Origin of the sequence: Aeromonas sp. ASNIH2, assembly GCF_002934795.1 — a bacterium.
GTDB classification, from domain to species: Bacteria; Pseudomonadota; Gammaproteobacteria; order Enterobacterales; family Aeromonadaceae; genus Aeromonas; species Aeromonas caviae.
Genome location: NZ_CP026406.1, coordinates 2,537,185 through 2,593,836 on the forward strand (window position 1 = coordinate 2,537,185; position 56,652 = coordinate 2,593,836).

Consider the following 56,652-nt stretch of genomic DNA (forward strand, 5'->3'; position numbering starts at 1 on the left):
GGTGGACGGCGCCAGCCAGTTGCTCAAGAGTCTGCAGCGGCTGCACTGGCCCGAAGCGGTCAATGCCGACACCGCCGTCTATCTCGGTGCGGTCTGCTACCAGGCACAGGATTCCCTGCTCAAGGTGCAGGAAGAGGCGGAGCTGGCGCTCAAGAGCGCGCGCCTGCAAGGACACAGCGGCTGGTTCCTGTTCGAGAAATCCCTCAACGAGGAGGCGAGCAGCAAGGGAACGGTGCGCTGGCGCACCCTGATCAGCCGTCGCATCGAGGAGCAGGGCATCGACTTCTACGTCCAGCCTGTGCAGCAGGAGCGGGATCAGGTGGTGTTGCAGCAGGAGCTGCTCATCCGCCTTCACGACGAGCAGGGCCGGGAGCTGCAGGCGGGGGTCTTCATGCCCATGGCGGAGAAGGCCGGTCTGCTGCTGCCGCTGGACAGGCTGGTGGTGGCCCGAGCCTTACGACTGCTGCGCCAGCGACCGGCATCGAGCTGCCCCATCAGCCTCTCTCTGTGCGCCCAGAACCTGCTCACCCGCGAGTTCCAGCGCGAGCTCTTCTTCGAGCTGTTCCAGTTGCCGCGCAGTACCAACGAGGGGTTGATCCTGCAGTTGTCGGAGTCTCAGGTGACCCGCCACTACGAGGCGCTCAAGCGGCCGCTTCGGGCGATGCGCATGCTGGGGTGCAGGCTTGCCATCGATCATGCGGGCCAGGACGTGGTGAGCACCCAGTACATCAAGGAGTTCGAGATCCACTTCCTCAAGCTGCACCCCAGCCTGGTGCGGGAGATCCACCTGCGCCAGGTCAACCAGATGGCGGTACGCAGTCTGGTGGGGGGCTGTGCCAATACCCAGGCCCGGGTCATCGCGGTGGGGGTAGAGAGTGGCGACGAGTGGAAGATGCTGCGACACCTGGGCGTGCATGCCGGTCAAGGTCCCTGGTTTGCCGACCCCGAGCCCCTCAACCTGCCTGACTAGCGTCCCGGCCGGGGTGACAGGCGGCCCTGCTCCTCCAGGCCCGCCAGCCCCTGCAAGCCACCGGTGTGGATGAAGACGATCTTGCTGCCGCGCGCAATGCGGCCTGCCGCCAGTTCGCGAAACAGCCCCCACATCGCCTTGCCACTGTAGATGGGTTCCAGCGGCAAGCCGGTTTCGGCACTGAATGCCTGCACCCATTGCCAGAGTGCCGGACTGAACCTGGCATAGCCGCCGTCGTGGTGATCCAGCGCGATGCGCCAGCCCGGGATGGTGGCCGCCGCCGGATGCAACCGGCATACCTCGCCGGTGATGAAGTCGGCCCCCTTGAGCACCGCGATGGCCAGGATCTGCTCCTGCGCCCGCTTGCCCGCGATGAGCCCCGCCAGGGTGCCGCCGCTGGCGCAGGGCAGCACCCAGAGATCCGGCGAGAAGGGCACCTCGTCGACCAGCTCGGCCACCCCGGGGATGGCCAGCGGGCTGCTGCCTCCTTCCGGTACCAGCAGGGTGTCGTCATCCTCGAACCGGGCAAGCCATTCGGGATCCTGGCGCCGGCGATAGTCCTGCCGGTCGACAAAAACGAGATCCATGCCCCAGCCTTTGGCCGCTTTCAGGGTGGGATTGCTGACGGTATCCCCTTCACCGCGTATGATGCCCGTGGTGCGCAGTCCCAGTCTGAGTCCTGCTGCGGCCAGGGCGTGGATGTGATTGGAGTAGGCGCCGCCAAAGGAGAGGATGTGGCCCTTGCCCAGCATCTGTGCCTGTTGCAGATGGTATTTGAGCTTTCGCCACTTGTTGCCGGAGAGGGTCGGGTGGATCAGATCGTCCCGCTTGCACCAGAGCGTGACGTCATGGGCTGCCAGCAGAGGATGCCGGATCCGGTGCAGGGGGGAGGGGAGCTGAAGGGGAGCCATGGGATCGTCTCCCGTGGGTGCCAGCGTGGCCGTCGATGCGTCGTTTGTCATAAAGTTGGAGGCTAATAGCCTGTTTATGTTAAGGTTTAGTCCGTTTTACGCGGCCAGGTGAAGATCCAGATGAAGCCACTGTTCAGGCGTTCTCCCTCCAGCCATCAGGTCGGGATCCTGCTGGCCAGCGATCGCATTCTGCTGGCCTGCGTGGACCCCGTTCCCGTGTTTGCCAGCCAGCCTGTCAACGGCCCCCACGACTGGTCCAAGGCCCTGGCCGAGCTGTTTTCCCGGCACGGTCTGGCCAAGTCTAAGGTGCGGGTAGCCCTCGCGGCCAGCCTTTATCAGCAGATCCAGATCGACAAGCCCGCCGTCCCCGATGCCGAGATGGCGGGGGCCCTGCCCTGGGCTATCAAGGATTTCGTCAACGAGCCGGTGTTGCAGCTCGCCATGGATTATGTGGACCTGCCGACGCCCCCTGCCGGGCGTCCGCGCATCAACGTTGTCTGCATGCCCAAGAGCCGGGTGCAACAGGTGGCGGATGCGGTCAACGGCGCGGCGACCCTGGAGGCCATCGTCAGTGACGAGCTGGCCATGACGGCCCTCTACGAGGCGGACCAGATGGTGCGCATGCTGCTCTGGCAACCCCGGGGGCAGGAGCTGCAACTGCTGGTCTTCCATCGGGGCGGACTCTGTTTCTCCCGCCAGTTGCGTGGATTTGCGAGCCTCACCGGCAGCCATGAGCCAGATGCCGACCAGCTCGACGCGCTGGCGCTGGAGATCCAGCGATCCATCGATTATCTGGCCGGCCATCTCAAGCTGCCCGAGCCCGGCCAGTTGCAACTGGCCATCGCCTCCTCCGCCATGGGGGTACTGGTGCGTCACCTGGAGCAGACGTTCGGTTTCCCGGTGTCGGCCATGGCAAACAAGGCGGTACTGGCGGGAGTCGAATACCTCAGTGCCTATGGCGCGGCCCTGGGCAGGAGCGACTGATGAAACACCATATCAACCTCTATGGCGCCGAATTCCGGCCAAGACGCCTGTGGGCCAGCCTGCCCCAGATGGCGTTGGTCTGGGGTGGCGTCCTGGTGCTGCTGCTGGTGGCCACCCTCTTCTATGGCTGGCAACAGCAGGGCCTCGATCGTGAATTGGCTGGCGTACGGGCACAGCTCGACGTGCAGCGCGGCGAGGCCAGGCGTCTCGATGCGGAGCTGGCGCGCCATCTGGCGAATGCAGACTTGCAGCGGCAACTGGCCGACAAGCGGGACGAGCTGGGGGCCAAACAGGCGCTGATGCAGCAGCTTGGCCACCTCTCCCTGCAAAAATCCCAGGGCTATGCGGGGGTGATGGCGGACCTTGCCCGCCTGCGGGATCCCCGTCTCTCCCTGCAACGGATCGAGATAAGCGACGGGCGCATCAACCTCGCGGGTGTGGCCGAACGCAGTCAGGACGTGCCCGCCTGGGTGAACCGCTTCAAGCAGACCCCCTCCCTGGCGGGCAAGCAGTTTGGCGAGCTCACCCTGAGTCGGGACAAGGAGGGCCAGCTTGCCTTCCAGCTCAGTGGCATAGCGCGGGAGACTCCCTGATGGACATGAAGGCACAATGGCAGGGATGGGCGCAGCAGATCGCAGCCCTCAGCCTGCGCGAGCGGATCCTCATTCTGTTGACCGGGGTCGTGCTGCTCGGGGCCATGGGCATCTATGGCTGGCTGGATGACGCCGATACCCGGCTGGGCCAGGATCGGCAGGCCCTGGCTGCGGCGCAGCGGGATCTGGAGATCCTGACCCTGGAAAACCAGGGCAAGCAGGCCAGGCTGGGGCGGGATCCCGATGCCCAGGTGCGCGATCAGCTCGCCGGCGTCGAGACGTCCCTGCGCCAGATGGATGCCGAGCTGCTGGCTCAGACGGTGGATCTGATCCCCGCCCACGAAATGCCCGCGGTGCTGGAGGCCCTGTTGTCCCGCTCCGCCAACCTGCATATGCTGGCGCTCACCTCCCTCAAGCCCGAGCCGCTGATGGCCGGGGAGCAGAAGGTGAACCTGTTCAGGCACGGCATCCGGCTTCAGCTGGAGGGCGGCTATTTCGATGTCTACCAGTACCTGAAAGCGCTCGAAGCCCTGCCTCGGCACTTCTACTGGAAGGGCTTTGACTACCGGGTGGTCGAGCATCCCAAGGCGGCGGTAGCGATGGAGATCTACACCCTCAGCACCAGCAAGGAGTTCATCCGTGGTTAAGCGGCATGTCGGCGGGACGGGATCCCGCATTTTTGCCTTCTCATCCTGGCGCTGGCTGGCCCTGTGGGGGAGCCTGCTCGCACTGCAGGCCCAGGCCGAGGTGCTGCAGGATCCCACCTTGCCCCTGGCGGGATCCGGCTCGGCGGCGAGTGTCGCCAAGGAGGCCGGTCTGCCCAGGTTGCAGAGCGTCATCCTGGGGAGCGGGCCCGCCCTGGCGGTGCTCGACGGTCAAAGCTACCGGGTCGGCCAGCAGGTCAACGGATTCCGGCTGGTGGGGATCAGCGCCGACAGCGTGGTGCTGGAAAAAGCGGGCAAACGCCAGACACTGACCCTGTTTGGCAGCAAGATCCGGATGTGAAGTGGGTGTCGCACGGGATGGTGCGGGCCAGGTTTGTCGAGTTTCATAGCGAGTCAGGTGCACGAATAACATGAAAAAACCCCCTTTTTGTCTGCTTCCCCTCGCGCTGGCGGTGGCGGGTTGCACTACCTATCGTCACCCCGAGCCGGTACAGGCCAAAGATGCACTCAAGCAGGCGATGAGCGAGCAGAGCCCGACCGCCCCCCTGACTTCCCTGCCGCCCTCGGTGCAGAGCGAGCTGTTGCAGCTCAATCGTCCCCAGCAGCCGATGACGATTCCCGAGAAGCGGATGCGCATCGCGGCCCATGACGTGGACGCGGTGGAGTTCTTCGGCTCCCTTTTCAAGGGCTCCCGCTACAGCGTGGCGGTCCATCCCGGTGTGGCGGGCGTCATTTCGGTAGAGCTCAAGGATGTGACCCTGCAGGAGGCGCTGGCGACCGTCGGCGACATGTACGGCTTCGACGTACAGCGCAAGGGCAACGTGTTCCACGTCTATCCCGCCGGTCTGCGTACCGAGACCATTCCGGTCAACTACCTGATGATGGCCCGGCGCGGTCTCTCCCGTACCTCGGTGAGCACAGGCGGGGTGACGGCCAACGACAACAACAATGGCAATAACAACAACTTCGACAACGGCCTGAACAACAGCGGCAACAACAACAGCCAGGGCAACACCGCCAGCGGTGACAACAACACCAACAGCAACGGCACCCGCATCGAGACGGACAGCAACAACGACTACTGGACCGATCTGCGGGATGCCCTGCAGACCCTGATCGGCACAGGGGAAGGGCGGGCCGTCATCACCAGTCCCCAGGCGGGCCTGGTCACGGTGCGTGCCTATCCCAAGGAGCTCAAGGCGGTGCGCGAGTTCCTGGACCAGTCCGGCGAACACCTCAAGCGCCAGGTGGTGCTGGAAGCGCGGATCCTGGAAGTGTCCCTCAACGAGGGTTACGAGCAGGGGGTGGACTGGAGCGGCCTCTCCGCAAGCTGGGACGGCGGCAAGGGCATCACGGGGGGCGGCTCCCTGCTGGACAGCCCCATCGCTTCGACCCCCAACCAGATCTTCCGGGCTCTGGGGGGCGGCGCCGGTTTCACCATCTCCGATGGCAACTTCAACGTCGCGGTCAGCCTGCTAAAGACCCAGGGGGACGTGAACACCCTCTCCAGCCCGCGCGTGACGGCCACTAACAACCAGAAAGCGGTGATCAAGGTGGGGACGGACGAATACTTCGTCACCAACGCCTCGACCACCACCACCACCTCGGGGACTTCGGCCCCCATCGTCACCCCGAACGTGGAGCTGACCCCCTTCTTCTCGGGGATAGCCCTGGACGTGACGCCCCAGATCGACGAGCAGGGCAAGGTATTGCTGCATATCCACCCCTCCGTCATCGACACCGAGGAGCAGAGCAAGACCATCAGCGTCGGCACCGCCGATCCCCTGGTGTTGCCGCTGGCCAAGAGCTCCATCCGCGAGTCCGATACCGTGGTGCAGGCCAACAATGGGGACATCATCGTCATCGGTGGTCTGATGAAGACCGACAGGCAGGAGATTGTCAGCAAGGTGCCCCTGCTGGGTGACATCCCCTGGGTCGGCGAGGCCTTCACCAACCGCCGGGAGAGCAACCGCAAGGTGGAGCTGGTGATCCTGCTCAAGCCCACCGTGGTGGAAAAGGACACCTGGCAGAAAGAGCTGCAACGCTCCTCCGAGCTGCTCGACAAATGGTATCCCCCCAAGGGCTGATCCGGGATGACGCGCCTGTTGAGCACTCCTTCTCCCATGTGGCGGCGCCTCCCGGCTGCCGCCACTCTGCCCTGCCCGACGGCGGTGGCGCCATGTCGCTGATCCGGGGCTGTCTGCGGCTGCGCACCCGGGACTCTGGCCGGGAGGATGCATGTATCTGAGTCACTTCGGACTGCGGGAGGCCCCCTTCGGCCTGACCCCGAATACCGGTTTCTATTACGGCCTGCCCCCCCACGAGGAGGCCATGCAGGTGCTCAACTGGGCGCTCTCCCAGGGGGAGGGGTTCATCAAGGTGACCGGCGAGGTCGGCACCGGCAAGACCCTGCTCTGTCGCAAACTGCTGAGCGAGCTCGGCTCCGAGGCCTGCCCGGTGCGCCTGGCCTGGCTGCCCAACCCCCATCTCACTCCGGGGGAGCTGCGCACGGCCCTGGCCCTGGAGCTGGGGTTGACGCTGGCGGGGGAGAGCGAGCTGGATCTCACGGATCGTATTCACCGCCATCTGATCTCCCTGCATCGGCAGGGGAGTCGGGTGGTGGTGCTGATCGACGAGGCGCAGGCCCTGCCCGACGAGACTCTGGAGGCGATCCGGCTGTTTGGCAACCTGGAGACCGAATCCAGCAAGCTGCTGCAGATCGTGCTGTTCGGCCAGCCGGAGCTGGATAACCGACTCGGCAAACCCCGTCTGCGCCAGCTGCGCCAGCGCATCGGCTTCTCCTACCGTTTGCGGCCGCTGCGGCTCGACGAGACCCGGGCCTATCTGGAGTACCGGCTGCAGGTGTCCGGCTATCGCGGGGCCGCCCTGTTCGATGGCCGCGCCCTGCGCAGGCTGTGGCGCGCATCCCGCGGCATTCCCCGCCTCATCAACATACTGGCGCAGAAGTGCCTGATGCTGGCCTATGGTCGCGGTGTGCGGCGGATCGACAGCGCCCTGGTCCGGCTCGCCATCCGGGATACCGATGATGTCCGCCGTGGCCGTCTCACCCTCTGGTGGCCCCTGTTGTTGTTGTTGGGCACCGCCCTGGCGTATGGAGTCTGGTCATGAGCGTGATCAATCAGATGCTGAAAGATCTGGATAGGCGTCAGCAAGAGGCCGAGGGAGCCGCCGTCTATGTGGCGCCGGTGCGCCAGCAAGGCTGGTGGATGCTGGTGCTGACCCTGCTGTGTACCCTGGCCCTGGGGATCCTCGGCTGGCGCACCTGGATCTTCTGGCAGCAGAGCCTGCGAGCCTCCCTGCCAGCGGCGCAGGTCGAGGCCCCCCGCACCGCCCCTGCGGTGGCGCCATCCGCGCCCCTGGCGGTGGTGGCCACCACGCAGGCGGTCTCCTCTGCTGCGCCAGTGGCAAAGGTGCCCGCCGCCAGTGCCGAGTCGACCGCCGCGAGAGTGGCCCCCTCCGCAGCCGAGCAGGCTCCGGCCGATGAGGCCGTGCTCGCCGATGAGGGCAATCCGGAGGAAGCGCTGGGGGACGAGACGATCCCGAGCGACGAGGAGCTGCAGCCGGACCTCTATGCCGAGCTGGCCGCGGAGCAGAGCGCCGAAGAGGCGCCTGCACCCGCCGCGCCGCGCAAACCCGGGATCCTGAAGATCGAGACGGTGGAACTCTCCGACGCCGAGCTGGCCACCCTGGCCGAGCGCAAGGCGACCACGGCCATGGCCAAGGGACGGATGCAGGAGGCGCAGGATGGCTACTACGAGGTGCTGGCCCACGATCCCCACAACCAGGGGGCGCGGGAACAGCTGGCGGGCCTGCTCTATGGCGCCGGACGGCTGACCGAGGCCGCCCAGGTGCTGGAAGAGGGGCTGAGGCTGGATCCCGCGCAGGCGGACCTGCGTCTGCTGCTGGCCCGTGTGGCCATCAGCGTAGGGGATCGGCAGAAGGCGCTGGATTGGCTCACCGGCTATCAGCCCGATATTGCCAGCAATCTGGATTATTACGCCACCTGGGCCGGCCTTGCCCAGGAGCTGGGGCAGCCTGTCCAGGCGTCCGAGATGTACGTCAGGCTGTTGCGCCAGCAGCCAGATCAGGGGCGCTGGTGGCTGGGACTGGGGGTGGCGGAGGATGGTCAGGGACACCGTCAGCGGGCACTGGATGCCTATCGCAATGCCCAGTTGCACGGCAATCTGGGGGAGGCCTCCACCCAATGGCTCGAACAACGAATTGGCCAACTGACCCATTGATTAAAGCGGCAGTTCGATGAGCCCATGCCATCGGACCAGGCAGCGGGCGTGAAGCAACAGAGATCGGAGCAACAATGGCACAACCCAGACTGAAAATGCGCCTAGGCGACCTGCTGGTACAGGAACAGATCATCTCGGATGATCAGCTGCAGCTCGCCCTGCAGCAGCAGCGCCAGACCGGCCGCAAGCTGGGGACCACCCTCATCGATCTCGGCTTCATCAGCGAGGTGCAACTGCTGACCTTCCTCGCCCGTCAGCTGGATGTGCCCTTCTTCGATCTCAACAACCTCACCATCGACGTCTCGGCCGTGGCGCTGTTGCCCGAGGTACAGGCGCGCCGCTACCGGGCGCTGGCCGTCAACCTGAGCGACGACAAGGTCACCGTGGTGATGTCGGATCCGGCGGATCTGAGCGCCCTCGACGCCATCGCTGCCCTGCTCAGCCCGCGGGAGCTGGTGCTGGCCGTGGCCCGTGAAGGCCAGCTGCTGGAGTATTTCGACCGCCTCTATCGCCGCACCCGGGAGATAGAGAACTTCGCGGTGCAACTGCACGAAGAGCACCAGGAGACCGGCTTCGAGCTGGGGGCCGGCAGCCTCAATGCCGCAGCCGACGAGGGGGAGGCGACGGTGGCCAAGCTGCTGCGCTCCCTGTTCGAGGACGCGGTACAGGTGGGGGCCTCCGACATCCATATCGAACCGGACGAGAAGGTGCTGCGCATTCGCCAGCGTATCGACGGCGTGCTGCACGAGAACATCCTCAACGAGGTGCGCATCGCCCAGGCGCTGGTGCTGCGCCTCAAGCTGGTGGCCGGGCTCGACATCTCCGAGAAGCGTCTGCCCCAGGATGGCCGCTTCAACATGAAGGTGCGCGGCCGCGATGTGGATGTGCGGATGTCCACCATGCCGGTGCAGTATGGCGAGTCCGTGGTGATGCGGCTGCTGGATCAATCCTCCGGCATCTTGTCGCTCGCCGAGACCGGGATGCCACCCGCCATCCTGACCCGCTTCCGCCGTCAGCTCAAACGCCCTCACGGCATGATCCTGGTGACGGGCCCGACCGGCAGCGGCAAGACCACGACGCTCTACGGCGCCCTCTCCGAGCTCAACCAGGCCAGCCACAAGATCATCACGGTGGAAGACCCGGTGGAGTACCGTCTGCCCCGCATCAGCCAGGTGCAGGTCAATCCCAAGATAGGGCTCACCTTCTCCCAGGTGCTGCGCTCCACCCTACGCCAGGATCCGGACATCCTGCTGGTGGGGGAGATGCGGGACAACGAGACGGTGGAGATCGGCCTGCGCGGCGCCATCACGGGTCACCTGGTGCTGACCACCTTGCACACCAACGACGCCGTGACCAGTGCTCTGCGTCTCATCGACATGGGGGCGCCCGGCTATCTGGTGGCGAGCGCCCTGCGGGCCGTGGTGGCCCAGCGCCTGGTGCGGCGGGTGTGTGAACACTGCGCCTGCGAGACGGCGCCGGACGAGGGGCAGGCCACCTGGCTCTCGGTGCTCTCCGGTGAAGCGCCGGGCCAGCATCGCTATCACAAGGGGCGGGGCTGCCAGAGCTGCAACTTCACCGGCTATGCGGGCCGGATCGGGGTCTACGAGCTGCTGGAGCTGGATCAATCCATGATGGATGCCCTGCGCCGCAACGATGCCGAGGGGTTTGCCCGGGCGGCACGGGCGCACGAGCACTACCGCCCCCTGGCCCTGACGGCGCTCGACTATGCCCGCGAGGGGATCACCTCGGTGGACGAGGTGCTTCGGCTGGCCGAGGACCTGGGGTAACGCATGAGGCATCTGGATCGTACTGAATCACTCTGCCGGGGTCGCCCATGAACCGTTTTGCCTACAAGGGGCGTGACAGCCAGGGCCAGGCCGTCAGCGGTGTGGTGGAAGCGGTGAGCGAGCTGGCCGCCGCCGAGCAGCTGATGCGCCGCGGGGTGATGCCCACCGAGCTGAAGGCCGGCAAGGCCAGGTCTGCCAGCATCGACTGGTCGCTGTCGAGCGCGATGCAGTCGCACCCGAAGGTATTCAGCAGCCTCTTCGTGGCCATCATCCACGTAGGGGAGAACACGGGTCAGCTGGAGGAGGCCTTCCTGCAGCTCGCCAACTATTTCGATCTGGAGCTGGAGACCCGCAAGCGGATCAAGACCGCCATGCGCTACCCCACCTTCGTGCTGATTGCCATCGCCGTCGCCATGGTGATCCTTAATATCATGGTGATCCCCGTCTTTGCCGGGATGTTTGCCAAGTTCGGGGTGGAGCTGCCGCTGGCGACCCGGATCCTGCTGGCCACCTCCCACTTCTTCGTTCACTACTGGTGGCTGCTGCTCGCCATCCTGGTGGGCGCCGTCGTCGGCTGGCGACGCTGGGTCGCCACCACCAAAGGCAGGCTGACCTGGCACAGATGGCAGCTGCGGCTGCCCATCGTCGGCTCCATCATAGAGCGCTCCCTGCTTGCCCGTTTTGCCCGCAGCTTCTCCATGATGCTCAAGGCCGGCGTGCCGCTCAACACGGCGCTGACCCTGGTGGCCGATGCGGTCGACAATGCCTGGATGGCGGGGCAGATCCGCGACATGCGGGGCGGCATCGAGCGGGGGGAGAGCCTGCTGCGCACCGCCGGCGCCAGCGGCCTCTTCACCCCTCTGGTGATGCAGATGATCGCGGTGGGGGAGGAGACCGGTCAAGTGGACGAGCTGCTGCACGAAGCGGCCGAGTATTACGAGCGTGAAGTGGATTATGACCTCAAGAGCCTCACCGCCCGCATCGAACCCATCCTCATCGGCATAGTGGCGGTCATGGTACTGGTGCTGGCGCTGGGTATCTTCACTCCCATGTGGGACATGATGAGAGCGGTGCGCGGCCAGTAGGCAGTATCTTCACGGTCATCCGGATGCCGCCCGTGCCGGGCACAGAGAACAAGGTATGAAAGAGCATGAGCAGAGAGTCCGAGCAGGATGAGCACTGGCTGGGGGGATATCGGCGGGTCGTCGTCTTTATCCTGCTGGCGGTCATCGTCACGACCCTGGTCATGAGCTATCGCAATCACAGGGAAGAGGCGCTGGCCATCAGCGCCAGCCTGCTCGGTGAGCAGTTTGCACAGCGGGCCCAGCGCCTGCACGGACGCTGGCTCGACGAGCGGCGTCCGTCGGTGCTCCATGCCGAGGGCACAGCCTGGCAGTTCGATGAGCGGGGCTGGCCTCTGGCGGTGTTGCCGCGCCAGTCGCCATCGGCCGATTGCCGTCAGCTCTGGCTCGCCCTGCTGGGGCACGATGAGGGGCTTTCGTCCTGGCAGGCCCTTGCCAGCGAAGGAGGCGGCGGGTGTGAATTCGGCCAGGAAGGGCACTGGCTGCACTACAGCTTCACCGATGGCCGGGTGGTGGCCCGCCCCTGATTGGGTGCTTCAAGTATTTCATTGACATGATTTTTTTCTATCCGCATGAAATAATGCGGACCATTACGGAGGCAGCATGGCAGCAAAGAGAGTGAGACCCGTTCGGGCGCTTGGCCGGATGGCCGGTTTTTCCCTGATTGAGCTGGTGATCGTCATCGTGATCCTGGGGATCCTGGCCGTCACCGCCTTGCCCCGTTTTCTCGATGTGACCGACGAGGCGAAGAAGGCGAGCGTGGAAGGGGTGTCCGGCGGTTTCGCCACCGGAGTGTCCCTGGTGCGGGCCCAGTGGGAGGCCGAAGGGCGTGCCAGGCAGGATGGACTCAACACCGTGCTCTATGACGGCTCGCGTTTCTATCTGACCACGCCGACCGACAGTCAGGCCAGCAATGGCGAGCTCTCTCCCGGATATCCCATGGACACGGCAGCAAGTGGCACGCCCGATGTGGATCCGGCCAGTCTGACGGCGGCCCGCTGTCTCAATATTTGGGAGGGGTTGTTGCAGAATCCTCCCAAGGCTACTGCCCGCTTTGACGAGGTGCGCGGTAGCGGCAATGACCTGAAGTTCTATGCCACGGTGAGCAACAATGGACTGGATTCGGTCTGCCGTTACTATCTGGTCAACAGCCTGAGCAAGGGAAGTGATGGACGTTATCAGGACCCGCAAGGGAGCACGGATGCGTTCATGAGTTTCAGTTATCGCCCGGCCTCCGGCCAGGTGACCACCAATATCAATTGATAAACCGAGGAAAGACGTAATGAAAAAGCAATCGGGCTTTACCCTGATCGAACTGGTCATCGTGATCATCATTCTGGGCATTCTGGCGGTCACCGCCGCACCCAAGTTCCTGAATCTGCAGGATGATGCGCGTCTGGCTGCCGCCAATGGCGTGAAGGCCTCCCTGCAAAGCTCTTCACAGCTGGTCTACAGCAAGGCTGCGATCCAGGGTATTGAGAGTTCTTCTGGTGCTGTCTCTGTAGCTGGCCAAACTATCGACACACGTTTTGGTTACCCTGTGAATGCTGATGCTGCTAAAACAGTCGCACTGGATGGTTGGAGTGAAGTGTCTGGTACTCCGGGGACCTTCAAACCGAGTAACGAACCAAACAGCAAGTGCGAAGTGAAGTATGACAATGAAGGTGCGATCGTGAATTCTGGCGATGTGCCTAGCATTACTGTAAATGATGAGTGCGGAAAATAACGTATTCATTGTTAGAGAACGCGAGGCTCTGAGCCTCGCTTCTTTTTTCTACTGAGGTTGCGATGACAATAAGTCGTGGTTTCACCCTGATAGAACTGGTGATAGTGATCCTGTTGCTCGGGATTCTGGCCGCCTTTGCCGTGCCTAAATGGCTGGGCAAAGGCGGCTTTGAAACCCATACCCTGCGTGACGAGCTGGTGGCCCGGCTGCGGCTGGTGCAGACCATGAACATGCAGGAAGGGCCGGCGCGCTGCACCCAGCTAGTGGTGGAGGCGAGCCGCTTCGGTCATCTGACCCTGCTTGGCAGCTGTACCCCCAAGCCCATCTCCGGCTGGAGTGCGGACGAGCAGAGCCGGGGGCGAGTCATCACCGCCTCCGGCGGCCTCTCCCTGCCTCAAGGGAGCTTTTCTTTCGACAAGCGCAGCGGCCGTCCGCTCTCACCCTCAACCTGCGTCAATGGCTGCAATCTGGCGGTGAGCAGCGGGCAGGAGAGCGCCCGGCTGCGCATCGAGCCGGAAGGTTATATCCATGCCCTCCCTTAAGGCCCGGTGCGGCTTCACCCTGATCGAGTTCGTGGTCGGTATTGTGCTGCTGGCCATCGCCCTGACCGGCGTCCTGGGGCTTCTCATCAATCAGGCACCCCAGGCGGTGGATCCGGTGCAGCAGGTACGGGCTGCCCAGCTGGCCCAGCGGATCTTAAGCGAGGTACTGCAAAAATCCTTCGATGAGCACTCGGATCACAATGGCGGCCGTTTTCGCTGCGGTGAGACCGCCGGCACGCCTCCCGTGGTCTATCCCCCCTGCACCTCGGTCGCCGACTACGGCCCGGAGGGGGGCGAGACCCGCCCCTATGCCTTCAACGACGTGGACGATTTCGACACGGCAGGCCGCTGGGTGGACGCCAGCTACTTTACCCAGGCCTCGGCCGCGAGCAGCGAAGAGGAGTATCGGCGCTACCAGGTGAAGATCGCGGTGGTGCCGGACACCCTCTTTGGCAGCGCGGGGGAGGGGGTCGAGTCCATCGGCAAGCGCATCACCCTGACCGTGCGCCTGCCGGACGGGAGCGAGCTGGTCTTCGGCCTCTATCGGGGGAACTACTGATGGGCAAGCCACATTCCCGTGATGCCGCGTGGGAACACCCATGTGCCAGACTCGCCCGTGACCGCGTTCGACCCGGGCGTGAGGGGGGCTTCACCCTGGTGGAGCTGGTGATGGTGATCCTGCTGCTCGGGGTGATGGCGACATTTTCCAGCCAGTTTATCGGCATCGGCACCCAGATTTACGGGGATGCCAGCCGCCGCGAGCAACTGATGAGCGATGCCCGTTTCGCCCTGGAGCGGCTCAATCGCGAGGTGCGTGACGCCGTCCCCGGTTCGGTGCGGGTCGAGGACGAAGGGGGCGGTGCCCAGGAGCAGGGGGCCTGCCTGCGGTTCTGGCCCATCGCCACTGCTGGCCGCTACCTGGAGACGGCGAGCAGCACAGTGCTTCGCATCGTCGAGCCTGTCACCATGCCGGCAAAGGAAGATACGGCCATCATCTATCCGCTGCCTGACACGACCTCTGGCAGTACCATCACGCTGGACAAGGGGTGTGTGCAGGGGCGTTGCACTGCCAGGGTGACCGAGGTAGGAACTCCCGTCTCCGGGGCTGTGCCGCTGACCCTGGCTGGTGCGTTCGCCAAGGACTCCCCGGGGCAGCGCATCTATTTTGCGAACCAGCAGGTGCTCTATTGCGTGAGAGGGGGCAACCTCTGGCGCATGGCCAAGTCCCTGGACGACACCCTGAGCAGCAGTGAGACCACCCGGTTGATGGCGGAGCATATTCGTCCCGCCGCCTATTACTTCTATCGGGAACCAGCCGCCTTCAACCAGAGCGAGGTGGGGCTGCGGCTGGAGTTCGAGCAGCGCGACGAGCGCGTCGTCTTCCACCACAAGCTGGAGACCCTCAATGTGCCCTGATACTCCCACCATGGTGAGGTCCCAGCGGGGCAGCGCCATCCTGATCGCCCTCTTCGTCATCGTCATCATGGCCCTGCTGGCGGCGGCCATGGGGAGTTTCCTGGTGGACAGCAGCGAGAAGCACACGGTGGAGGTGCGCGGCGTGCGTGCCCTGATGGCGGCCCAGAGCGGGCTCGAAGTTGCACTGTACCGGCTCTATCCCAATGGGGAGTGGCAGGGGCAGGCCAGCCGGTGCGTCCCCGTGGCGCTCGACTTCACCGAGCCCGGGCTTGCCGGGTGTCAGGCCAGCATCACCTGCAACAGGGTGACGGTGAGTGCGGCCGGCGGGACCCAAACCGGATACCGATTCAGCAGTGAAGGGCGCTGTGGCCAGCCCGATGCCGGCAGCGGCCCGAACCCCGATTTTGCCGTCAGCCGCACCCTGGTGGCGGAAGCCTTTGATGGAGCGACGCCATGAGCCCCCTGCCAAGGAGCCAGACCCCATGAAGTCCAGCCAGCCTCTTCGCGGCGCCCTGTTGTGGATCTTGCTGGGATCCACCTCGGTGCAGGCCGCCAGCCAGTGTACCGAAGCCTTCCTTTTCCCGGTGCAGAGCCACGCCTCCCCCGGCGTGCTGAGCATGAACAATGAAAGCAAGATCATCAGCACCACAGTGGGGGCCAGTTACCCCTTCCTGACCAAAAACATCCAGCCCAACGCCAACTGCAACAACGGTGGCTTCTGGAACAACGGCACCTGGGTCTCCAATTGCAACGTCAGCGGCGCCCTTGCCAGTGTGCTCAAGGATGTGACCTTCATCAGCGACCCCGACGCGTTTCCGGCCAACCCGGGGGGCTTCCCCTCCTACAGCGGGAAAAATGATCTCGCTTGCGACGGGGCCATCTCTCCTGCTGCCGGTGACTACAAGAACGCCTCGTGGGGGGGCAGCAGCTGCGTGGCGACCCTGAAATCGGGCCAGACCTATCGCTTCGATACCTTGTCTATCAGCGAAGGGGCGATGCTCAACCTCAACGGGGCGACCGTCTATGCCCAGAAGATGACCATCAAGAATGAATACAACAGTGGCGTCACCGGGTCGGGAGACCTTCATGTGAACGATCTGACCGTGACGAGTCAGGGCAAGCTCAATGACGCCAGGGTCACCGTCTACAGCACCCTTGAGGTCTCGGGCAATGGCAATACCGGGACCGCCGTCTTCCAGCCGCACTACCTGGACAAGGTCACCATGGAGGTCTCAGCCAGTGGCCAGAGCGTGCTCATGGGGGCAGGGGACTGGTTCATCAAAAGCCTGGGGATGAAGAGCAACAGTGCCATGACCTTCCAGGGGCAGAGCTCCCTCGCCGTCTATGGGCTCAAGATGGAAAACGAGAGCCGGATCTCCGCCGCAGGGAGTCGCAGCGACCTGACGCTCCAGCTTCACCAGACCCTGGAGGTGAGCGGCAACGGCACTCTCAACGGGTATCTGCAGGCCAGCTACCTCAAGACGTTCAAACACCAGAGCACCTCCAACATCAATTTCTACTTCCGTGGCGGCAACCACTGGATAGACAAGATGGAGCTCGGCCAGAACGACAGGCTGATCTTTGACAGCGGCAGTGCCGCGAGGTTGTACATCAAAAGCGATCTGGCCCTGAGCGACCAGATGGAGGTTAATGCCGGGGGCAAGGCCAACGACCTGATGATGTATCACTTCGGCAAGGTCACCATGAGCGGCAATACCAAACTCAACGCCATTCTCTATGTGAACGCCGGGGATCTGGCCATGAGTGGCCAGGCCGTGCTGACCGGCGCCGTGTCGGCGGTGAACGTCTCCATGACCAACAACAGCAAGGTGATCCACGAGCCCTTCAACGGCGACTGGCCGGGCATGTGTGAAGACCCACTGACCTGTTTCAGCGACGACTTCTCCGCCAGCACCCTTGGCAGCGACTGGGTGGTGGCTCAACGCAATGGCAGCACCTTGCCCTCTTTGCAAAACGGTCGCCTGCGGCTGACCCAGAATACGACCAACCAGGCCACCTCTGCGACCTTCCAGCGCCTCTTCCCGGGGGCCAGCAATCTGGTGACTATCGAGTTCGATCAGTATGCCTACAAGACCTCCGGCTCGAGCGGGGCGGACGGGATGGCGGTGGTGCTCTCCGATGCGACGATCACGCCCCAGCCCGGCGCCTTCGGTGGCCCGCTGGGTTATGGCTTCAAGACCGGGATCAGCGGTTTTGCCGGCGGCTGGATGGGGGTCGGTATCGACGAATACGGCAACTATGCCAACGAGGGGGGCTCCTATAATCCCGGGTCTCGTCCTCAGGCCGTTTCCATTCGTGGCTCCGGTGCCAGTTCGGGGACCTCGGGCTATCGCTATCTGGCGGGAACGGCGAGCAACCTGAGCCCGGCAGTGGACAGCGGAACCAATGGCAACCGCCCCCATCGTTACCGCATCACCATTGACTCGCGCACTGCCGGCAGTTCACTTGCGTCGGTTGAGCGGAACACGGGCTTGGGTTACACCATGCTGGTGGGGCCCATCAATATGGTGAACCAGACGGGGCAGGCGGCGGTGCCCGCCAACTTCCTGCTGTCGCTCACCGGCTCCACCGGTTCTGTGACGAACTACCATGAGCTCGACAACGTCCGGATCTGCGCCCTCAAATCCCATCCGGTGGGCACCCAGATCGATCACTTCGAGTTCGATCACTCCGGTCAGGCCCTGACCTGCAACCCCGAGACCCTCACCATCCGGGCCTGCGCCAACGCCAGTTGCAGCCAACTGTTCACGGACCCGGTGAGCGCCATCCTGACCCCCCTCAAGAATGGCAGCAACGGCTGGATAGCCGGCAGCCAGGTGAGCTACAACGGCAACACCGCTACCGTCAATTTCAGCAACGGCACCGCCAAATTGCAGCTGCGCAACAATCTGGCGACGGCCATCACAGTGGGAGTGAGCGGCTCGACGCCGTCCACCAAACCCCTGAGCACCACCCTGTGCCGCGCCGGCAGTGGTGCCCTGAGCGCCGCCGCCTGTACCTTGAGCTTTGCCGACAGCGGCTTCGTGTTCGATGTGCTGGATACCCTGGCGAACAGGCCGCAGCAGGTGGTGATGAAGGCAGTCAAGAAAGACGATGCCAGCCAGCAGTGCGTGCCGAGCTTTGCCGGTGTGAGCAAACCTGTTCGTTTCTGGAGCGACTATGTGAGCCCGGCGAGCAACATCTTCGGCAGCAAGGTGACGGTCAACGGCAATGCCATCGCTACGTCGCAGGGGGCGTCCACCACCAGCAACCTGAGCTTCGATAGCAAAGGGGAGACTACCCTGACGGTGAGCTACCCGGATGCGGGCCAGATGCGGCTCAATGCCCGCCACGATGGCAGCGGTGATACCGCAGGGCTGGTGATGACGGGCTCGGATCTGTTCGTGAGCCGCCCGGTAGGGCTCTGCATCACGCCCACCCAGGGGGCCTGCGCGGCAGGTGATATCACCTGCCCTGTGTTCAAGAGGACGGGAGACAGCTTCTCGCTCAATATCCAGGCCATGGCGTGGCAGAGCGACAGCGATGGGGATAACTGCACCGGCAATGGCACCACCCCCAACTTCGTGTTGTCCGACATCGCCCTGACCAGCGAGCTGGTGGCCCCTCAGGGGGGCGTGGTCGCCCAGGTCACCCCGACCAGGTATAGCCACGTTGCAGCCAGTGCCAGCCTCAATACACCCGCCCTCAGCCTCAACGAGGTCGGGGTCTTCAGGATCAAGGCGACGCCACCGGCGGCTACGTTGCCAGAGGGAAGCACAGTATCAACGGGCTATTTCGGTTACACCATCCCTCCCGCCACCAGCGTGCCGCTGGGGCGCTTCGTACCCTGGGACTTCAACATGACGAGCGGTACCGTCACCCCGGCCTGCGGCGGTTTCAGCTATATGAGCCAGCCATTCGGGATACAGACGGTGGTGGAGGCGCGCAACAAGGAAGGGAGTGTCACGAGGAACTACCGTGATGCCTTTGCCAGAGGGGCCCTCACCCTGGTGGCCGCCAACAATCAGGACGGGGTGGACAGATCCAATCGGCTGGCACCTCTGGCCGCCAGCTGGACCGAAGGAACAGGCAAGCTGTCAGGTCAAACCCGCTTTATGCGGCTGCGCGAACTGACCCCTAGCCTGACCGCACCGGAAGAGCCCTTGCCGCTCCTGCGACTAGGGCTCAGAGTGACGGACGGTGAGACTCCTGAGACCAGCTTCCTCAGCGGTCGGAACATGAATCCGGCCGTCAGCGGCAACTGCCAGAGCGGGGTGAACTGCACCGCCAGGCAGCTCGCTATTTTGCAAGGGGAGAACGACACCATGATCGCCTACTACGGCCGGCTGCTCGCCAGCACTCGTCAGGGGGCAGCCAGTGCCCCGCTGGCGCTGCCGCTTCAGGTGCAATATTTCGAAGGGGGCCAGTGGCGAGCCAATTCGCAAGATATCTGTACCCAGATCTCCCTGGCGGGAGGTGGTATCGTCTTTACCGATGCGGAGCAACGCTATGACTCCGCGACGGGGGATCTGATCCTCAAAGACGGTACCCGCATTCGCCTTGGTCTCGGCAATGTGGCTCCGGGCGGTACTCAGGTCGGTTTCGACGCAGGCGAGACCCGGTTCCACTTCGCGCCACCCAATCAGGCGGTACGCATTCCCTATCAAATCGTGCTGGAGAAACAGCCGCTGCAACCCCTGGCGCCGACCTGGTTGGCGGATCCCGCGACCGAGGATCACCTGATGGGGATTGCGATCTTTGGTCGGGACAGGGGTAATGACAGAATTATTTATCGCCGCGAAGTGATGCCCTGACACCCGGGCTGACACGAGGAGATAGACGCATTGCTGTACAGTGGCGTCTTATCTCCTTGTTTCGTAGTGTTTGTCGGCCTGAGCGGGTGAGTGATGACTCGCATTTTTGTCGCGCCTGATTGATTGGCGACAGTTTGAGCGCTTGCCCATTGGGGTGGGCATTGGTAAAGTTAGCCGGTTTTCTGCACCTCCAAATTCTTAGGATTTCCCGTAGCCATGTTCAAAAAGCTCAGAGGCGTCTTTTCCAACGATCTGTCGATCGACTTGGGAACTGCCAACACCCTGATCTATGTAAAAGATCAAGGGATCGTCCTTAACGAACCCTCAGTTGTCGCCATTCGCCAAGAGCGCGGGAACGCCAAATCGGTCGCTGCTGTCGGTCATGCCGCCAAGCAGATGCTGGGTCGTACCCCGGGTAACATCTCCGCCATTCGCCCGATGAAAGACGGCGTGATCGCCGATTTCTACGTGACCGAGAAGATGCTGCAGCACTTCATCAAACAGGTTCACGACAACAACTATTTCCGCCCCAGCCCGCGCGTGCTGGTGTGCGTACCCTGCGGCTCCACTCAGGTGGAACGTCGCGCCATCAAGGAATCCGCTCTGGGCGCCGGCGCCCGCGAGGTTTACCTGATCGATGAACCCATGGCTGCCGCCATCGGTGCCGGCCTGCCGGTCTCCGAAGCGACCGGTTCCATGGTGGTGGACATCGGTGGCGGTACCACCGAAGTGGCCATCATCTCCCTGAACGGCGTGGTCTACTCCCAGTCCGTCCGTATCGGTGGCGACAAGTTCGACGAAGCCATCATCAGCTACGTCCGTCGCAACTACGGCAGCCTGATCGGGGAAGCCACCGCCGAGCGCATCAAGCACGAGATCGGCTCCGCCTATCCGGGCGAAGAGGTGCGCGAGATCGAAGTGCGCGGTCGCAACCTGGCCGAGGGTGTGCCCCGCAGCTTCACCCTGAACTCCAACGAGATCCTGGAAGCGCTGCAAGAGCCGCTCTCCGGCATCGTCTCCGCCGTCATGGTGGCCCTGGAGCAATCCCCGCCCGAGCTGGCGTCCGACATCTCCGAGCGCGGCATGGTGCTGACCGGTGGTGGTGCCCTGCTCAAGGACATCGACCGTCTGCTGATGGAAGAGACCGGCATCCCGGTCGTCGTGGCTGAAGATCCCCTCACTTGTGTCGCCCGTGGCGGTGGCAAGGCGCTGGAGCTGATCGATATGCACGGTGGCGATCTGTTCCACTACGAATAAGACCCAAAGCCGGCCGAGCGCCGGCTCTTTTTTGACGACTCATGAAACCCATCTTCGGTAGAGGCCCTTCGCTTCAGTTACGGTTGTTTCTCGCCGTCATCATCTCCGTCGCTGCCATCGTCGCGGATTCCCGCTTCGGTGTGTTCAGCCATGTCCGCGTTTATCTGAGCTCCCTGGTGAGCCCGCTGCAATACATCGCCAACGCCCCCGGCACCCTGCTCGACACCATGTCGACCCAGGTGCAGACCCGCGCCGATCTCATCGAGCAGACCAAGCAGCAGGAGCAGCAACTGTTCACCCTGCGCTCGCGCCTGCTCAAGATGGATCAGCTGGAGCATGAGAACCAGCGTCTGCGCGAGCTGCTGGGGTCGCCGGTACACAAGGAGTCCCGCAAGATGGTGGCCGAGCTGCTGTCGGTGGATTCCGACCCCTTCAGCCATCAGGTGCTGATCAACAAGGGGGCGCTGGATGGCGTCTACAACGGCCAGCCGGTGATCAACGATCAGGGGGTGGTCGGCCAGGTGCTCCACGTGGGCTCCACCACCAGTCGCGTCCTGCTCATCACCGACTCCAGCCACGGTATCCCGGTGCGGGTGCTGCGCAACGACTTGCGCGCCATCGCCTCCGGCAGCGGCGAGCTGGACAAGCTGGAGCTGCGCAACCTGCCCCGCAACACCGACGTCCAGGTCGGCGATCTGCTGGTCACCTCGGGCCTGGGCGGCCGCTTCCCGGAAGGTTATCCGGTGGCGACCGTGACCCGCTCCGACTATGTGGAGGGCAAGCCCTTCGCCCAGATCGAGGCCAAGCCGCTGGTGGCGCTGGACCGTCTGCGCTACCTGCTGCTGCTGTGGACCGACAAGAAACCGGAAGTACACGACAAGGATGCCCTTGAGCCTGCGGCGAGCGCCTCGGCGGCCACGGCAACCTCGGCGGCGGGGGCGACGCGCTGATGCTGCAACCCGCCAGCGGCAGGATCTGGATCTGGTGTTCGATCCTGCTGGCCCTGTGCCTCTCCATCCTGCCGCTTCCCTTTCAATTCGAACCCTTCCGTCCGGACTGGCTCGCCATGGTGCTCATCTACTGGGCGCTGGCGCTGCCGCACCGGACCAACGTCGGCACCGCCTGGGTGGCGGGCCTGCTGCTGGACGTGCTGCTCGGCAGCACCCTCGGCGTGCGGGCCATGGCCATGGCCATCACCACCTACCTGGCGGCATTCCAGTTCCAGAAGATCCGCAACTTCTCCCTCTGGCAGCAGGCGCTGATCATCGGTCTGCTCTCCCTGGTGGGGAAGATCACCGTGTTCTGGGCGGAGCATCTGTTCAGCCGGGCCAGCCTCAACTTCGCCTACTTTTGGTCGACGTTGACGACGATGTTAATATGGCCCTGGATTTTTATGGTCTTGCGCAAGGTGCGGCGTCGCTTCAATATCAAGTGAATGTGAATAAAAACAACGCATTGTAACTGCACATCGTCTCATTGAGTGAAGTATGAACAAGCACAACGAACTGCAACTCTATCTCGCCTCGGGCTCTCCCCGCCGGCACGAGCTTCTGACCCGCCTGGGCTACCGTTTCGAGGTCCTCAAGCTGGATGTGCCGGAGCTGCGCAACGACGGTGAGAAGCCCCAGGATTACGTCTGCCGGCTGGCCCGCGACAAGGCGATGGCCGGTGTGGCCGCGGCGCCCACGGCGCTGCCTGTGCTGGGGGCCGACACCATAGTGGTGCTGGGGGAGCGGGTGCTGGAGAAACCCTCCGACCTGCTGGACGCCAAGGACATGCTGGAAGCCCTCTCCGGGCGGGTACACCAGGTGATGACGGCGGTGGCCCTGGCCACCCCGGAGCGGTGCGATGTGCGGCTGGTCACCACCAACGTGGCGTTTCGCAAGCTGGACGAGGCCGAGATCGAAGCCTACTGGCGCACCGGCGAGCCGTGCGACAAGGCGGGCGCCTATGCTATCCAGGGCATTGCCGGCAAATTCGTCAGTCGCCTCGAGGGGAGCTACAGTGCCGTGGTCGGCCTGCCCCTGCTGGAGACGGACCTGTTGATCAAGCAGCACCTCGAGCAGACCCGGTAATCCTCTCGTCAGCAGTGCGCTGCTGAGTTACCCGTTGTTCGTCGTGCCAGAATTCAAAACTAGAAAGGCAAGGTAACTTATGTCGGTAGAACTGCTGGTAAACGTCACCCCCTCCGAAACCCGGGTCGCCCTGGTCGAGAACGGTCTGCTGCAGGAAGTGCATGTGGAGCGTCAGGCCAAGCGCGGCATCGTGGGCAACATCTACAAGGGCAAGATCAGCCGCGTGCTGCCCGGCATGCAGGCCGCCTTCGTTGACATCGGCATGGACAAGGCCGCCTTCCTGCACGCCTCCGACATAGTGCCCCATACCGAGTGTGTGGCGATCAAGGAGAAGGAGCAGTTCCAGGCCGGCAACATCGCCGAACTGGTGCGCCAGGGGCAGGACATCATGGTACAGGTGGTCAAAGACCCGCTCGGTACCAAGGGGGCTCGCCTCACCACCGACATCACCCTGCCATCCCGTTATCTGGTCTTCATGCCGGGCAGTGCCCACGTGGGGGTCTCCCAGCGCATCGAATCCGAGGCGGAGCGCGAGCGCCTCAAGCGCACCGTGGCCGGCTATGTGGACGAACTGGGCGGCTACATCATCCGCACCGCCGCCGAAGGGGTAGGGGAGCAGGAGCTGGAGCAGGACGCCGCCTTCTTGAAGCGCCTGTGGCGCAAGATCCTCGAGCGCAAGCAGAAGTACCCCCCCTGCAAGATCCTCTACGAGGATCCCAGCCTGGCGTTCCGGGTGGTGCGCGACTTCGTCGGGGCCGAGCTCGACAAGATCCGGGTCGACTCCCGCCAGAGCTTCGATCAGCTCAAGCGCTTCACCGAGGAGTACGTGCCCGAGCTCGCCAACAAGCTGGAGTACTACTCCGGCGAGTCGCCCATCTTCGATCTCTACGACGTGGAGAACGAGATCCAGCGCGCCCTGGAGCGCAAGGTGGAGCTGAAATCCGGCGGCTACCTCATCATCGATCAGACCGAAGCCATGACCACGGTGGACATCAACACCGGCGCCTTCGTCGGCCATCGCAATCTGGAAGAGACCATCTTCAACACCAACGTCGAGGCCACCGCCGCCATCGCCCGTCACCTGCGCCTGCGCAACCTCGGCGGCATCATCATCATCGACTTCATCGACATGCAGTCCGAGGATCACCGCCGCCGGGTGCTGCACAGCCTGGAGCTGGCGCTGGCCAAGGACAGGGCCAAGACCAACGTCAACGGTTTCTCCCAGCTCGGGCTGGTGGAGATGACCCGCAAGCGCACCAGGGAGAGCCTGGAGCACGTGCTCTGCGCCGAGTGCCCCGAGTGCAAGGGGCGCGGCCGGGTCAAGACGGTGGAGTCGGTCTGCTTCGAGATCCTGCGGGAGATCATCCGGGTCAACCGCGCCTACGACGCGGATCAGTTCACCGTCTATGCGGCTCCTTCGGTGGCCGATTACCTGCGGGGGGAGGAGTCCCACAGTCTGGCGGAGCTGGAAGTCTTCATCGGCAAGCAGGTCAGGGTGGTCTCCGAGCCTCTCTGTGGGCAGGAACAGTTCGATGTGGTGATGATGTAATTGGTCTACCGCTGGCTGAGTCGGGGCTGGTTGGCCCTCGGAGTCTTCTTCGTGCTGCTGGCCGTTCTGGTCAGCGTCGTACGACTGGGCGGCCCCTTGCTCAACCAGCACCGGGCGGCCGTGATAGGGACTCTGCTCGGGGAGAGCCAGCTCGAGGTGAGCGTGGATCACGTCGGGCTGGACTGGACTCCCCGCGGCCCGGCCATCGGGCTGGAAGGACTGGCCATCGCCCCCGATTCGGGGCGTTTCTCCCTGCGCCTTGGCAAGGTGTGGGCCCACCTCGACTTCTGGCGCTCCCTCAACAAACTCAGACCGGTCTTTGGCCAGTTGATCCTGAGCGACGGCAACATCGCGCTGGACATGACCCAGCCCGCCACCCCCGTCAGCGGGAAGAGCGCGAACCAGCAGGAGGCCCTGCTGCGCTTCCTGCTGACCCAGCTCTCCACCTTCGACATTCACGACACTCGCCTGAGCCTCACCACGGCACTGGGGGAGGTGCGCGCCCTCGACATCGCCCAGTTGCGCTGGCAGAACCGCGGCAAGCGGCATCAGGGGGTCGGCAAGGCCTATCTCATCAACGGGGTGGGGGAGAGCACCCTGGACCTCATCATCGATGTGGATGCCCCAGAGGTGCGGCTCGACCGCCTCAAGGGCCAGCTCTATCTGGGGGCCAGCGAGCTGGACATCAGCCCCATGCTGGCCAGGATCCACGCCGGCGCGCCGCCGGTGAGCGGCCAGCTCGACTTCCAGCTCTGGAGCGAGTTCGAGAAGGGCAGGCTCGGCAACTCCCTGCTGGCCTTTGGCAACAACCACCTGATCTGGAAAGACGAGATCAAGGGGGAGCCGCACCGCCTCGACCTGCAGGGGGGCAAGATCCAGCTGCGCCGGGACGGCGAGGCGTGGCAGCTCGCCAGCCACGACGTCACCTTCAAGCTCGATGGCGCCACCTGGCTGCACAGCCGCCTGCAGCTCGAGCGCATCGGCTCACGCATCCAGGGCTATGTGCCCGCCATCGATCTCGACCAGATTGCCAACCTGAGCCAGCTGGTCTCCGGCCTCTATCCCGAGCTGACCGAGACCCTCAAGCGCACCCGGCCAAGGGGCCAGTTGCAGGAGCTGGTCCTGCAAGCCGACGGGGACTGGCAGGGGCTCTCTCTGCAGGGGCAACTGCGCGGCTTCGGGACCCGGGCCTGGCACGATGTGCCCGGTCTGCAAAAGCTGGACGGTGACTTCTGGCTGACCCCGAACGGGGGGCGTGCCCGCCTGACCCTGGGCAAGGGCAAGGTGGATCCGGCCCGCCACTTCAAGGAACCCATCCCGGTGGACAGCCTGAGTGCGGCCCTCGACTGGTGGCGGGCGCCGCAAGGCTGGGTGCTCTATGGCCAGGACATTGCCCTGGACAACCCGGATCTGCGCCTCGCCAGCCGGTTTCGCCTCGAGCTGTTCGAGCACCCCTTCCTCGCCCTGACCGGGCGGATCGACGTCAAGAACGCGGCCCATGCGGATCGCTACTACCCCCTGGCGGTGATGGATGAGGGGCTGGTGAGCTACCTGAGCGGCGCCATCAAGGGGGGCAAGGCCAAGGGTGCAGACCTGCTCTGGTACGGCGAATTCCGTGACTTCCCCTACGACAACGGCAAGGGCGTCTTCCAGGTGGCGGTGCCGCTGCAACAGGCCACCTACGAGTTTTTCCCGGGCTGGCAGCCGCTGACCGACCTGCAGATCGATCTGCTGTTCCAGAACGCCAGCCTCGACATGAACAGCCGCGCCACCCAGCTCGGCAAGGCCAGCTCCGACTCGGTGCACGCTTGGATCCCGGACCTCTATCCGGGGGCTCACCTCTACGTGGATGCCAGGGTTGAGGGCGAGGGCAAGGCCATCAGCGACTATTTGCAGGACTCGCCGCTGGGGGGATCCGTCGGTCAGGCGCTGCGGGAGGTGGAGATCCGCGGCCCCATGAAGGGCACGGTGAAGCTCGACATACCGCTGGATGGCGAGGGGGAGGTCAAGGCCAGCGGGGAAGCCAGCTTCAAGGACAACAAGGTGAGGATCGCCTCCCTGGACCTGCCCCTCGACGGGGTCGCAGGGACGCTCGAGTATGACAACGAGCAGACGCGCATTCACAACCTCAAGGCCAGCCTGTGGAACCAGCCGCTGACCCTGGATTATCAGGGGCGGCAACTGCCCCACGGCTATCAGGCCGACCTCAAGTTCCAGGGGCAGTGGGACAGCCGCCGCCAGCGCCGGGACATACCGGCCCTCGAGATGCTCCAGGGGCGCAGCAACTGGTCGGGTACCCTGGGGCTGACCCTGCCCGAGAACAAGGCGTTCAGCTTCCAGCTGGCGCTGGACTCCAACCTGCAGGGCATGGGGCTGGATCTGCCCGTGCCCCTGACCAAGGCGGCGGGTACCCGGCTGCCCCTCAAGGTGACGGCCCGTGGGCGGGATGGCAGCGCCGACATCCGCGCCGTGCTGGGGGTGGACATCGACATGCAGAGCCGCCTGGTGTACGGCGACGGCGTGCCCTATCTCAGCCGGGTGCGGGTCAACATCGGCCAGCCCGGGGCGCGGGTGATGCAGGACAAGCCCATGCTGCTCGCCATCAACCAGCAGCAGGCGGACGTGGCCGGCTGGCTGGCCCGTCTCAAGCAGTGGCTGCCGGCCAAGGCGCAGGCGACGCAGGGCAATGCGGTGGTGGGCCCCGCTTTCTTGCCCCAGGAGTGGTGGGTGGATGGCCAGCTGGCCCGTGCCGACATCGGCAGTGCCAGCCTCAAGGCGGTGCACTTCACCCTGGGGCCGGTGAACCAGGCCACCGAGGTGATGATCGACAGCCCCGACGTGATGGGGGTGGTGCGGGTGCCGGTGGCCGATGGGCGCCCCATCGATGCCAAGTTTGCCCGCATCTACTGGTCCGGCAAGGGGACCGATCTCAGCCCGGATCCCGATGAGCGCCAGGACAGGGCCATCATGAATGCCATTCCCTGGCTCACCTTCAGCTGCGTGGATTGCCGCTTCGGCGAGCTGCCCCTGGGTGAGGTGAAGGGGGAGCTGCTGCCCGGGGCCAACCGGCTGGATCTCAAAGGACTGGAGATGCGCCTGGCGGGCAGCACCCTGCGCGGCAGCGCCGAGTGGCTGGCCCGTGGCAGCCAGATGCAGACCCGTGCCAGGGTGAACCTCGAGACCCGCAACAGCGAGCTGCTGCTCAAGCGGCTCGGCTACACCTCGCCCATCGGGGATGCCCCGGGCAAGCTGGCGCTGGATCTGAACTGGCGTGACGTGCCCTACCGCCTGAGCCTGCCGACTCTGGCGGGCAGCGCCGACTACCAGCTGGAGGGAGGCACCCTGCGGGAGGTCAACGACAAGGGGGCCCGGCTGCTCTCCCTGCTGAGCCTCGACTCCCTGATGCGCAAGCTGCGCCTCGATTTTCGCGATGTATTCGACAAGGGCTTCTATTTCGAGTCCATGTCCGCCTCCGCCAAGGTCAATCAGGGGGTGGTGGAGAACAACGACTTCTACATGAAGGGGGCCGCGGGCAACCTGCGGGGCAAGGGCATCGCGGATCTGGTGCGCTGGCGGCTCGACTTTGATCTGAGCTTCTCCCCGAACCTGGGGGGTACCCTGCCGGTGGTGGCGGCCTTCTCGCTGACCCCCATCACCGGGCTCTATGTGCTGGCCCTCTCCAAGCTGCTGGAGCCCGTGGTGGACGTGGTGACCCGCATCGATTTTCGGGTCTCCGGCCCGCTGGACGCCCCCAGGCTGGTGGAGGCGGGGCGGGATCGCGCCCGCATCAAGCTCAACCAGCACCAGAAGGATGCGGTGGATGCGGTGGCGCCCGGCCTGCCCGCCAAGGAGGTCACCCCCTTCCTGCTCGATCCCAAGCATCAGGGCTCGGGTCAGCGCTGAGGGCATGCACCGGGCTGGGGGACTTTCCCCCGGCCGCCAAACCCCTCATAGTGCGGATATTGCCCGCGAGCCGAGAAGGCCTTGTGTCACCGGCTCGCCCAACAGAAGGAGCGCGTCATGTGGCTAGCCGCCATGCAGTTGATATCGGGTCGTACCTGGCAGGATAACCGGGAGCGGATCGCCGCCGAGCTGGCGAGTCTGCCCGGGGAGCGCCCCTTGCTGGTGCTGCTGCCGGAAAACTTCGCCCTCTTTGGCGAGCGGCAGGGGTATCTGGACGGGGCAGAGCCATTGGGAAATGGCCCAATCCAGCAGCAACTCTCTGATTGGGCCAAATCCCACGGCATCTGGCTGGTGGCCGGGGCCATGCCCACCGCCATCGCCGGTGCCGACCACATTCACACCAGTACCCTGGTGTTCGATCCCGACGGCGAGCTCAAGGGGCATTACCACAAGATCCACCTGTTCGACGTGGACGTGGCGGACAATCACGGTCGCTACCGGGAGTCGGAGACCTTCAGCCCGGGTGATCAGCCTGTGCTGGTGGACTCCCCCTTTGGTCCCCTCGGCCTTTCTATCTGTTATGATCTGCGCTTTCCCGAGCTGTACCGCCAGTTGGCCCGGGCCGGTGCCCGGGTGCTGCTGGTGCCTGCCGCCTTTACCGCCGTCACCGGCGAGGCGCACTGGGAGCCTCTGCTGCGGGCCCGTGCCATCGAAAACCAGTGCTACGTGGTGGCCGCCAACCAGGGGGGTACCCACGAGACGGGGCGCCAGACCTGGGGCCACAGCATGGTGATCGACCCCTGGGGCCGGGTGCTGGCCTGTCGGGCGTCGGGGCAGGGCACTGTGCTGGCGCCGCTGGATGGGGCCCTGGTCGATGAATTGAAACGCACCATGCCGGTGCTGCAACACGCCCGCCTGTTGTGAGCCCGCGGCCGTGCATTTAACCGTTACGACATCTCGCATGAGAGTGGAGAGAAAGATTTGAGTCTATTGAGCCAGGTTAGTGCCTCCCTGTTGGCCCCGAACGATCTCGACGAAGGGCGGCTGCAACAGCTGCTCGGCAGCCTGATGAGCCATCAGGTGGAGTTCGGCGACCTCTATTTCCAGCGCAGCTGGCACGAGTCCTGGATGCTGGAGGACGGCATCGTCAAGGATGGCAGCTACAACATCGATCAGGGGGTGGGGGTGCGCGCCGTCAGCGGCGAGAAGACCGGTTTCGCCTACTCGGACGAGCTGAGCCTGCTGGCGCTGCAGCAGTCGGTGACTGCCGCTCGCGGCATCGCCGCCGCCGGTGCGCAGGGCAAGGTAAAAGCATGGGCTCGCACCGAAGCAAACCTGCTCTACCCGGCGCTGGATCCCCTGCAAACCCTCGACAAGCAGCAGAAAATTGCCCTGCTGGAGCAGATGGACAAGTTCGCCAGAAGTCTGGATCCCGCCATCAATCAGGTGATGGCCTCCATCAGCGGGGTCTATGAAGAGATCCTGGTGGCCGCCACCGATGGCACCCTGGCCGCCGACGTGCGTCCCCTGGTGCGCCTCTCGGTGACCGTCATCGCCGAGAAGGGGGATCGCCGTGAGCGCGGCAGCGCGGGGGGCGGTGGCCGCTTCGGTTACGACCATTTCCTCGAGCTGGACGGGCTCGAGAGCCGGGCGTTTGGCTATGTGCGCGAAGCGGTGCGCCAGGCCCTGGTCAACCTGGAGGCCATCGACGCCCCGGCCGGCACCATGCCGGTGGTGCTCGGTGCCGGCTGGCCCGGTGTGCTGCTGCACGAGGCGGTGGGTCACGGTCTGGAAGGGGACTTCAACCGCAAGGGCTCCTCCGCCTTTGCCGGGCGCATCGGCGAGCAGGTGGCTTCCAAACACTGCACCATCGTCGATGACGGCACCCTGCCGGGTCGGCGCGGTTCCGTCTCCATCGACGACGAGGGGACGCCGGGGGGCTACAACGTGCTGATCGAGAACGGCATCCTCAAGGGTTACCTGCAGGACAAGCAGAATGCCCGCCTGATGGGGGTACCGCTCACCGGCAACGGCCGCCGCGAATCCTACGCTGCCCTGCCGATGCCGCGCATGACCAACACCTACATGCTGGCGGGTCAGTACGATCCGGCGGAGATCATCGCCTCGGTGAAGAAGGGCATTTACGCCCCCAACTTCGGTGGCGGCCAGGTGGACATCACCTCCGGCAAGTTCGTCTTCTCCGCCTCCGAGGCCTACCTCATCGAGGATGGCAGGATCACTGCGCCCATCAAGGGGGCGACCCTGATCGGCAACGGCCCCGAGGCGATGAGCCAGGTTTCCATGGTGGGCCGTGATCTCGCGCTGGATCGCGGGGTCGGGGTCTGTGGCAAGGAGGGGCAGAGCGTGCCGGTCGGCGTCGGCCAGCCCACCCTCAAGCTGGATCAGCTCACCGTGGGCGGTACCCAGTAAGGTCACACACCTTTGTAAACCCCGGCCCGGCGCCGGGGTTTTTATTGGAAGGCGCAAGCAATAAAAAACCCCGGCAGGCGCCGGGGCTGGGAAAGGGGCCGGGTCAGTTGACCGAAATGGCGCGGGCGTCGATGAAGAAGCGGGCGTGGCCGTGGTCATCCACCCTTATCTGGGCGAGCAGGCGATCCTTTCGCTTGAACTCCCATCCTGTCTTGATCCGGGTCAGCGCGGGGCTGGCGGCACCGACCACGTTCAGATACTCATGAAACAGGCTGTAGCTTCCAATCTCGGTCAGCATCTTTTCCATTTGCATATCTCCTCAAGTGATGGGGTCAGCACATGCCACGCTAGCGGCAACCTTCTGAACCCTGCCTGTACAAAAACCAGACTACCCCATCAAGATGAAGGCAATATGATCAGGCGCAAGATCAGGAGGGATTCGCACGAAAAATGACACCGTTTTCAATCAGGGCTGGCGCGGCACGGCGAGATGATCGAGGGTGGTAGATCCGGCATGGGTCGGCAAGGCGGCAGCGGGTTGTTCCATCACCTGGCCATGGAAGACGGGATCCTGCGCCACCTCCTTGACGCCGTTGATGCAGAACTGCATACCCATGCACACCAGCAGGAAACCCATGATGCGGGTCATGGCGTCGATGCCGGTGGCTCCCAGGATCTTGCACACGGGATCTGCCAGCTTGAGCACACCCCAGCTGATCAGGCTCATCAGGGCGAAGGCGGTGACCATGGCGGCATAGATGACGACGCGATCGGCCTCGGCCGGCAGCTCGGCGATCTGGGCCGCGCCGCTGATCACCAGCGCCATGGTGCCGGGTCCGCACATGCTGGGCATGGTGAGGGGCACGAAGGCGATATTCTGGTTGGCCTCGACCCCGGCAGACTGGTTTGGCGAGGGGAACAGCATGCGAAAGCCGATGAAGGCGATGATGAGGCCACCGGCCAGGCGCAGGCCGGGAATGGAGATCCCGAACAGATCCAGGATGGAGGATCCGATGAAGAAGCTGACGCACAGGGTGGCGAACAGATAGAGGGCGGCCATGTTGATCTGACGGCGGATGTGCTCGCGGGACATGCCCTTGCTCAGTCCCAGCAGCAGGGTGGCCGTGGTGGGCGGGTTGACCATGGGCAGCAGGGCCAGCAAGGCGAGAAAGACGACCTGGAAGAACATAGTGGACCTCGGGCAGATGGACGGATTGGGGTGAGCTGGCAGGTCCGCAGCGGACCGCCACCGGTCGATGATATCCGCAAAGAAGAAGCCCCGACAGTGCGGGGCTTGCTTGGGAAGGATCAGGCGGCCTGCGGGGTGGCCTGGCGTTGGCCGCGCTGGCGCAGCCAGAGCCAGATGCCGAGCACGAAACCGAGGGCGGCCAGGCTGACCACATAGTGGGAGGGGGCCAGCACGTCCTCCTTCATCCAGAGGGTGACCAGCATGGGGGTGAGGCCGCCGAAGATGGCGTAGGCCACGTTGTAGGAGAACGACAGCCCGGAGAAGCGCACCACCGGCGGGAAGGCATTGACCATGACGTAGGGCACGGCGCCGACGATCCCCACCGCAAAGCCCGCCAGCATGTAGAGGGGCACCAGCTGATCCGTGCCGGCTGCCAGGCTGTGGTAGAAGGTATAAGTGGCGCCGGCCAGCAGCAGGGAGCCCAGGATGAAGGTAGGACCGCTGCCGATGGCATCGATCAGCCGGCCATAGACGATGCAGCCCAGGGTGAGGGCGACGATGGCCAGGGAGTTGGCGGTCAGGGCATCGGCCGGGCTGATGCCGTGCACCTTCTGCAGATAGGTCGGGGTCATCAGGATCACCACTACTATGCCGGCGGAGAGCAGCCAGGTCAGCAGCATGGAGACGACGACGCTGCCCTTGTGTTCACGCAGCACCGTCTTGAGGGGCAGCTCCTCGGCCAGGGACTTGTTGGCCTGCATCTCGGCGAAGACCGGAGTCTCGTGCAGCCAGCGGCGCAGGTACATGGCGACGATGCCGAACACGCCGCCGAGCACGAAGGCCAGACGCCAGCCCCAGTCGCTCACATCGCCCGGGCTCATGCCACGGTTGATGGCGGTCGCTACCAGGGAGCCGAGCAGGATGCCGGCGGTCAGCCCCGCGGTGAGGGTGCCGCAGGCGACACCGACCCGGCGGGCGGGCACATGTTCGGCCACGAAGACCCAGGCACCGGGGACCTCCCCGCCGATGGCGGCCCCTTGCAGGATCCGCAGCAGCAGCAACAGCAGGGGGGCGGCGATGCCGAGCACGGCGTAGGTGGGCAACAGGCCGATCAGCAGGGTCGGCAAGGCCATCAGGATGATGCTGAGGGTGAACATCCGCTTGCGGCCGATGAGATCGCCAAAGTGGGCCATGATGATGCCCCCCAGGGGGCGGGCCAGGTAGCCGGCGGCGAAGATGCCGAAGGTCTGGAACTGGCGCAGCCACTCGGGAATGTCGGCCGGGAAGAAGAGCTCGCCGATGACCACGGCGAAGAAGACGAAGATGATGAAGTCGTAGAATTCGAGGGCGCCGCCCAGCGCCGCCAGGCTCAGGGTCTTGTAATCCTGTCGATTGAGGGGGCGACCGTGGTCGTGCGATGTGCTGACTTTACTCATATCCTTATGTTTCCCATCGTTTTTTTAGTTATTCTCCCCGGTGTGCTGCGGGGATACGCTCACCCACGAGGGTATGCTTTTGTGTCCCGCAATGTAAATCGCACAATTCGCAACACTGTCTTGCAGCACGGTGCGGCAAGTAGCTGGAGAGATCATGACGAAGAAAAAGGTACTGCTCTCCTGGAGCAGCGGAAAAGACAGCGCCTGGGCCTTGCATCGCCTGCGCCAGGATCCGGCCATCGAGGTGGTGGGGCTGTTCACCACCCTCAACCAGGCGTTCGAGCGGGTGGCCATGCACGGGGTGCGCAAGCAGTTGCTGCTGGCACAGGCTGAGTGTGTGGGCTTGCCGCTGACCACCATCGACCTGCCCTGGCCCTGCAGCAACGAGGAGTATGGGCGCATCATGACGGGCTTCATCGCCGATGTGCAGGCCAAGGACATTTACCACATGGCGTTCGGGGATCTCTTTCTTGAGGATGTGCGCACCTATCGGGAGCGGCAACTGGCGGGGACCGGCATCACGCCGCTCTTCCCGCTCTGGGGCAGCGACACGACCGAGCTGGCGCAGGCGATGATCGACGCCGGGCTCAAGGCCAGGGTCTGTACCCTGGATCCGGGCAAGCTGGACGCCGGGTTAGGTGGTCATGAATTCGGCTCGGCCTTCCTGGCTGCCCTGCCCGCCGGGGTGGATCCCTGCGGCGAGAACGGGGAGTTCCACACCCTGGCCTGGGACGGCCCGATGTTCCTGCATCCCCTGCCCATCCGGGTGGGGGAGACGGTGCTGCGGGACGGCTTCGTCTTCACCGATCTGCTGGCGGAGGATCCCGAATGAGGGAAGACCCCCTCGGGTGAGAAAGAAAAGGGGTCGGCTCCGTGAGGAATCGGCCCCTTTGCGTTTGCCCCCTTCAGCGGGCGGCGAAGGTGTCGCAAGTGGCGGGCTTGCCGCTGTCAAAACCGCGTTTGAACCAGGCGAGGCGCTGGGCCGAGGTACCGTGGGTGAAGCTGTCGGGAACGACCCGGCCCTGACCTTGCTGCTGCAACCTGTCGTCGCCGATGGCCTGGGCGGCGTTGAGCGCCTCTTCCAGATCGCCGCGCTCCAGCACCTGCTCTTTTTCCATATAGTGGCCCCAGACCCCGGCGAAGCAGTCCGCCTGCAGTTCAAGCTTGACCGACAACCGGTTCTGGGCGACCTGGCTCAGCCCCTGTTGCTGCTGGCGCACCTTGGTGGAGATGCCGAGCAGGTTCTGCACGTGGTGGCCCACCTCGTGGGCGATCACATAGCCCTGGGCGAAGTCGCCGTCGGCCCCCAGCTTGTCGCGCATGTCCTGATAGAAGGAGAGATCGATGTAGACGGTGCTGTCGGCCGGACAGTAGAAGGGCCCCATCACCGACTGCCCCTGGCCGCAGCCGGTGCGGGTCGCACCGCGATAGAGCACCAGTCTGGGGGCCTGATAGCGGTTGCCGCTTTGCTGGAACATCTCGCCCCAGGCGTCCTCCGTGGAGGCGAGCATCACCGAGGTGAAGCGGGCGAGGGGATCGTTGGCAGCCTGTGACGAGTTCTGACGCTGGGGCTGGCTCTGCGGGGCCGGATCCTGCAGCAGGGGGCCGAGGTCCACGCCGTAGTACCCCGCCACCATGACCACCACCAGCAGGATCAGGCGCCCCTTACCGCCGATGGGCAGGCCGCCGCCCCCGTTGCCGCCGCCTTGCTGACGCCGGTCTTCCACATTGTTGCTCTCACGGCGATCTTGCCAGCGCATATCCCCATACTCCCGTCATTGGTGGTGGCAGTAATGATAATGGCTGGCGCCGGGGCTTGCCTAATCGGCCCGGGTCATTCGGCCCAGGGCATCTCGGGCAGGCTGTCGAGAAACTCGCCGTAACGGACGAGGTTGAAGGGGCCCTGTTCGGCTTCCATGGCCATGAGTTCGGCGCCCAGGGCGCAGGCGATGTATTGCAGCGCCTCTTCCCGCGGGGTGCCCTTCATCACCAGGCGCATCAGGGTGGCTTTCACCTGGAGGGGGTGGCCCTCGGCGAGCTGGTTCTCCACCATCTCCAGCAGTGTCTCTTCATCAAAAAATTCGGGGGTATCGGTCATGGCCGTTCTCCTGCCTGTTCCATGGGGTGGGCAGTATAGCGGGGACGCGGCTCCCGGGGCGAAAATATCGTCCGGGACTTGCCAAGGGGGCGGGGCGGGAGCAGTCTTGGACACTCTCTCTGCCGAACGAGCCCATGCCATGATCCTCTCCGAGCGCCTGGAACTGCGCGAACTGACCGTTGTCGATGCCCCCTTCATTCTCGAACTGCTCAACGATGGCGATTTTCACCGCTACATCGGCGATCGCGGGGTACGTACCCTGGCGGATGCCGAAAACTACATCCAGCAGGGGCCTGCGGTCAGTTATGCCCGCCACGGTCACGGACTCTATCTGGTGGTGCGGCGGGAAGACGGGGCCAGGCTCGGCATCTGCGGCCTCATCAAGCGCGACACCCTGCCGTGCGAAGACATCGGCTATGCCTTCCTTCCCGCCTGGCGCGGTCAGGGTTATGCCATCGAAGCCACGCGGGCGGCCATGGCAGATGGCCGCGAACGGCTCGGGATCGAGCGGGTGGTCGCCATCGTCACTCCGGGCAATGAGCGTTCGGTCCGGCTACTCGCCAAGCTGGGGCTGAGTCAGGGCAAACGGGTCAGGCTGGGAGCCGGCGAGGAGGAGTGCCTGCTGCTGGAGGCGCCGGACAAGGAGACTTGCGGGGTCTAGCCACCGCTCGGGGAGCGGGGCCATGCAGACTATGACGTCAGGCAAGGAGGCCGCCGTGAGTTGCGGCCTGTCTGCATCGGGCGCTGCCGGTGGGCAGGTAAGGTCAGTTGAGCTCTTCGATGGAGAACTCGCCGGCGATGCCATCACAGGAGATGGCGAAGCCGCCGCTGAAGCGGGTGCTGAACTGGATCAGGAACGCATCGTCGTCGTGCTCTTGCACGGGCAGGTTGATGGGTTTGCTGCGACGCAGGGGTTTGCGGATCTGTACGTGTTTCATCATGGTATTTCTCTATATAAATTAAGTGTTTGCTCCTTGTATTGGCAAATGTCAGGTCAATGGGCGCGGTCAGCACGATGGCGGACGAGCGCGCAGGAATACCCAGCCCGGTTCAGGGGCGTCTGCACTTTCAAGGAAGGCGCCAAGGACCACGCGGATGCATGATGCTACTTGGGAGTGGGCAGATCGGGTCTGCACCGTGAGAGCCGGGCAACGCAGGCAGACAGCCTGAACGGTTCTCAAGGCGAGTAAATCAGAAGAAGGTTATGCGGGTACTGGCAGGATTCATCGTGAGGTGAAGCATTGCGAACATAATCAGGGCTGATTAACTAGCCGGCGCGCATTCTCTCCTCGAAATGTGTAAAAAGCAAACACTAATTGTGCGTTCACCCAGTCATTCCCTGTTTTTCACGGCCACGGGGATGACAAAAGGGCTCCCGAGGGAGCCCTTTTCATTGCCGGTCAGGGACGGGCTCAGGCGTCGCCGCAGGCCTTCTTGGCGGCGGTGATCATGGGGGTAATGGTCATGCCCTGTACCACGATGGAGAACATCACCACCGAGTAGGTCATCACCAGGATCACCTGGCGCAGATCGACGTTGTGCCCCGGGATCATCATGACACCGGATGGCAGTGCCAGGGCCATGGCCATGGCCAGACCGCCACGCAGGCCGCCCCAGGTGAGGATGCGCACCGAGAAGGTGTTGTAGCTGCGGAACTTGCGGAACGCCACATAGGGCAGGGAGACGCTGATGAAGCGTGCGGCCAGGCAGAGCGGTACCGCGATGACCAGCAGGATCCAGTCGCGCCAGGCCAGATCCAGCAGCACCAGTGCCAGACCGATCAGCAGGAACAGCAGGGCGTTGAGGAACTGATCCATCAACTCCCAGAAGTGATCCAGGTGGTGCTGGCTCTGCTCGGAGAAGCCGGAATGACGGGTCCAGTTGCCGATCATGATGCCGGTCACCACCATGGCCAGGGCGCCGGAGACGCCGATCATGTTGGCGAAGGCGAAGCCTGCGGTCGGGATGCAGAGGGTCAGCAGCAGCTCCAGGGAGCCGTCGTCGGTGGCGCTGATCATCACGTGGGCGATGAGGCCCAGCACGGCCCCGAACAGGATACCGCCGAGGGCCTCATGCAGGAACAGACCGGCCACGCTGCCGAAGGTGGGCTCCACGCCGCCAAAGGCCACGGCAAACACGGTGGCGAAGATGACGAGGCCGACACCGTCGTTGAACAGGGATTCCCCCTCGATCTGGATGGCGATCTGGGGTGGCGCCTTCATCTTCTTGACGATGGCCAGTACGGCGATGGGGTCGGTGGGGGAGATCAGGGCACCGAACAACATGCAGTAGACCAGCGGCACATCCCAGCCCAGCAGCTTGGCGATGAACCAGAAGCCGTAGCCGATGAGGAAGGTGGAGAGCAGGGTGGCGGCTATGGCCAGAATGGTGATTTCCCACTTCTGGCTACGCAACGCCTTGAGGTTGATGCCAAGGCCGCCGGCGAACAGCAGGAAGCCCAGGATCCCCTTCAACAGGAAGTTCTGGAAGTCGATGCTCTCCATGGTCTTGATGGCGAGAGGCTCCAGATTGAACCAACCCAGTTTGCCAAACAGCACCAGCAGCGCGGAGATCAGCATGGAGCCCGCAGTGATGGCGATGGTGGTCTGGATCTTCACAACATACTGGTTGGCAAAGGCGATGAAGATCGCCAACGCTGCCAGGAAGCAGAGTGTGTAGTAGACGCTCATAGTTATTTTTCTCTTTGGTAAACAGCAAGCACGTATCCCTCTTGAGGACGGGCATAGGGTACTCCCGGGTTAGATCATGCTCATTACCTATTTATGGTTATATTTAATCGTCATCACGGACAGATAGACGGCTAGATTTCCATTTGATTTGATTGCTGCTAGGATGGGCATCACGCAGTTGCATGGATGTAAGGGGTACGAGCGGTGTCGAGCAGAGAGTCGAACAAGAAAGCGGATGTCACAACCAGGCTGGAAGCCTGTCTCAAGGAGCGGATCCTGATCATCGACGGGGCCATGGGCACCATGATCCAGGGTTACAAACTCGGTGAGGCGGACTATCGGGGGGAGCGGTTTGCCGACTGGCATACCGACATCAAGGGCAACAACGACCTGCTGGTGTTGAGCCGTCCCGCCGTCATTCGCGAGATCCACGACCAGTATTGTGCCGCGGGGGCCGACATCCTCGAGACCAACACCTTCAACGCCACCCGCATCGCCATGGCGGACTACGAGATGGAAGCGCTCTCGGCCGAGATAAACCGGGAGGCGGCCCGCCTGGCCCGCGCCGTGGCGGACGAGTGGACCGCCAAAGACCCGGCGAAACCGCGCTTTGTGGCAGGGGTGCTGGGCCCCACCAACCGTACCGCCTCCATCTCGCCGGACGTGAACGACCCGGGCAAGCGCAACGTCACCTATGACGAGCTGGTGGCCGCCTACACCGAATCGACCCACGCCCTGATCGAGGGCGGTGCCGACATCATCCTGATCGAGACCATCTTCGACACCCTCAACGCCAAGGCGGCCGCCTTCGCGGTGGACCTGGTGTTCGAGGAGCTGGGTTACAGCCTGCCGGTGATGATCTCCGGCACCATCACGGACGCCTCCGGTCGTACCCTCTCGGGCCAGACCACCGAGGCCTTCTACCACTCCCTTCGCCACGTCAAACCGGTCTCCTTCGGCCTCAACTGTGCGCTGGGGCCGGACGAGCTGCGCCAGTACGTGGAGGAGCTGTCCCGCATCAGCGAGACCCATGTCAGCGCCCACCCCAACGCCGGTCTGCCCAATGCGTTTGGCGAGTACGATCTGGACGCGGTCGAGATGGCGGAGCATATCCGCGAGTGGGCCCAAAGCGGCTTCCTCAACCTGGTGGGCGGCTGCTGCGGCACCACCCCGACCCACATCCGCGCCATGGCGGATGCCGTGGCGGGCATCAAGCCCCGTGCCCTGCCGGATCTGCCGGTGGCCTGCCGGTTGTCGGGCCTGGAGCCTCTCATCATCACGGCGGACTCCATGTTCGTGAACGTGGGTGAGCGGACCAACGTCACCGGTTCGGCCAAGTTCAAGCGCTTGATAAAAGAAGGGCTCTACGACGAGGCCCTGGATGTGGCCAAGCAGCAGGTGGAAAACGGCGCCCAGATCATCGACATCAACATGGATGAGGGGATGCTGGACGCCGAGGCGGCCATGGTGCGCTTCCTGAACCTCATCGCCGGGGAACCGGATATCGCCCGGGTGCCGGTGATGATCGACTCCTCCAAGTGGGAGGTGCTGGAGGCGGGCCTCAAGTGCGTGCAGGGCAAGCCGGTGGTCAACTCCATCTCCATGAAGGAGGGGGAGGACAAATTCATCGAGCAGGCGAAACTGCTGCGTCGCTACGGCGCCGCCGTCATCGTCATGGCGTTCGACGAGGTGGGCCAGGCTGATACCCGTGCCCGCAAGTTCGAGATCTGCCAGCGCGCCTACCGCATTCTGGTGGACCGCGTCGGCTTCCCGCCGGAAGACATCATCTTCGACCCCAACATCTTCGCGGTGGCGACCGGCATCGACGAGCACAACAACTACGCGGTGGACTTCATCGAAGCGGTGAAGGACATCAAAACACACCTGCCCCACGCCATGATCTCCGGCGGCGTCTCCAACGTCTCCTTCTCCTTCCGTGGCAACGAGCCGGTGCGCGAAGCCATCCACGCCGTCTTCCTCTACCACGCCATCAGGAACGGCATGGACATGGGGATCGTCAACGCGGGCCAGCTTGCCATCTACGAAGACATCCCGGCCGAGCTCAAAGAGAAGGTCGAGGCGGTGGTGCTGAACCTCAACGACAACGCCACCGAGGCGCTGCTGGCCATCGCAGAGAAGTATCGCGGCGCGGGTGCCCAGGCGGAGGATCCGCGGGATCAGGAGTGGCGCAGCTGGCCGGTGGGCAAGCGGCTCGAACACGCCCTGGTCAAGGGGATCACCGACTTTATCGAGGAGGACACCGAGGAGGCGCGCGCCCAGGCCGAGAAGCCGCTGCACGTCATCGAGGGGCCGCTGATGGACGGCATGAACGTGGTGGGCGATCTGTTCGGCGCCGGCAAGATGTTCCTGCCCCAGGTGGTGAAGTCGGCCCGGGTGATGAAGCGGGCGGTGGCCTACCTGCAACCCTACATCGAGGCGGAGAAGTCCGGCGGTTCCAGCAACGGCAAAATCGTGCTGGCCACCGTCAAGGGCGACGTGCACGACATCGGCAAGAACATCGTCGGGGTGGTGCTGCAGTGCAACAACTTCGAGATCGTGGATCTCGGGGTCATGGTCTCCTGCGAGACCATCCTCAAGACGGCCCGGGAAGTGAACGCCGATATCATCGGCCTGTCGGGCCTCATCACTCCGTCCCTGGACGAGATGGTGCACGTAGCAAAGGAGATGGAGCGTCAGGGGTTCAAGCTGCCGCTGCTCATCGGCGGTGCCACCACTTCCAAGGCCCACACCGCGGTGAAGATAGAGCAGAACTACTCCGAGCCCGTGGTCTATGTCTCCAACGCCTCCCGCGCCGTGGGGGTGGCCCAGAGCCTGCTGAGCCCGGAGCTCAAGCCCGCCTTCGTCGCCCGCATCGACAAGGAGTACGAGATTGCCCGGGATCAGCATGCCCGCAAGCAGCCGCGCTCCAAGCCGGTCAGCCTGGCCCATGCCCGCGCCAACCGCCATCAGCTGGACTGGGTGGGCTATGAGCCCCCGGCGCCCCGGGAGCCCGGCGTGCAGACCTTCGAAAACGTGCCCATCTCTTTGCTGCGCCCCTACATCGACTGGACGCCGTTTTTCCTGAGCTGGGAGCTGGCGGGCAAGTTCCCCCGCATCCTGGAAGATGAGGTGGTGGGGGAGGAGGCGACGCGCCTCTACGCCGACGCCAACGCCATGCTGGATCAGCTGGAGAAGGATCAGAGCGTGCGCTGCGCCGGTATCGTCGGCCTGTTCCCCGCCAACGCCGTGGGGGACAGCATCGAGGTCTACACCGACGAGACCCGCACCCAGGTGCGCAAGGTGCTGCACCACCTGCGCCAGCAGAGCGAGAAGCAGGGCTTCCCCAACTACTGTCTGGCGGACTATGTGGCGCCGAAGGAGAGCGGCAAGCCCGACTGGATCGGCGCCTTCGCGGTGACCGGCGGCATCGGCGAGGAGGCCATCGCCAAGGCCTACAAGGCGGACCACGACGACTACAACGCCATCCTCATCCAGGCGGTGTGCGATCGCCTCGCCGAGGCCTTCGCCGAGTACCTCCACGAGCAGGTGCGCAAAGTGCACTGGGGCTATGCCCCGGACGAGGCGCTCAGCAACGAGGAGCTGATCCGCGAGAACTATCGCGGCATCCGCCCGGCGCCGGGCTACCCGGCCTGCCCGGAGCACACCGAGAAGGGGAGCATCTGGGAGCTGCTGGGGGTGGAGCAGGCCATCGGCATGCAGCTCACCGAGTCCTACGCCATGTGGCCGGGGGCGGCGGTATCCGGCTGGTACTTCTCCCACCCCGAGAGCAAATACTTCGCCGTGGCCCAGATCCAGCAGGATCAGGTGGAAGACTACGCCATGCGCAAGGGGATGACCCTGGCAGAGGCCGAACGCTGGCTGGGGCCCAACCTGCATTGATCCCCGTCTGCCCCGCTTCACGCAGTGCGGGGCAGACGCCGGGTACGCACGCCATATCGAGGTTGCCATGAAGATTGGATTTGTCGGTCTGGGGGCCGTGGTGCAGACAGCCTATCTGCCTGCACTCGCCGCACTGGCGGAAAATACCGAGATATGGGGTTTTGATCCCGCCATCACCCTGCCCGGCGTCATGTCTGCGCCGACCCTGGAAGCCCTGCTGGCCGAACCCCTGGATCGGCTGGTGATCGCCACGCCTTCCCTGCTGCATCTGCCTGTGCTGGTGCAGGCACTGGCCAGCGCCATTCCCCTCATCCTGGTGGAGAAACCCGTGGTGGCCACCCTGGCCCAGCACGATCGTCTGCACGCCCTGCTGGCGGACCCCGAGGTCGCAGCCAGGGTGCTGGCGCTGGATCACTGGATGGCCCGCAATGCCGTCCAGCAGTTGCTGCTGAGCGGCAAACTGGATGAAGGCTGGCAGCCTCGGGAACCAGAGGGCGCCGGGGTCGGGCTGGCCACCCTCGCCGATATCAGCGCGGTGGAGGGCTTTTTGCTGGAACCCTGCGGCCTGGACGAGGCGGGTGATCCGTATGCCCTCAACTTCGCCACCGGGGAGCCGGATCGGCGGGTCCTGCGCCATCCAGACGGGGTGATCCTCGACATCGGTACCCATCTGCTGGCGATGATCCGGGAGCTGCTGGTGGCCCTGGGTGGGGACGACCGCCTGCACCTGATCGCGGAGGGCGTCTGCGACCGGCTGGGGCAGCCCATCCGGCGCGGGGATCTGGAGACCGCCGAGGGGCGGGCCTGCCTGCGCGGCGAGGCGGCAGGGGTGCCCCTGACCCTCTGGCTCGACAAGTATGCCGGTCCCGGGGTGGAGAAGAAGGGGCTTTGCCTGCACCTCAAGGACGGGCGGCGCATCGAGCTGCTTCGCCGCGGCAACCTGGAGTGGCTGCACCATCACGACGTCGACGGGATGCGGGGCTGGCAACATGAGGGGCCCCTCTATCGCCACTGCATCGCCCAGACCCTGCTGGCCCCTGTGCCGTTGGGAGGCTGGGCCGACACCACGGCGCGCCGTTTGCAGGAGGTCGCCCTGCTGCTTGAGTTGCAGCAAGGGCTGCGCGGCCCCCATAGGGCTGGTGGCTGGCGCTGTCTTGCAGAACGGTCTCTGGCTTTGGTCCGTCTTGAGTGCGGCACTCTCGGTTTTTGCCCGTTCTTGCAGAACCGCGCATGGTGAGGGGAAAGGATTGGCGTTGCCAGTCGTTCATGGCACCTTATACTCTCCAGTCCGATTATCAGGTCTGCCATTTCCATGAATATTGCCATTTTATCCCGTGAGCCCAACAACTACTCCACCCGCCGTCTGGTCGAGGTGGCCCGGGCCCGTGGGCATCAGGTCGAGGTGCTCGACACCCTGCGCTGCTACATGAACATCGCCTCCCACAGCCCCTCCATCCATTACGAAGGACGGGAGCTGGAGAGCTATGACGCAGTGATCCCGCGCATCGGTGCCAGCATCACCTTCTATGGCACCGCCGTGCTGCGCCAGTTCGAGATGATGAGCACCATGGCCCTCAACAGCTCGGTGGCCATCTCCCGCTCCCGGGACAAGCTGCGCGCCATGCAGTTGCTCTCCCGCCACGGCATCGGCCTGCCGGTGACCGGCTATGCCCACAGCACCCACGACGTACCGGATCTCATCACCATGGTGGGGGGCGCCCCCCTGGTGGTGAAGCTGCTGGAGGGCACACAGGGGATTGGCGTGGTGCTGTGTGAGACCCAGAAGGCCGCGGAGAGCGTCATCGAGGCCTTTATCCAGACCAACAACAATATCCTGGTGCAGGAGTACATCCGCGAGGCCAACGGCGCCGATATCCGCTGCCTGGTGGTCAACGGCAAGGTGGTGGCCGCCATGCGCCGCCAGGCCCAGCCGGGGGAGTTTCGCTCCAACCTGCACCGGGGCGGCACCGCCGAAGCCATCAAGATCACGCCGGAAGAGCGTGCCACCGCCGTGCAGGCCGCCAAGATCATGGGGCTGGATGTGGCCGGGGTGGATATTCTGCGTAGCGCCCGCGGCCCGTTGGTGCTGGAGGTGAACTCCTCCCCCGGCCTGCAGGGGGTGGAAGCCGCCTCCGGCAAGGACGTGGCGGGCAAGATCATCGAGTTCCTCGAGCTCAAGGCGAGCCGCAAGCACAAGCCGGCGGAATGAGTCCCAAACGAGTGTCAGACAGGTAAGCACAGGGCGCCCTCGGGCGCCTTGTTGCTATCTGGGGGGTGGGCTGGAAGGCAGCGGGCTTGCCGGGAAGTGTCTCCCTTCTCCCACTGTGTTGAACAGCCGGGAAGAAGGGCCGGGAATGAGGGGGTTATGCCGCCCCGGGGGCGCCGGGGATCATCACCAGCCGGGCGCTGAAGACCCCCTCCACCAGATGGGTCTCAATCTGCCAGCCCAGCTTCTCGCAGATGCGCTGGATGATGGTGAGACCGCAGCCGTAGCCGAGGATCTGATCCGGCGCGGCGGCGGTGGGGTTGCTGATGGTGAGCACCTGCTCGTGCAGGGTGATCTCGATGTGCCCCTCGGCGTAGCTCAGGGCGTTTTTCAAGAGGTTGCCGAGGGCGATGGCGAGCAGGGAGAGGGGAGCCTGCACCTCGCTCTCCTCGTCCAGTTGCAGGCGAATGTCCAGCGTCTCCCGTTGCAGCAGGGGGGCGAGGCGGGTCAGTTCCCGGCGAATGAGCGGCGCCACCTGCTGGGGCGGGCGCTCCACGGCCTCCTTGCGTCCCAGCAGCAGGAAGGTTTCGGTGAGCAGGGCCATCTCGTCGGCGGCGGCGCGGATGCGGCTGACGGCGCGGGCTGCCGGGGCGGGCAGGTCATTCACCTTGCCGAGCAGGGCCGCGGATCCCTGGATCACCATGTTGGGGGTGCGCAGCTCGTGGCTGGCAAAGCGGCTGAACTCCTGTTCACGGGCAAACACGGCGGCTACCTCGTGCTTGCCCGCCAGCAGCGCCTGCTCTATCTCTCGCAGCTCCTGCCAGGGGGCATCGGGCACGAAGTCCCCCCGATCCGGGGTCAGGTGGGCGACTCGCTGGCGCAGCCGCTCCAGCGGCCTGGTGATGTGACGCACCAGCCAGATGCCGAAGGCGAGGCTCCCCAGCAGCAGGGCCAGACCGATGAGGCGGGTCACCAGATGCAGCTTGGCTTCGTAAGGGTCGAGGTAGTCGTCCGCATCGTCGTTGAACACCAGATAGAGCAGCCCCTGACCCGAGGGGTGGGCGCGTACCAGGAAGTGCTTGTCCTCCCGGCCCAGCTGATGCTCGAAGAAGCCGGGGCTCTGGTAGGCCTTGAGCCAGGCGGGCAGGCGGCCCGCCTCTGTCCAGTAGCTGGAGAACTGGCGCGGGCTGGGGGCGGGGGCAGCCATGCCGAGGCGCAACCAGTCGTCGTCATAGCGGGTTGCCTCCGCCTCCAGCCAGTGGCGCAGGCTCAGCTCCTCCATCTTGTTCTCGGCCACCACCATCAGCAGGCTCAGGATCACCAGCAGCAGCAGACCGGCCCCTCCCAGCGCCAGCACCAGGCGCCGGCGCAGGCTCGGCAGGCCGGAGGCAAGGGGCGGCGTCGGGTTCGTCATGGGGTCACCAGCCGATAGCCCTGGCCGTGCAGGGTCTCCAGCATGGGGGTGGGGAAGGGCTTGTCGAGGGCGCTGCGCAGGGCATAGATGTGGCTGCGCAGGGCGTCGGAGTCGGGCTCCTCGTCGCCCCAGACGGTGTCGAGCACCTCCTGGCGCGTCACCAGCTGGGGGGCGCGCCTCACCAGCAGGGTGAGGATCTGGAACGGGATCTTGCCGAGTTTGAGCTCGACCCCGGCGCGGGTGGCGCGGCCGCTGGCGGGATCCACCGTCAGATCGCCAAAGCAGAGCACGCCCATGTCCCCTCTGGGGCCACGCAGGCTGAGGGCCTCCAGGCGCACCTCCAGCTCCTCCATGGCGAACGGCTTGACCAGATAGTCGTCGCCCCCCGCCCGAAAGCCTGCCAGCTTGTCCTCCAGGCTGTCACGGGCGGTGAGAAAGAGCACCGGGGTCGCGATGCCGTCCGCACGCAGCCGCTCCACGGTACGCAGGCCGTCGAGGCGCGGCATCATGACGTCCATGATGATGACGTCGAAGCGCTCCTGGGCCAGCAGTTGCAGCGCGGCCTGGCCATGATAGGCGCAATCCACCCTGTGCCCGGCCAGCGCCAGATAGTCCATGATGGTCTCCGCCACCTGGGGACTGTCTTCCACCACCAGTATTTTCATGCTCTGATCTCCTGGTCTGTGCCGCTATTTCACGGCCATTTCACACCGGATGGGTCATCCTGTGTGCCAGTGTAACCCCGAGGATCCCCGATGAAGAAGTCTCTCTGCGCCTTCTGGTTATTGATTCTATTGCCTTTTGGTCTGGTGCAGGCGGCCGAGTTCAAGCTCACGGGCCGCACCACCTGGCAGCTTGGCCAGTTGATGGTCAACGGCATTCCCTTCGTGATCGATGAGCGCACCCGCTTCAAGGATGGCCTGGATGAGGACGATCTCGGCGGGACCTGGGTCGATCTGGAAGGGGTCGTGCAGGAGACGGCGGCAGGGGCGCGGCGGCTCGTTCGCGAGGTGGAGGCGCTGGAAGAGGAGGACGAGATGGAACTGGAAGGGCCGGTGGAAGGGGGACGGATCTGGGGTTATGTCACCTCGGATGGGAGCCTCTCCCCGTTCGAGGGACGCTGGCTGGAGCTGGAGTGCAAGTTTGACGGCATGCGCCTGAGCCAGTGCCGGGAGGATGACTGACCGGTCAGGGCGGACCGGGAAAAATTGCCCGTCCGGGGCCATAGTTAAACCTCACCCTGTGACCCCGGACCGCCTGCCATGACCCGAACCGCACTCTGCCTGCTGCTGTTGCCCTTCTGCACCCTTGCCGACGACGCCGAGCTCTGGCTGGTGGAGCTGGAGCACAACGACGGGGTGCGCCTGCAATTCCAGGGGGCTGAGCTGGAGCTCGGCAGTGCCGAACTGCACGGCGTGGCGCTGCCGGACGGGCTCGTGCCCGGCATGCACCTCGCGATCCAGAGCCGCTACGGCGTCGCCGAGACGATCCGGGTGCTCGACGGGGCGCCGGATCCGGCACTCGGGGCCAGCTGGCGGCGGGCGGAGGATCGACTGCTCACCCATAATCAGCAGGCATTGCTGCTACAGGATCTCGGCGTGCTGGTGTTTGATGCTGACACTCGCTGGATCAACGGCAGCGCCGCCGATCTGCAACCGGGTCGCCGCCTGGTGCTGAGCCGGGATGAAGAGGGCCGCCTCACCGATATCCTCATTCCTGACCCCGAGGATCCCCTCGACGCCGAAGAGTGAGACCTCTCTCCCTTTCCCCTTGTTAATGGCTTGTACTTTAAATTTCCCCACTTATACTGGCGCACATCTTGTCGGAGTGCTGACCGTCGAACGACGCTAAGCTGAGACCGTTAATTCGGGATCCGTGGAACCTGATCAGGTTAAGACCTGCGAAGGGAAACAAGGGTAACTTGCGGGTTACCGCGCCGGGGAAGGTACACCTTCCCGTCAGCTGGAGGCAGACCGCCTCTGGCTGGCACAGGCGCACAGGGGGAGGTTGTCCTGTCCGGTTGTCCTTAGGGCGCCGGGTTTCCAGACTAGGAAAACACCGGGACGGCAGAGCAGGGAAGATCCATGCCCGACTCACTCCCCCGAGCACACCCCGCCGCAAGTTCATCTTCTCCTCGAACTCCAGACAAGCAAACACCCATAACTTCAACCAGTTAATGTGAGTTTTGCTATGTCTACCAATGTATCTGATACCACCAAATCCAGCCGCCGCGAGCAGCGCTCCAGCGCCCAGACCTTTATCGACAACTTGAAAGGGATGGCTCACCCCAACTCCCGCCGCATCTTTATCGAAGGCTCCCGCGCCGATATCCGGGTGCCTCTGCGGGAGATCCAGCTGGCCGACACCTTCGTCGGCGGCACCAAGGAAGCTCCCCAGTTCGAGCCCAACGAGCCGGTGCCGGTTTACGATACCTCGGGCCCCTATGGGGAAGAGGCCGCCCCCATCGACGTGCGCCGCGGTCTGCCGCGCCTGCGCGAAGCCTGGGTGCTGGAGCGTGCTGACACCGACGCGCTGGACGGGCTGAGCTCCACCTTCACTCAGGAGCGGCTGGCGGACGAGGGGCTGGATCACCTGCGCTTCGAACATCTGCCGAGCGCCCGCCGTGCCAAGCCGGGCCGCCGGGTCACCCAGCTGCACTATGCCCGCCAAGGCATCGTCACCCCCGAGATGGAATTTATCGCCCTGCGCGAGAACATGGGCCGCGAGCGGGTGCGCTCAGAACTCTTGCGCACCCAGCACCCGGGTCAGGGCTTTGGCGCCAGACTGCCCCAGAACATCACCCCCGAGTTCGTGCGCGATGAGGTGGCCGCCGGTCGCGCCATCATCCCCAGCAACATCAACCACCCGGAAGCGGAGCCCATGATCATCGGCCGCAACTTCCTGGTGAAGATCAACGCCAACATCGGCAACTCGGCGGTCACCTCCAGCATCGAAGAGGAAGTGGAGAAGCTGGTGTGGTCCACCCGCTGGGGCGCCGACACCGTGATGGATCTCTCCACCGGCCGCTACATCCACGAGACCCGCGAGTGGATCCTGCGCAACAGCCCGGTGCCCATCGGTACCGTGCCCATCTATCAGGCGCTGGAGAAGACCAACGGCATCGCCGAAGACCTCACCTGGGAGCTGTTCCGCGACACCCTGCTGGAGCAGGCCGAGCAGGGGGTGGACTACTTCACCATCCACGCCGGCGTCTTGCTGCGCTTCGTGCCGATGACCGCCAAGCGCCTCACCGGCATCGTTTCGCGCGGTGGCAGCATCATGGCCAAGTGGTGCCTGTCGCACCACAAGGAGAACTTCCTCTACGAGCACTTCCGCGAGATCTGCGAGATCTGCGCCGCCTACGACGTGAGCTTGTCGCTGGGTGACGGTCTGCGTCCGGGCTCCGTCTATGACGCCAACGACGAGGCCCAGTTCGCCGAGCTGCGCACCCTGGGCGAGCTCACCAAGATTGCGTGGGAGTACGACGTGCAGGTGATGATCGAGGGCCCCGGCCACGTACCCATGCACATGATCGAGCGCAACATGACCGAGCAGCTGGAGCACTGCCACGAGGCGCCCTTCTATACCCTGGGCCCGCTCACCACCGACATTGCCCCAGGGTACGATCACTTCACCTCCGGCATCGGCGCCGCGCTCATCGGCTGGTACGGCTGCGCCATGCTCTGCTACGTGACCCCCAAGGAGCACCTGGGCCTGCCCAACAAGGAGGACGTGAAGCAGGGGCTGATTACCTACAAGATCGCAGCCCACGCCGCCGATCTGGCCAAAGGCCACCCGGGCGCCCAGATCCGCGACAACGCCATGTCCAAGGCGCGCTTCGAGTTCCGCTGGGAGGATCAGTTCAACCTGGCCCTGGATCCCGACACCGCCCGCGCCTACCACGACGAGACCCTGCCTCAGGAGTCCGGCAAAGTGGCACACTTCTGCTCCATGTGCGGGCCCAAGTTCTGCTCCATGAAGATCACCCAGGACGTGCGCGATTATGCGGCGAAACTGGAAGCCGTGGAGATCAAGCTGGTCGGCATGGACGGTCAGCAGGAGCGGGTGGTGGCCGAGGTGGAGAGCGGCATGGCCCGCATGGCGGAAACCTTCAAGGAGACCGGCGGCGAGATCTACCATCAGGCGGCGACCCTGAAGCAGGCCGCAGGGGAGGAGGCGTGAGCAGCGAGCGCGGGGCTGTCAGCCCCGCCGAACTGTCGCCTGTGACGCAGGCCCGCCCCGTGGTCTGGACCATCGCCGGGTCCGACTCCGGCGGCGGGGCCGGCATTCAGGCCGACTTGCACACGATGCATGACCTCGGCGTGCACGGCTGCTCCGTCATCTCCGCCATCACGGCCCAGAACTCGGTGGCGGTGAAGATGGTCGACCCCGTGCTGATGCAGACCTTCGCCGCCCAGATCGATGCCCTGGGGCTGGATCTGCCACCCGCCGCCATCAAGATAGGCCTGCTGCCGACCCGGCTGCATGTGGAGGTGCTGGCACGCAGGTTGTCGACCGTCGAGGCTCCCTTCGTGGTCTACGACCCGGTGGCCATCGCCAGCACCGGCACCCCCATGGCGGAGCCCGGCATGCTGGTGGCGGTGCGCGAGCACCTGCTGCCGCGCCTCTCCTTGATCACCCCCAATGGTCCCGAGCTGGAAGCCCTGACCGGCCTGCCCGCCACCAGTCCCGAGCTGGTGCGCCTCGCCGCCCGGCGGCTGCGCGAACTCGGCGCTCGCGCCGTGCTGGTCAAGGGGGGCCACCTTGAATGGGGCGGGGATCTCTGCCTCGACTACTACCAGGATGAGACCCGCGAATTCTGGCTCGCCGCGCCGCGCCTCGATACCCGCCACGGCCACGGCACCGGCTGCGCTTACGCCAGCGCCATCGCCGCCGTGGTGGCGCAGGACTATCCGGTGGAGGACGCCATCACCCTGGCGCGTGCCTACCTGCAACAGGGGCTGGCGGCGGCGCAGGGGGTGGGGGCAGGCCCGGGGCCCATCGCCCATCTCGGCTGGCCTGCTGATCTTGCCCACTTCCCCCGTGCCGTGCTGGCGGGCTCACCGCTCGATCGCCGCTTTGGCCTCTTTTCTGTTGAAGGGATGGAAGCGAGCAGCGCCCGTCTGCCGCAGGGCCCCTTTGCGCCGACCGAGCACCACCTCGGCCTCTATCCGGTGGTGGACTCGGTCAAGTGGCTCAAACGCCTGCTGGGGGCCGGGGTCAAGACCATCCAGCTGCGGATCAAGAATCTGCCCGCCACAGAGGTGGCGCCGGCCATTCGTGATGCGGTAGCGCTCGGTCGCCGCCATGGGGCGCGGCTCTTTATCAACGACTACTGGCAGCAAGCCATCGAGGCGGGCGCCTGGGGCGTGCATCTGGGGCAGGAGGATATGGAGACCGCCGATCTCGCCGCCATTCAGGCGGCGGGGCTGCGTCTTGGCATCTCCACCCACGGCTACTTCGAGCTGATGCGGGCCCGCGAGCTGGCCCCCTCCTATATCGCGCTGGGCCATATCTTCCCGACCAACACCAAAGCGATGCCTTCGCGCCCCCAGGGGCTGGCGCGGCTGCACCACTACCGCGCCCTGATGTGCGACTGGCCCACGGTGGCCATCGGTGGCATCAGCGAGGAGCGGGTGGCGGCGGTCAAGGCAAGCGGGGTCGGCAGCATTGCGCTGGTCTCGGCCATCACGGCGAGCGATGACTGGCAGGGCGCGACCGAGCGGCTGCTCGCTGCCGTGGGGGCGGGGGATGAACCGCGCTCGGCCTGCGTGATACGGGAGGCAGAACATGCGCTCTGATGCCGCTTCTCTTAGTGACAAAGAGTATCTGAGATACGGCCGCCAGCTGATGCTGGCGGAGATAGGGGAAGCCGGTCAGGCGCGGCTGAAAGATAAGTCCGTGCTGATCGTGGGCCTCGGCGGGCTCGGCTCGCCGCTCGCCCTCTATCTGGCCGGGGCTGGTGTGGGCACCTTGTGGCTGGCCGATGGCGATACGGTGGATTCCAGCAACCTGCCGCGCCAGATCCTGTTCGATAGCGAGGCGGTCAACCACTCCAAGGCGGAGCTGGCCCGCGAGCGATTGGCTGCCCACAACCCGCTGGTGGAGCTGATCGCCATCAACCAGCGGCTCGATGCCGCCAGCCTGCCGGCGTTTGTGGCCGAGGTGGATCTGGTGATCGACTGCTGCGACAACCTCGCCACCCGCCAGGCCATCAACGCCGCCTGCGTGGCCCAGGGCAAGCCCTGGATCTGTGCCGCCGCAGTGGGCTGGCAGGGGCAGCTGATGGTGCGCACCAGCAGTGATCACGCCTGCTACGCCTGCCTCTATCCGCTGGATACCGAGATCAGGGAAAGCTGCGAGACCAGCGGCGTCACCGGCCCGCTGGTGGGGGTGATGGGCTCTTTGCAGGCGCTGGAGGCACTGAAACTGCTGCTCGGGATGCCGAGCCCGGTGGCGGGCACATTGCGCCGGTTTGATGCCCTGACCCATCAGTGGCAGACCCTCACGCTGGCCCCCGATCCCGATTGCCCGGTCTGCGGCAGCACCCACCCGGCCCTGGAGAATTAACCATGAAGATCCGATTGAACGATATCGAGCTGACGCTGCCCACCGGCCAGCGCCTGACCGAGCTGCTGGCGGTGCAGGAGATTCCCCCTCAGGGGGTAGCGGTGGCCCTTAACGGCGCCGTGCTGCCCCGTAGCCGCTGGGCCGAGACCCGTCTCAATGACGGGGACGAACTCCACCTCTTCACCGCCATTGCCGGAGGCTGACCCATGATGCTCGCAGTCCCATCTTCGCGTGTTCTGCCTTGCGGCGGCACTTCATCTCTTCTTACCACTGTGGCGGGAGGCTGACATGCTCAAGATTGCCGATCACACCTTCTCTTCGCGCCTCTTCACCGGCACCGGCAAGTTTGCCCGCCCGGAACTGATGGCCGCCGCCATCGAGGCAAGCGGCTCCCAGCTGGTGACCATGGCCATCAAGCGGCTCGAACCGGGCAAGGCCCACGACGATATCCTCACGCCCCTTCGGCAACTCGGGGTCAAGCTGCTGCCCAACACCTCGGGGGCCAAGACCGCCGCCGAGGCGGTATTTGCCGCCCACCTCGCCCGCGAGGCGCTGGGGACGAACTGGCTCAAGCTCGAGATCCACCCCGATCCGCGCTACCTCTTGCCCGATCCCATCGAGACGCTCAAAGCCGCCGAGCAGCTGGTGAAAGAGGGCTTTGTGGTGCTGCCCTACTGCGGTGCCGACCCCGTGCTGTGCAAGCGGCTCGAAGAGGTGGGTTGCGCCGCCGTGATGCCGCTGGGCGCCCCCATCGGCTCCAATCAGGGGCTGGTGACCCGGGAGTTTCTCTCCATCATCGTCGAGCAAGCCAATGTGCCCGTGGTGGTGGATGCGGGCATAGGTGCCCCCAGCCACGCCGCCGCCGCCTTTGAGCTGGGGGCCGACGCCGTGCTGGTCAACACCGCCATTGCGGTGAGCGGCGACCCGGTCGCCATGGGCCGCGCCTTTGCGCTGGCCTGCACTGCCGGGCGCAGCGCCTATGAAGCAGGTCTCGGCGCCCGTGCCCTGCAGGCGCAAGCCTCCAGCCCGCTTACCGATTTTCTGGGGGCGTTATGAGTCAGCATGCCAATGACCCCACCCCGACCCTCCCCTTGCCAGGGGAGGGAGTGTCGACTCCGCCCTCTTGTGAAGTAGGAGAGCGGGGGGGCGGATTAACACCTCCCCCTTGTGAAGGGGGAGGCCGGGAGGGGGTTGAGAGAAAGTCGGAGAGTTTTCTCGATAGATGGCAGGAGCTGGAGTGGGACGATATCGGCATGCAGATCCGCGCCAAGACCGCCGCCGATGTAGAGCGGGCGCTGACTACCTCCCGCCGCACCCTGGCGGACTTTATGGCGCTGATCTCGCCAGCTGCCGAGGCGTATTTGCCGCAGATGGCGGCCGAGGCCGAGCGCCTGACCCGCCAGCGCTTTGGCAACACCATCGGCTTCTATGTGCCGCTCTATCTGTCGAACCTCTGTGCCAACGACTGCACCTACTGCGGCTTCTCCATGAGCAACCGCTTGAAGCGCAAGACCTTGAATAGCGAGGAGATTGAGCGCGAGTGTCTGGCCATCAAGGCGCGCGGTTTTGACAGCGTGCTGCTGGTGACCGGCGAGCACGAGCACAAGGTGGGGCTCGCCTATTTTCGGCAGGTGTTGCCCATCATCCGCCGTCACTTCAGCACGGTGGGGATGGAGGTGCAGCCCCTCTCCCAAGACGAATACGCCGAGCTGAAAACCCTCGGCCTCGATGCCGTCATGGTCTATCAGGAGACCTACCACGCCCCCACCTATGCCCGCCATCACCTGCGCGGCAACAAGCAGGACATCGCATGGCGCCTCGCCACGCCGGATCGGCTCGGCCGTGCCGGTATCGACAAGATCGGGCTGGGGGCGCTGATCGGTCTCTCTGCGGACTGGCGTGCCGACAGCTACTTTGTCGCCGAGCATCTGAGCTGGCTTGAGCGCCACCACTGGCAGAGCCGCTACTCCCTCTCCTTCCCGCGCCTGCGCCCCTGCACCGGGGGGTTGGAGCCTGCCGTGGTCATGTCGGATCGCCAGCTGGCCCAGCTTATCTGCGCCTGGCGCCTCTTCTCGCCGACCCTGGACTTGTCCCTCTCCACCCGCGAGTCGGCCACCTTCCGTAACGGCGCGGTGCGTCTTGGCATCACCCAGATGTCGGCCGAGTCGCGCACCCAGCCGGGTGGCTATGCCGAGGGGGATAAAGAGGAGCTGGAGCAGTTCGCCATCCACGACGACCGCCCGGTGGGGGAAGTAGCCGCCGCGGTGCGGCAGGCGGGGTTGCAGCCGGTGTTCAAGGACTGGGAACCCTTCCTGGGCCGATAGGGGCGGCCACGCCCCCCCTTTGCTGGGCAGCCCCCCCGGCATGGCGGCCGGACTCCGCTGCCTGCGGCAAGTCTGATGGCACGGCGTCGCCGTGCCGTCGTAGGTTTGATTAGCGAAGCGTAATCAGACGTTCGCGGAGTTTGTCGAGGTGACTAGCCGTAGGGTCGATTAACCGTCAGGCGTAATCGTCCGCTCCGTGTGATGGGGGAATGGCACGGCCTTGCCGTGCAGGACGCGAGGCCGTCGGCCTCGAAGGGGTTTCGCCCGCCCTTCGGGCTTGGGCGAGTAACTTTTCTTTGCGTGGCCAAAGAAAAGTCACCAAAAGAAAGGCCACCCCCGCCAATCCGACCGCTACGCGGTTTCCCTCGGGTCAGGTGCAAGGTCGGACGGACCGCCGCAGACGGCACATCCCTGTGCCGGCTGCGTCTGCGCCATCATCCCTGATGGCGCTCCTTACCTTGCCCCTTCCCCTCGGCGGATTGGAGGGGGAACAAATACCGGGCCCACCATAACCTCAAGGGGAATGCAGGTGATAACTAGATCTGAACAAACTAGACCTGTACAGATTGTTAATTTTTTTGTTTTCTTGCGAGGTTATAGCTCCTCTTGGCATTTATTAAATAGTCACAGTGTTCCATTATTTTTTTGATAAATTCTTCAACTAGTTCAATGGAGTAATAGTGTAGTTCTGGGTTTGCATTTTTGTAATGGAACTTGTTGTTGCATGACTTCCACGAATTCTTGAATGCGACAGCATCGAAACAATTTTTATTTATTAGTGGGGCTCCTGTTTTATTGTGATGTGATAAATGCTTTTTAAGAATCGCTTCATCATATCTGTCTTGTAGGCGAGAGTTTATTTCATTGATTGCATCCTTCTGTAAGAACGGGTGGGTCTTTTCTCTGTCGGTTGGTTTTTCTATTATTAGTGCTTGCCTGAGGGCTTCAATGCCATCCTCAGCTCTGGTTAATGCTATTGTATTCCCTTGAGCATCATCGGTAGCAAATATAAGTTTTACATTAAGTGGGATGGCAAACTCAATGTCATTGCTTTGATTTACCTCATTCTCGATAGACGTTGCTAATTCTAGGATGTCATCAGCTATGTCACCATAAGTTGATTTCATTATGGATATAGGTGGTGATTTAAACTCACCAACTAAAGAGATCATGCCCGTGTGGCTATTATTTATAAATGACACCTCAGTGAAACTTTCGAATTGTGAAGTGTAGTTCGGGAATTCAGATAATAAGTGCGACACTCATGGATGAATGGCGAGAGGTGGCCAACTGCTGATTGGTGGTACCCTTATGCTCGCCAAAGTAAAAGCAGTATCACCATGAGCTATCAGCAGTTGACCGAGGGGCAACGATACCAGTTATCGGTGCTTCGCGCACAGGGGATGTCCATCCTTGCCACCGCACGCGCCATTGGCGTTCATCGCTCCACCCTCTACCGGGAGCTGCGTCGTAACGCCGGGCCGCAGGGCTACCAGCCAGACAATGCGCATCAGCACGCCACCCACCGACGGGCCAGTGCGGCCAAATCTCGGCTATCTGCCGATGTCATCCAGTTTGTCGAGCTGACACTCGCCTGGTGGTGGAGCCCGGAGCAGATAAGCGCGGTGGGCAAGCAGATAGGCCTCATGGTGAGTCACGAGTGGATATACCGCCATGTGGCCGCCGACAAAGCCCGGGGTGGCCAGTTGTACCGCCATCTGCGCCAGGGCCACAAGCGCTACCGCAAGGGGGCGAGCAGCCTGCGTTCTCCCATCAAGGAAGCCCGCTCTATTGATGAACGGCCGGCTATCGTCGATAGCCGGGAGCGGCTCGGTGATTGGGAGGCGGACACGGTGCTG

General features: G+C 64.3%; 52 protein-coding genes and 1 riboswitch (2 of these 53 cut by a window edge). Of the genes, 41 read left to right on the forward strand and 11 right to left on the reverse strand.

The features are described 5' to 3' along the window. Positions 1–970, forward strand: partial view of an EAL domain-containing protein gene (locus tag C3F36_RS11965; protein ID WP_010672614.1) — the 3' portion only. The gene continues 950 nt to the left of window position 1, outside the view; the window shows 970 of its 1,920 coding nt (coding positions 951–1,920); its start codon lies beyond the left edge, outside the window; the stop codon is at positions 968–970. Here C3F36_RS11965 and C3F36_RS11970 read toward each other — a convergent pair. Next, positions 967–1,881: a 1-aminocyclopropane-1-carboxylate deaminase/D-cysteine desulfhydrase gene (locus tag C3F36_RS11970; RefSeq protein ID WP_199769575.1), complete on the reverse strand. Its 915-nt coding sequence runs from the start codon at positions 1,879–1,881 to the stop codon at positions 967–969. The two genes, C3F36_RS11965 and C3F36_RS11970, sit on opposite strands and share 4 nt — an antisense overlap. 120 nt (positions 1,882–2,001) lie before the next feature. Between C3F36_RS11970 and C3F36_RS11975 the strand changes: the two genes are divergently transcribed. From C3F36_RS11975 to tldD, 26 genes are all read left to right on the forward strand, one after another. Beyond that, positions 2,002–2,865 (forward strand): MSHA biogenesis protein MshI, encoded by an 864-nt coding sequence (locus C3F36_RS11975; RefSeq protein WP_104455124.1) that lies wholly within the window; start codon positions 2,002–2,004, stop codon positions 2,863–2,865. Then, positions 2,865–3,458 (forward strand): PilN domain-containing protein, encoded by a 594-nt coding sequence (locus C3F36_RS11980; RefSeq protein ID WP_053288067.1) that lies wholly within the window; start codon positions 2,865–2,867, stop codon positions 3,456–3,458. Before C3F36_RS11975 ends, C3F36_RS11980 begins: the two co-directional genes overlap by 1 nt. Then, positions 3,458–4,105, forward strand: a complete 648-nt coding sequence (locus tag C3F36_RS11985) for an MSHA biogenesis protein MshJ (protein ID WP_041212204.1) — start codon at positions 3,458–3,460, stop codon at positions 4,103–4,105. Before C3F36_RS11980 ends, C3F36_RS11985 begins: the two co-directional genes overlap by 1 nt. A gap of 28 nt (positions 4,106–4,133) precedes the next feature. Further along, positions 4,134–4,463: a SctD/MshK family protein gene (locus C3F36_RS11990; RefSeq protein ID WP_199769714.1), complete on the forward strand. Its 330-nt coding sequence runs from the start codon at positions 4,134–4,136 to the stop codon at positions 4,461–4,463. 70 nt (positions 4,464–4,533) lie between these two features. Then, positions 4,534–6,210 carry a pilus (MSHA type) biogenesis protein MshL gene (gene mshL, locus C3F36_RS11995; protein ID WP_104455125.1) on the forward strand — a complete coding sequence of 559 codons (1,677 nt, stop codon included), beginning with the start codon at positions 4,534–4,536 and terminating at the stop codon, positions 6,208–6,210. Further along, complete coding sequence (locus C3F36_RS23300; RefSeq protein WP_158656104.1) at positions 6,189–6,371, forward strand: hypothetical protein; 183 nt, start codon at positions 6,189–6,191, stop codon at positions 6,369–6,371. Before mshL ends, C3F36_RS23300 begins: the two co-directional genes overlap by 22 nt. Beyond that, positions 6,362–7,252 (forward strand): ExeA family protein, encoded by an 891-nt coding sequence (locus C3F36_RS12000; RefSeq protein WP_104455126.1) that lies wholly within the window; start codon positions 6,362–6,364, stop codon positions 7,250–7,252. The genes C3F36_RS23300 and C3F36_RS12000 overlap by 10 nt, the downstream gene beginning before the upstream one ends. Beyond that, positions 7,249–8,385 (forward strand): tetratricopeptide repeat protein, encoded by a 1,137-nt coding sequence (locus C3F36_RS12005; RefSeq protein ID WP_103858945.1) that lies wholly within the window; start codon positions 7,249–7,251, stop codon positions 8,383–8,385. The genes C3F36_RS12000 and C3F36_RS12005 overlap by 4 nt, the downstream gene beginning before the upstream one ends. A 74-nt stretch (positions 8,386–8,459) precedes the next feature. Beyond that, positions 8,460–10,172, forward strand: a complete 1,713-nt coding sequence (mshE, locus tag C3F36_RS12010) for an MSHA fimbrial ATPase MshE (protein ID WP_104452008.1) — start codon at positions 8,460–8,462, stop codon at positions 10,170–10,172. A 47-nt stretch (positions 10,173–10,219) separates the two neighbouring features. Further along, the gene (locus C3F36_RS12015; protein WP_104455127.1) at positions 10,220–11,257 is read left to right on the forward strand and encodes a type II secretion system F family protein; all 1,038 of its coding nucleotides are present in this window, start codon (positions 10,220–10,222) and stop codon (positions 11,255–11,257) included. 65 nt (positions 11,258–11,322) lie between these two features. After that, positions 11,323–11,781, forward strand: coding sequence for a hypothetical protein (locus C3F36_RS12020; protein WP_041214307.1), 459 nt, complete (start codon positions 11,323–11,325; stop codon positions 11,779–11,781). A 76-nt stretch (positions 11,782–11,857) separates the two neighbouring features. After that, positions 11,858–12,517, forward strand: a complete 660-nt coding sequence (locus tag C3F36_RS12025) for a prepilin-type N-terminal cleavage/methylation domain-containing protein (protein WP_104455128.1) — start codon at positions 11,858–11,860, stop codon at positions 12,515–12,517. Positions 12,518–12,536: 19 nt separating this feature from the next. Next, positions 12,537–12,980: a prepilin-type N-terminal cleavage/methylation domain-containing protein gene (locus C3F36_RS12030; RefSeq protein ID WP_069652315.1), complete on the forward strand. Its 444-nt coding sequence runs from the start codon at positions 12,537–12,539 to the stop codon at positions 12,978–12,980. Between the two features lie 62 nt (positions 12,981–13,042). Beyond that, positions 13,043–13,522 (forward strand): prepilin-type N-terminal cleavage/methylation domain-containing protein, encoded by a 480-nt coding sequence (locus C3F36_RS12035; RefSeq protein ID WP_104455129.1) that lies wholly within the window; start codon positions 13,043–13,045, stop codon positions 13,520–13,522. Then, on the forward strand, positions 13,509–14,081 hold the full coding sequence (locus C3F36_RS12040; protein ID WP_104455130.1) for a prepilin-type N-terminal cleavage/methylation domain-containing protein: 573 nt from the start codon (positions 13,509–13,511) through the stop codon (positions 14,079–14,081). The genes C3F36_RS12035 and C3F36_RS12040 overlap by 14 nt, the downstream gene beginning before the upstream one ends. Further along, the gene (locus tag C3F36_RS12045; protein ID WP_158656105.1) at positions 14,081–14,938 is read left to right on the forward strand and encodes a PilW family protein; all 858 of its coding nucleotides are present in this window, start codon (positions 14,081–14,083) and stop codon (positions 14,936–14,938) included. Before C3F36_RS12040 ends, C3F36_RS12045 begins: the two co-directional genes overlap by 1 nt. Beyond that, positions 14,928–15,395, forward strand: a complete 468-nt coding sequence (locus tag C3F36_RS12050; RefSeq protein ID WP_233759647.1) for an MSHA biogenesis protein MshP — start codon at positions 14,928–14,930, stop codon at positions 15,393–15,395. Before C3F36_RS12045 ends, C3F36_RS12050 begins: the two co-directional genes overlap by 11 nt. A gap of 25 nt (positions 15,396–15,420) precedes the next feature. After that, positions 15,421–19,752 (forward strand): DUF6701 domain-containing protein, encoded by a 4,332-nt coding sequence (locus C3F36_RS12055; protein ID WP_104455131.1) that lies wholly within the window; start codon positions 15,421–15,423, stop codon positions 19,750–19,752. Positions 19,753–19,968: 216 nt separating this feature from the next. Further along, positions 19,969–21,009 (forward strand): rod shape-determining protein, encoded by a 1,041-nt coding sequence (locus C3F36_RS12060; RefSeq protein ID WP_005308111.1) that lies wholly within the window; start codon positions 19,969–19,971, stop codon positions 21,007–21,009. 41 nt (positions 21,010–21,050) lie between these two features. After that, positions 21,051–21,959: a rod shape-determining protein MreC gene (gene mreC / locus C3F36_RS12065; protein WP_029313545.1), complete on the forward strand. Its 909-nt coding sequence runs from the start codon at positions 21,051–21,053 to the stop codon at positions 21,957–21,959. Then, a complete protein-coding gene (gene mreD / locus C3F36_RS12070; protein ID WP_010672635.1) occupies positions 21,959–22,444 on the forward strand; it encodes a rod shape-determining protein MreD in 486 nt (161 codons plus the stop codon). The genes mreC and mreD overlap by 1 nt, the downstream gene beginning before the upstream one ends. 52 nt (positions 22,445–22,496) lie before the next feature. Beyond that, on the forward strand, positions 22,497–23,084 hold the full coding sequence (locus tag C3F36_RS12075) for a Maf family protein (protein ID WP_010672636.1): 588 nt from the start codon (positions 22,497–22,499) through the stop codon (positions 23,082–23,084). A 79-nt stretch (positions 23,085–23,163) separates the two neighbouring features. Continuing rightward, entirely contained in the window at positions 23,164–24,633 is a 1,470-nt protein-coding gene (rng, locus tag C3F36_RS12080; protein ID WP_039040432.1) for a ribonuclease G, read from the forward strand. Further along, positions 24,634–28,536 carry a YhdP family protein gene (locus C3F36_RS12085; RefSeq protein ID WP_199769576.1) on the forward strand — a complete coding sequence of 1,301 codons (3,903 nt, stop codon included), beginning with the start codon at positions 24,634–24,636 and terminating at the stop codon, positions 28,534–28,536. Between the two features lie 117 nt (positions 28,537–28,653). Next, positions 28,654–29,460, forward strand: a complete 807-nt coding sequence (locus tag C3F36_RS12090; RefSeq protein ID WP_043154366.1) for a carbon-nitrogen hydrolase family protein — start codon at positions 28,654–28,656, stop codon at positions 29,458–29,460. Positions 29,461–29,517: 57 nt separating this feature from the next. After that, on the forward strand, positions 29,518–30,966 hold the full coding sequence (gene tldD / locus C3F36_RS12095; RefSeq protein ID WP_041212218.1) for a metalloprotease TldD: 1,449 nt from the start codon (positions 29,518–29,520) through the stop codon (positions 30,964–30,966). 103 nt (positions 30,967–31,069) lie between these two features. Here the strand turns inward: tldD and C3F36_RS12100 are convergent, their stop codons facing one another. The 3 genes from C3F36_RS12100 to C3F36_RS12110 all read right to left on the reverse strand — a co-directional run bounded on the left by C3F36_RS12100 (position 31,070) and on the right by C3F36_RS12110 (position 33,591). Continuing rightward, positions 31,070–31,273, reverse strand: a complete 204-nt coding sequence (locus tag C3F36_RS12100; RefSeq protein WP_041212219.1) for a hypothetical protein — start codon at positions 31,271–31,273, stop codon at positions 31,070–31,072. 159 nt (positions 31,274–31,432) lie between these two features. After that, a complete protein-coding gene (locus C3F36_RS12105) occupies positions 31,433–32,155 on the reverse strand; it encodes a MarC family NAAT transporter (protein WP_104455132.1) in 723 nt (240 codons plus the stop codon). A 119-nt stretch (positions 32,156–32,274) separates the two neighbouring features. Next, a complete protein-coding gene (locus tag C3F36_RS12110) occupies positions 32,275–33,591 on the reverse strand; it encodes an MFS transporter (RefSeq protein ID WP_039040437.1) in 1,317 nt (438 codons plus the stop codon). A gap of 154 nt (positions 33,592–33,745) precedes the next feature. Here C3F36_RS12110 and C3F36_RS12115 point away from each other — a divergent pair, with 154 nt between their 5' ends. Beyond that, positions 33,746–34,423: an ATP-binding protein gene (locus C3F36_RS12115; RefSeq protein WP_104455133.1), complete on the forward strand. Its 678-nt coding sequence runs from the start codon at positions 33,746–33,748 to the stop codon at positions 34,421–34,423. A gap of 73 nt (positions 34,424–34,496) precedes the next feature. Here the strand turns inward: C3F36_RS12115 and ypfJ are convergent, their stop codons facing one another. Then, a complete protein-coding gene (ypfJ, locus tag C3F36_RS12120) occupies positions 34,497–35,351 on the reverse strand; it encodes a KPN_02809 family neutral zinc metallopeptidase (protein ID WP_104455134.1) in 855 nt (284 codons plus the stop codon). A 74-nt stretch (positions 35,352–35,425) separates the two neighbouring features. After that, positions 35,426–35,689 carry a hypothetical protein gene (locus tag C3F36_RS12125; protein ID WP_104455135.1) on the reverse strand — a complete coding sequence of 88 codons (264 nt, stop codon included), beginning with the start codon at positions 35,687–35,689 and terminating at the stop codon, positions 35,426–35,428. 139 nt (positions 35,690–35,828) lie between these two features. Here C3F36_RS12125 and C3F36_RS12130 point away from each other — a divergent pair, with 139 nt between their 5' ends. Further along, complete coding sequence (locus tag C3F36_RS12130) at positions 35,829–36,350, forward strand: GNAT family N-acetyltransferase (protein ID WP_104455136.1); 522 nt, start codon at positions 35,829–35,831, stop codon at positions 36,348–36,350. Between the two features lie 103 nt (positions 36,351–36,453). On the opposite strand, the gene C3F36_RS12135 is transcribed toward C3F36_RS12130, so the two are convergent. Together C3F36_RS12135 and C3F36_RS12140 are read right to left on the reverse strand one after the other, a co-directional pair. Continuing rightward, positions 36,454–36,630 (reverse strand): hypothetical protein, encoded by a 177-nt coding sequence (locus C3F36_RS12135; RefSeq protein WP_010672653.1) that lies wholly within the window; start codon positions 36,628–36,630, stop codon positions 36,454–36,456. A 471-nt stretch (positions 36,631–37,101) separates the two neighbouring features. Continuing rightward, complete coding sequence (locus tag C3F36_RS12140) at positions 37,102–38,379, reverse strand: cation:proton antiporter (protein WP_104455137.1); 1,278 nt, start codon at positions 38,377–38,379, stop codon at positions 37,102–37,104. 204 nt (positions 38,380–38,583) lie between these two features. Here C3F36_RS12140 and metH point away from each other — a divergent pair, with 204 nt between their 5' ends. The 3 genes from metH to rimK all read left to right on the forward strand — a co-directional run bounded on the left by metH (position 38,584) and on the right by rimK (position 44,488). Beyond that, positions 38,584–42,279, forward strand: coding sequence for a methionine synthase (gene metH / locus C3F36_RS12145; protein WP_104455138.1), 3,696 nt, complete (start codon positions 38,584–38,586; stop codon positions 42,277–42,279). A 67-nt stretch (positions 42,280–42,346) separates the two neighbouring features. After that, a complete protein-coding gene (locus tag C3F36_RS12150) occupies positions 42,347–43,516 on the forward strand; it encodes a Gfo/Idh/MocA family oxidoreductase (protein WP_158656107.1) in 1,170 nt (389 codons plus the stop codon). Positions 43,517–43,591: 75 nt separating this feature from the next. Beyond that, a complete protein-coding gene (gene rimK, locus C3F36_RS12155) occupies positions 43,592–44,488 on the forward strand; it encodes a 30S ribosomal protein S6--L-glutamate ligase (protein ID WP_010672657.1) in 897 nt (298 codons plus the stop codon). Between the two features lie 154 nt (positions 44,489–44,642). Here the strand turns inward: rimK and C3F36_RS12160 are convergent, their stop codons facing one another. Continuing rightward, positions 44,643–45,899 (reverse strand): sensor histidine kinase, encoded by a 1,257-nt coding sequence (locus C3F36_RS12160; RefSeq protein WP_104451994.1) that lies wholly within the window; start codon positions 45,897–45,899, stop codon positions 44,643–44,645. Next, positions 45,896–46,564: a response regulator transcription factor gene (locus tag C3F36_RS12165; RefSeq protein WP_104451993.1), complete on the reverse strand. Its 669-nt coding sequence runs from the start codon at positions 46,562–46,564 to the stop codon at positions 45,896–45,898. The genes C3F36_RS12160 and C3F36_RS12165 overlap by 4 nt, the downstream gene beginning before the upstream one ends. Before the next feature lie 90 nt (positions 46,565–46,654). Between C3F36_RS12165 and C3F36_RS12170 the strand changes: the two genes are divergently transcribed. The 8 genes from C3F36_RS12170 (at position 46,655) to thiH (ending at position 54,793) form a co-directional block, all read left to right on the forward strand. Beyond that, the gene (locus tag C3F36_RS12170; protein ID WP_029313554.1) at positions 46,655–47,083 is read left to right on the forward strand and encodes a hypothetical protein; all 429 of its coding nucleotides are present in this window, start codon (positions 46,655–46,657) and stop codon (positions 47,081–47,083) included. Between the two features lie 78 nt (positions 47,084–47,161). Next, positions 47,162–47,650 carry a hypothetical protein gene (locus tag C3F36_RS12175; protein WP_104451992.1) on the forward strand — a complete coding sequence of 163 codons (489 nt, stop codon included), beginning with the start codon at positions 47,162–47,164 and terminating at the stop codon, positions 47,648–47,650. A 62-nt stretch (positions 47,651–47,712) separates the two neighbouring features. Next, a riboswitch (TPP riboswitch) is annotated at positions 47,713–47,826 on the forward strand. A 263-nt stretch (positions 47,827–48,089) separates the two neighbouring features. Then, entirely contained in the window at positions 48,090–50,081 is a 1,992-nt protein-coding gene (thiC, locus tag C3F36_RS12180) for a phosphomethylpyrimidine synthase ThiC (RefSeq protein ID WP_104451991.1), read from the forward strand. After that, a complete protein-coding gene (gene thiE / locus C3F36_RS12185) occupies positions 50,078–51,700 on the forward strand; it encodes a thiamine phosphate synthase (RefSeq protein ID WP_104455139.1) in 1,623 nt (540 codons plus the stop codon). Before thiC ends, thiE begins: the two co-directional genes overlap by 4 nt. Further along, positions 51,690–52,469, forward strand: a complete 780-nt coding sequence (locus C3F36_RS12190; RefSeq protein ID WP_104455140.1) for a HesA/MoeB/ThiF family protein — start codon at positions 51,690–51,692, stop codon at positions 52,467–52,469. The genes thiE and C3F36_RS12190 overlap by 11 nt, the downstream gene beginning before the upstream one ends. A gap of 2 nt (positions 52,470–52,471) precedes the next feature. Next, entirely contained in the window at positions 52,472–52,672 is a 201-nt protein-coding gene (gene thiS / locus C3F36_RS12195; RefSeq protein WP_041212233.1) for a sulfur carrier protein ThiS, read from the forward strand. Between the two features lie 85 nt (positions 52,673–52,757). Next, positions 52,758–53,525, forward strand: a complete 768-nt coding sequence (locus C3F36_RS12200; protein WP_045522913.1) for a thiazole synthase — start codon at positions 52,758–52,760, stop codon at positions 53,523–53,525. After that, positions 53,522–54,793 carry a 2-iminoacetate synthase ThiH gene (gene thiH / locus C3F36_RS12205; protein WP_104455141.1) on the forward strand — a complete coding sequence of 424 codons (1,272 nt, stop codon included), beginning with the start codon at positions 53,522–53,524 and terminating at the stop codon, positions 54,791–54,793. The genes C3F36_RS12200 and thiH overlap by 4 nt, the downstream gene beginning before the upstream one ends. A 569-nt stretch (positions 54,794–55,362) precedes the next feature. Here the strand turns inward: thiH and C3F36_RS23305 are convergent. Next, positions 55,363–55,995: a hypothetical protein gene (locus C3F36_RS23305; protein ID WP_199769578.1), complete on the reverse strand. Its 633-nt coding sequence runs from the start codon at positions 55,993–55,995 to the stop codon at positions 55,363–55,365. Between the two features lie 138 nt (positions 55,996–56,133). On the opposite strand from C3F36_RS23305, the gene C3F36_RS12210 reads away from it, so the two are divergent. Next, a protein-coding gene (locus C3F36_RS12210; protein WP_019706001.1) for an IS30-like element ISAs2 family transposase crosses the window boundary here: on the forward strand, positions 56,134–56,652 show its 5' portion. The gene runs 429 nt beyond the window's last position; the window shows 519 of its 948 coding nt (coding positions 1–519); its start codon is at positions 56,134–56,136; the stop codon falls past the right edge of the window.

Bases quoted from the DNA above. Each gene is read 5' to 3' on its own strand.
- mreD (WP_010672635.1), top strand. From the start codon at position 21,959: ATGCTGCAACCCGCCAGCGGCAGGATCTGGATCTGGTGTTCGATCCTG.
- ypfJ (WP_104455134.1), bottom strand. From the start codon at position 35,351: ATGCGCTGGCAAGATCGCCGTGAGAGCAACAATGTGGAAGACCGGCGT.
- C3F36_RS12165 (WP_104451993.1), bottom strand. From the start codon at position 46,564: ATGAAAATACTGGTGGTGGAAGACAGTCCCCAGGTGGCGGAGACCATC.
- C3F36_RS12090 (WP_043154366.1), top strand. From the start codon at position 28,654: ATGTGGCTAGCCGCCATGCAGTTGATATCGGGTCGTACCTGGCAGGAT.
- C3F36_RS12105 (WP_104455132.1), bottom strand. From the start codon at position 32,155: ATGTTCTTCCAGGTCGTCTTTCTCGCCTTGCTGGCCCTGCTGCCCATG.
- C3F36_RS23300 (WP_158656104.1), top strand. From the start codon at position 6,189: ATGGTATCCCCCCAAGGGCTGATCCGGGATGACGCGCCTGTTGAGCAC.
- C3F36_RS12015 (WP_104455127.1), top strand. From the start codon at position 10,220: ATGAACCGTTTTGCCTACAAGGGGCGTGACAGCCAGGGCCAGGCCGTC.
- C3F36_RS11970 (WP_199769575.1), bottom strand. From the start codon at position 1,881: ATGGCTCCCCTTCAGCTCCCCTCCCCCCTGCACCGGATCCGGCATCCT.
- C3F36_RS11985 (WP_041212204.1), top strand. From the start codon at position 3,458: ATGGACATGAAGGCACAATGGCAGGGATGGGCGCAGCAGATCGCAGCC.
- thiS (WP_041212233.1), top strand. From the start codon at position 52,472: ATGAAGATCCGATTGAACGATATCGAGCTGACGCTGCCCACCGGCCAG.
- rng (WP_039040432.1), top strand. From the start codon at position 23,164: ATGTCGGTAGAACTGCTGGTAAACGTCACCCCCTCCGAAACCCGGGTC.
- C3F36_RS12190 (WP_104455140.1), top strand. From the start codon at position 51,690: ATGCGCTCTGATGCCGCTTCTCTTAGTGACAAAGAGTATCTGAGATAC.
- C3F36_RS12200 (WP_045522913.1), top strand. From the start codon at position 52,758: ATGCTCAAGATTGCCGATCACACCTTCTCTTCGCGCCTCTTCACCGGC.
- C3F36_RS12130 (WP_104455136.1), top strand. From the start codon at position 35,829: ATGATCCTCTCCGAGCGCCTGGAACTGCGCGAACTGACCGTTGTCGAT.
- C3F36_RS12150 (WP_158656107.1), top strand. From the start codon at position 42,347: ATGAAGATTGGATTTGTCGGTCTGGGGGCCGTGGTGCAGACAGCCTAT.
- C3F36_RS12140 (WP_104455137.1), bottom strand. From the start codon at position 38,379: ATGAGCGTCTACTACACACTCTGCTTCCTGGCAGCGTTGGCGATCTTC.
- C3F36_RS12060 (WP_005308111.1), top strand. From the start codon at position 19,969: ATGTTCAAAAAGCTCAGAGGCGTCTTTTCCAACGATCTGTCGATCGAC.
- C3F36_RS12040 (WP_104455130.1), top strand. From the start codon at position 13,509: ATGCCCTCCCTTAAGGCCCGGTGCGGCTTCACCCTGATCGAGTTCGTG.
- C3F36_RS12050 (WP_233759647.1), top strand. From the start codon at position 14,928: ATGTGCCCTGATACTCCCACCATGGTGAGGTCCCAGCGGGGCAGCGCC.
- C3F36_RS12110 (WP_039040437.1), bottom strand. From the start codon at position 33,591: ATGAGTAAAGTCAGCACATCGCACGACCACGGTCGCCCCCTCAATCGA.
- C3F36_RS11975 (WP_104455124.1), top strand. From the start codon at position 2,002: ATGAAGCCACTGTTCAGGCGTTCTCCCTCCAGCCATCAGGTCGGGATC.
- C3F36_RS12115 (WP_104455133.1), top strand. From the start codon at position 33,746: ATGACGAAGAAAAAGGTACTGCTCTCCTGGAGCAGCGGAAAAGACAGC.
- mshE (WP_104452008.1), top strand. From the start codon at position 8,460: ATGGCACAACCCAGACTGAAAATGCGCCTAGGCGACCTGCTGGTACAG.
- C3F36_RS12160 (WP_104451994.1), bottom strand. From the start codon at position 45,899: ATGACGAACCCGACGCCGCCCCTTGCCTCCGGCCTGCCGAGCCTGCGC.
- C3F36_RS12125 (WP_104455135.1), bottom strand. From the start codon at position 35,689: ATGACCGATACCCCCGAATTTTTTGATGAAGAGACACTGCTGGAGATG.
- C3F36_RS12030 (WP_069652315.1), top strand. From the start codon at position 12,537: ATGAAAAAGCAATCGGGCTTTACCCTGATCGAACTGGTCATCGTGATC.
- C3F36_RS12075 (WP_010672636.1), top strand. From the start codon at position 22,497: ATGAACAAGCACAACGAACTGCAACTCTATCTCGCCTCGGGCTCTCCC.
- C3F36_RS12025 (WP_104455128.1), top strand. From the start codon at position 11,858: ATGGCAGCAAAGAGAGTGAGACCCGTTCGGGCGCTTGGCCGGATGGCC.
- thiC (WP_104451991.1), top strand. From the start codon at position 48,090: ATGTCTACCAATGTATCTGATACCACCAAATCCAGCCGCCGCGAGCAG.
- C3F36_RS12020 (WP_041214307.1), top strand. From the start codon at position 11,323: ATGAGCAGAGAGTCCGAGCAGGATGAGCACTGGCTGGGGGGATATCGG.
- C3F36_RS12170 (WP_029313554.1), top strand. From the start codon at position 46,655: ATGAAGAAGTCTCTCTGCGCCTTCTGGTTATTGATTCTATTGCCTTTT.
- C3F36_RS12055 (WP_104455131.1), top strand. From the start codon at position 15,421: ATGAAGTCCAGCCAGCCTCTTCGCGGCGCCCTGTTGTGGATCTTGCTG.
- C3F36_RS11980 (WP_053288067.1), top strand. From the start codon at position 2,865: ATGAAACACCATATCAACCTCTATGGCGCCGAATTCCGGCCAAGACGC.
- thiH (WP_104455141.1), top strand. From the start codon at position 53,522: ATGAGTCAGCATGCCAATGACCCCACCCCGACCCTCCCCTTGCCAGGG.
- C3F36_RS12035 (WP_104455129.1), top strand. From the start codon at position 13,043: ATGACAATAAGTCGTGGTTTCACCCTGATAGAACTGGTGATAGTGATC.
- C3F36_RS12135 (WP_010672653.1), bottom strand. From the start codon at position 36,630: ATGATGAAACACGTACAGATCCGCAAACCCCTGCGTCGCAGCAAACCC.
- C3F36_RS12175 (WP_104451992.1), top strand. From the start codon at position 47,162: ATGACCCGAACCGCACTCTGCCTGCTGCTGTTGCCCTTCTGCACCCTT.
- rimK (WP_010672657.1), top strand. From the start codon at position 43,592: ATGAATATTGCCATTTTATCCCGTGAGCCCAACAACTACTCCACCCGC.
- C3F36_RS12045 (WP_158656105.1), top strand. From the start codon at position 14,081: ATGGGCAAGCCACATTCCCGTGATGCCGCGTGGGAACACCCATGTGCC.
- C3F36_RS12005 (WP_103858945.1), top strand. From the start codon at position 7,249: ATGAGCGTGATCAATCAGATGCTGAAAGATCTGGATAGGCGTCAGCAA.
- mreC (WP_029313545.1), top strand. From the start codon at position 21,051: ATGAAACCCATCTTCGGTAGAGGCCCTTCGCTTCAGTTACGGTTGTTT.
- C3F36_RS12100 (WP_041212219.1), bottom strand. From the start codon at position 31,273: ATGGAAAAGATGCTGACCGAGATTGGAAGCTACAGCCTGTTTCATGAG.
- C3F36_RS12000 (WP_104455126.1), top strand. From the start codon at position 6,362: ATGTATCTGAGTCACTTCGGACTGCGGGAGGCCCCCTTCGGCCTGACC.
- mshL (WP_104455125.1), top strand. From the start codon at position 4,534: ATGAAAAAACCCCCTTTTTGTCTGCTTCCCCTCGCGCTGGCGGTGGCG.